Origin of the sequence: Cryobacterium serini (assembly GCF_004404025.1) — a bacterium.
Lineage (GTDB): Bacteria > Actinomycetota > Actinomycetes > Actinomycetales > Microbacteriaceae > Cryobacterium > Cryobacterium serini.
Genome location: NZ_SOHN01000016.1, coordinates 224,489 through 282,159, shown reverse-complemented (window position 1 = coordinate 282,159; position 57,671 = coordinate 224,489). Strand labels below are relative to the sequence as shown.

The 57,671-nt window shown below is 65.9% G+C and carries 46 protein-coding genes, 1 tRNA gene and 1 other RNA gene (2 of these 48 running past the window's edge); 16 read left to right on the top strand and 32 right to left on the bottom strand.

Going from position 1 to position 57,671, the window contains the following annotated elements; all coding sequences use genetic code 11:
* From E3T51_RS13300 to E3T51_RS13285, 4 genes are all read right to left on the bottom strand, one after another.
* Positions 1-805, bottom strand: the 5' portion of a protein-coding gene (locus E3T51_RS13300; RefSeq protein WP_134530239.1) for a tyrosine-protein kinase domain-containing protein. It extends 632 nt beyond the left edge of the window; only the first 805 of its 1,437 coding nucleotides appear in the window; it begins with the start codon at positions 803-805; its stop codon lies beyond the left edge, outside the window.
* A 104-nt stretch (positions 806-909) separates the two neighbouring features.
* Complete coding sequence (locus E3T51_RS13295; protein ID WP_134530238.1) at positions 910-1,431, bottom strand: hypothetical protein; 522 nt, start codon at positions 1,429-1,431, stop codon at positions 910-912.
* 86 nt (positions 1,432-1,517) lie between these two features.
* Complete coding sequence (locus tag E3T51_RS13290; protein WP_134530237.1) at positions 1,518-3,314, bottom strand: DUF4012 domain-containing protein; 1,797 nt, start codon at positions 3,312-3,314, stop codon at positions 1,518-1,520.
* Positions 3,315-3,344: 30 nt separating this feature from the next.
* Positions 3,345-4,787 carry a tyrosine-protein kinase domain-containing protein gene (locus E3T51_RS13285; protein WP_104192589.1) on the bottom strand — a complete coding sequence of 481 codons (1,443 nt, stop codon included), beginning with the start codon at positions 4,785-4,787 and terminating at the stop codon, positions 3,345-3,347.
* Between the two features lie 206 nt (positions 4,788-4,993).
* Here E3T51_RS13285 and E3T51_RS13280 point away from each other — a divergent pair, with 206 nt between their 5' ends.
* Both E3T51_RS13280 and E3T51_RS13275 read left to right on the top strand, forming a co-directional pair.
* On the top strand, positions 4,994-5,803 hold the full coding sequence (locus E3T51_RS13280; RefSeq protein WP_206751179.1) for a CPBP family glutamic-type intramembrane protease: 810 nt from the start codon (positions 4,994-4,996) through the stop codon (positions 5,801-5,803).
* Between the two features lie 220 nt (positions 5,804-6,023).
* On the top strand, positions 6,024-6,332 hold the full coding sequence (locus tag E3T51_RS13275; protein ID WP_104192632.1) for a DUF7882 family protein: 309 nt from the start codon (positions 6,024-6,026) through the stop codon (positions 6,330-6,332).
* A 181-nt stretch (positions 6,333-6,513) separates the two neighbouring features.
* On the opposite strand, the gene E3T51_RS13270 is transcribed toward E3T51_RS13275, so the two are convergent.
* The 6 genes from E3T51_RS13270 to E3T51_RS13245 all read right to left on the bottom strand — a co-directional run bounded on the left by E3T51_RS13270 (position 6,514) and on the right by E3T51_RS13245 (position 18,403).
* Positions 6,514-7,053: a sortase gene (locus E3T51_RS13270; RefSeq protein ID WP_134530235.1), complete on the bottom strand. Its 540-nt coding sequence runs from the start codon at positions 7,051-7,053 to the stop codon at positions 6,514-6,516.
* Positions 7,054-7,335: 282 nt separating this feature from the next.
* On the bottom strand, positions 7,336-7,965 hold the full coding sequence (locus E3T51_RS13265; protein ID WP_134530234.1) for a thymidine kinase: 630 nt from the start codon (positions 7,963-7,965) through the stop codon (positions 7,336-7,338).
* Positions 7,965-9,371 (bottom strand): hypothetical protein, encoded by a 1,407-nt coding sequence (locus E3T51_RS13260; protein WP_134530233.1) that lies wholly within the window; start codon positions 9,369-9,371, stop codon positions 7,965-7,967. Before E3T51_RS13260 ends, E3T51_RS13265 begins: the two co-directional genes overlap by 1 nt.
* Positions 9,368-10,588, bottom strand: a complete 1,221-nt coding sequence (locus tag E3T51_RS13255; RefSeq protein WP_134530232.1) for a sensor histidine kinase — start codon at positions 10,586-10,588, stop codon at positions 9,368-9,370. The genes E3T51_RS13260 and E3T51_RS13255 overlap by 4 nt, the downstream gene beginning before the upstream one ends.
* Positions 10,589-10,745: 157 nt before the next feature.
* Positions 10,746-11,951, bottom strand: a complete 1,206-nt coding sequence (locus E3T51_RS13250) for an Rv2578c family radical SAM protein (RefSeq protein ID WP_134530231.1) — start codon at positions 11,949-11,951, stop codon at positions 10,746-10,748.
* A gap of 329 nt (positions 11,952-12,280) precedes the next feature.
* Positions 12,281-18,403 (bottom strand): fibronectin type III domain-containing protein, encoded by a 6,123-nt coding sequence (locus E3T51_RS13245; protein ID WP_134530230.1) that lies wholly within the window; start codon positions 18,401-18,403, stop codon positions 12,281-12,283.
* 448 nt (positions 18,404-18,851) lie between these two features.
* On the opposite strand from E3T51_RS13245, the gene E3T51_RS13240 reads away from it, so the two are divergent.
* The 3 genes from E3T51_RS13240 to E3T51_RS13230 all read left to right on the top strand — a co-directional run bounded on the left by E3T51_RS13240 (position 18,852) and on the right by E3T51_RS13230 (position 20,846).
* Positions 18,852-19,970: a DNA topoisomerase IB gene (locus tag E3T51_RS13240; RefSeq protein WP_134530229.1), complete on the top strand. Its 1,119-nt coding sequence runs from the start codon at positions 18,852-18,854 to the stop codon at positions 19,968-19,970.
* Positions 19,971-20,090: 120 nt separating this feature from the next.
* The gene (locus E3T51_RS13235) at positions 20,091-20,540 is read left to right on the top strand and encodes a DUF2339 domain-containing protein (RefSeq protein ID WP_134530228.1); all 450 of its coding nucleotides are present in this window, start codon (positions 20,091-20,093) and stop codon (positions 20,538-20,540) included.
* Between the two features lie 24 nt (positions 20,541-20,564).
* A complete protein-coding gene (locus E3T51_RS13230; protein WP_134530227.1) occupies positions 20,565-20,846 on the top strand; it encodes a hypothetical protein in 282 nt (93 codons plus the stop codon).
* Between the two features lie 284 nt (positions 20,847-21,130).
* Here the strand turns inward: E3T51_RS13230 and E3T51_RS13225 are convergent, their stop codons facing one another.
* The 6 genes from E3T51_RS13225 to E3T51_RS13200 all read right to left on the bottom strand — a co-directional run bounded on the left by E3T51_RS13225 (position 21,131) and on the right by E3T51_RS13200 (position 29,595).
* Entirely contained in the window at positions 21,131-21,439 is a 309-nt protein-coding gene (locus tag E3T51_RS13225; protein WP_134530226.1) for a hypothetical protein, read from the bottom strand.
* Between the two features lie 343 nt (positions 21,440-21,782).
* Positions 21,783-23,213, bottom strand: a complete 1,431-nt coding sequence (locus E3T51_RS13220; RefSeq protein WP_241989346.1) for a malate:quinone oxidoreductase — start codon at positions 23,211-23,213, stop codon at positions 21,783-21,785.
* 320 nt (positions 23,214-23,533) lie between these two features.
* Positions 23,534-24,604: an aspartate-semialdehyde dehydrogenase gene (locus E3T51_RS13215; protein ID WP_134530224.1), complete on the bottom strand. Its 1,071-nt coding sequence runs from the start codon at positions 24,602-24,604 to the stop codon at positions 23,534-23,536.
* A 226-nt stretch (positions 24,605-24,830) separates the two neighbouring features.
* Complete coding sequence (locus E3T51_RS13210; RefSeq protein ID WP_134530223.1) at positions 24,831-26,108, bottom strand: aspartate kinase; 1,278 nt, start codon at positions 26,106-26,108, stop codon at positions 24,831-24,833.
* Positions 26,109-26,406: 298 nt separating this feature from the next.
* Positions 26,407-27,006: a recombination mediator RecR gene (gene recR, locus E3T51_RS13205; protein WP_104192574.1), complete on the bottom strand. Its 600-nt coding sequence runs from the start codon at positions 27,004-27,006 to the stop codon at positions 26,407-26,409.
* 3 nt (positions 27,007-27,009) lie between these two features.
* Complete coding sequence (locus E3T51_RS13200; protein WP_134530222.1) at positions 27,010-29,595, bottom strand: DNA polymerase III subunit gamma and tau; 2,586 nt, start codon at positions 29,593-29,595, stop codon at positions 27,010-27,012.
* 257 nt (positions 29,596-29,852) lie between these two features.
* On the opposite strand from E3T51_RS13200, the gene E3T51_RS13195 reads away from it, so the two are divergent.
* A complete protein-coding gene (locus E3T51_RS13195) occupies positions 29,853-30,773 on the top strand; it encodes a type IV toxin-antitoxin system AbiEi family antitoxin domain-containing protein (protein WP_134530221.1) in 921 nt (306 codons plus the stop codon).
* A gap of 113 nt (positions 30,774-30,886) precedes the next feature.
* Here E3T51_RS13195 and E3T51_RS13190 read toward each other — a convergent pair whose 3' ends face one another.
* The 4 genes from E3T51_RS13190 to ffs all read right to left on the bottom strand — a co-directional run bounded on the left by E3T51_RS13190 (position 30,887) and on the right by ffs (position 37,253).
* Positions 30,887-32,110: an acetate/propionate family kinase gene (locus tag E3T51_RS13190; protein WP_134530220.1), complete on the bottom strand. Its 1,224-nt coding sequence runs from the start codon at positions 32,108-32,110 to the stop codon at positions 30,887-30,889.
* Positions 32,107-34,317, bottom strand: a complete 2,211-nt coding sequence (gene pta, locus E3T51_RS13185) for a phosphate acetyltransferase (protein ID WP_134530219.1) — start codon at positions 34,315-34,317, stop codon at positions 32,107-32,109. The genes E3T51_RS13190 and pta overlap by 4 nt, the downstream gene beginning before the upstream one ends.
* 37 nt (positions 34,318-34,354) lie before the next feature.
* Positions 34,355-36,802 carry a phosphoketolase family protein gene (locus tag E3T51_RS13180; protein ID WP_241989345.1) on the bottom strand — a complete coding sequence of 816 codons (2,448 nt, stop codon included), beginning with the start codon at positions 36,800-36,802 and terminating at the stop codon, positions 34,355-34,357.
* Between the two features lie 354 nt (positions 36,803-37,156).
* An RNA gene (ffs, locus tag E3T51_RS13175) (signal recognition particle sRNA small type) lies at positions 37,157-37,253 on the bottom strand.
* Between the two features lie 121 nt (positions 37,254-37,374).
* Here ffs and E3T51_RS13170 point away from each other — a divergent pair.
* Positions 37,375-37,462: transfer RNA gene (locus E3T51_RS13170), tRNA-Ser, on the top strand.
* Between the two features lie 368 nt (positions 37,463-37,830).
* Here the strand turns inward: E3T51_RS13170 and E3T51_RS13165 are convergent.
* From E3T51_RS13165 to E3T51_RS13145, 5 genes are all read right to left on the bottom strand, one after another.
* Positions 37,831-38,181: a hypothetical protein gene (locus tag E3T51_RS13165; protein ID WP_134530217.1), complete on the bottom strand. Its 351-nt coding sequence runs from the start codon at positions 38,179-38,181 to the stop codon at positions 37,831-37,833.
* Positions 38,178-39,269 (bottom strand): DUF6177 family protein, encoded by a 1,092-nt coding sequence (locus tag E3T51_RS13160; RefSeq protein ID WP_134530216.1) that lies wholly within the window; start codon positions 39,267-39,269, stop codon positions 38,178-38,180. Before E3T51_RS13160 ends, E3T51_RS13165 begins: the two co-directional genes overlap by 4 nt.
* Before the next feature lie 377 nt (positions 39,270-39,646).
* On the bottom strand, positions 39,647-40,558 hold the full coding sequence (locus E3T51_RS13155) for a hypothetical protein (RefSeq protein WP_134530215.1): 912 nt from the start codon (positions 40,556-40,558) through the stop codon (positions 39,647-39,649).
* 47 nt (positions 40,559-40,605) lie between these two features.
* Positions 40,606-41,769, bottom strand: coding sequence for a hypothetical protein (locus tag E3T51_RS13150; RefSeq protein ID WP_134530214.1), 1,164 nt, complete (start codon positions 41,767-41,769; stop codon positions 40,606-40,608).
* A gap of 79 nt (positions 41,770-41,848) precedes the next feature.
* The gene (locus E3T51_RS13145; RefSeq protein ID WP_134530213.1) at positions 41,849-43,243 is read right to left on the bottom strand and encodes a hypothetical protein; all 1,395 of its coding nucleotides are present in this window, start codon (positions 43,241-43,243) and stop codon (positions 41,849-41,851) included.
* Here E3T51_RS13145 and eccCb point away from each other — a divergent pair.
* Both eccCb and E3T51_RS13135 read left to right on the top strand, forming a co-directional pair.
* Complete coding sequence (gene eccCb / locus E3T51_RS13140; RefSeq protein WP_241989324.1) at positions 43,238-46,183, top strand: type VII secretion protein EccCb; 2,946 nt, start codon at positions 43,238-43,240, stop codon at positions 46,181-46,183. The two genes, E3T51_RS13145 and eccCb, sit on opposite strands and share 6 nt — an antisense overlap.
* Positions 46,180-46,758 (top strand): hypothetical protein, encoded by a 579-nt coding sequence (locus E3T51_RS13135; RefSeq protein ID WP_134530212.1) that lies wholly within the window; start codon positions 46,180-46,182, stop codon positions 46,756-46,758. The genes eccCb and E3T51_RS13135 overlap by 4 nt, the downstream gene beginning before the upstream one ends.
* 305 nt (positions 46,759-47,063) lie before the next feature.
* On the opposite strand, the gene E3T51_RS13130 is transcribed toward E3T51_RS13135, so the two are convergent.
* The 5 genes from E3T51_RS13130 to E3T51_RS13110 all read right to left on the bottom strand — a co-directional run bounded on the left by E3T51_RS13130 (position 47,064) and on the right by E3T51_RS13110 (position 51,160).
* Positions 47,064-47,576 carry a mycothiol transferase gene (locus E3T51_RS13130; RefSeq protein ID WP_134530211.1) on the bottom strand — a complete coding sequence of 171 codons (513 nt, stop codon included), beginning with the start codon at positions 47,574-47,576 and terminating at the stop codon, positions 47,064-47,066.
* Positions 47,577-47,688: 112 nt separating this feature from the next.
* Complete coding sequence (locus E3T51_RS13125; RefSeq protein ID WP_241989323.1) at positions 47,689-48,882, bottom strand: sulfate/molybdate ABC transporter ATP-binding protein; 1,194 nt, start codon at positions 48,880-48,882, stop codon at positions 47,689-47,691.
* Positions 48,883-48,904: 22 nt separating this feature from the next.
* Positions 48,905-49,687, bottom strand: coding sequence for an ABC transporter permease (locus E3T51_RS13120; protein ID WP_104192567.1), 783 nt, complete (start codon positions 49,685-49,687; stop codon positions 48,905-48,907).
* 292 nt (positions 49,688-49,979) lie between these two features.
* Positions 49,980-50,759, bottom strand: coding sequence for a molybdate ABC transporter substrate-binding protein (gene modA, locus E3T51_RS13115; protein WP_134530210.1), 780 nt, complete (start codon positions 50,757-50,759; stop codon positions 49,980-49,982).
* Positions 50,756-51,160: a TOBE domain-containing protein gene (locus tag E3T51_RS13110; RefSeq protein WP_134530209.1), complete on the bottom strand. Its 405-nt coding sequence runs from the start codon at positions 51,158-51,160 to the stop codon at positions 50,756-50,758. Before E3T51_RS13110 ends, modA begins: the two co-directional genes overlap by 4 nt.
* Before the next feature lie 346 nt (positions 51,161-51,506).
* On the opposite strand from E3T51_RS13110, the gene E3T51_RS13105 reads away from it, so the two are divergent.
* The 6 genes from E3T51_RS13105 to E3T51_RS13080 all read left to right on the top strand — a co-directional run bounded on the left by E3T51_RS13105 (position 51,507) and on the right by E3T51_RS13080 (position 56,067).
* Positions 51,507-52,793, top strand: a complete 1,287-nt coding sequence (locus E3T51_RS13105; RefSeq protein WP_134530208.1) for a ThiF family adenylyltransferase — start codon at positions 51,507-51,509, stop codon at positions 52,791-52,793.
* Between the two features lie 3 nt (positions 52,794-52,796).
* Positions 52,797-54,110, top strand: coding sequence for a molybdotransferase-like divisome protein Glp (gene glp, locus E3T51_RS13100; protein ID WP_134530207.1), 1,314 nt, complete (start codon positions 52,797-52,799; stop codon positions 54,108-54,110).
* Positions 54,107-54,616 (top strand): cyclic pyranopterin monophosphate synthase MoaC, encoded by a 510-nt coding sequence (gene moaC, locus E3T51_RS13095; protein WP_241989322.1) that lies wholly within the window; start codon positions 54,107-54,109, stop codon positions 54,614-54,616. The genes glp and moaC overlap by 4 nt, the downstream gene beginning before the upstream one ends.
* A 259-nt stretch (positions 54,617-54,875) precedes the next feature.
* Complete coding sequence (gene mobA, locus E3T51_RS13090; RefSeq protein WP_198417870.1) at positions 54,876-55,559, top strand: molybdenum cofactor guanylyltransferase; 684 nt, start codon at positions 54,876-54,878, stop codon at positions 55,557-55,559.
* The gene (locus tag E3T51_RS13085; protein WP_134530205.1) at positions 55,556-55,828 is read left to right on the top strand and encodes a DUF6457 domain-containing protein; all 273 of its coding nucleotides are present in this window, start codon (positions 55,556-55,558) and stop codon (positions 55,826-55,828) included. Before mobA ends, E3T51_RS13085 begins: the two co-directional genes overlap by 4 nt.
* Positions 55,828-56,067, top strand: a complete 240-nt coding sequence (locus E3T51_RS13080; protein WP_134530204.1) for a MoaD/ThiS family protein — start codon at positions 55,828-55,830, stop codon at positions 56,065-56,067. Before E3T51_RS13085 ends, E3T51_RS13080 begins: the two co-directional genes overlap by 1 nt.
* A 106-nt stretch (positions 56,068-56,173) precedes the next feature.
* On the opposite strand, the gene E3T51_RS13075 is transcribed toward E3T51_RS13080, so the two are convergent.
* Positions 56,174-56,596, bottom strand: coding sequence for a molybdenum cofactor biosynthesis protein MoaE (locus E3T51_RS13075; RefSeq protein ID WP_134530203.1), 423 nt, complete (start codon positions 56,594-56,596; stop codon positions 56,174-56,176).
* A complete protein-coding gene (locus tag E3T51_RS13070) occupies positions 56,596-57,111 on the bottom strand; it encodes a MogA/MoaB family molybdenum cofactor biosynthesis protein (RefSeq protein WP_104192559.1) in 516 nt (171 codons plus the stop codon). Before E3T51_RS13070 ends, E3T51_RS13075 begins: the two co-directional genes overlap by 1 nt.
* Positions 57,112-57,271: 160 nt before the next feature.
* Here E3T51_RS13070 and E3T51_RS13065 point away from each other — a divergent pair, with 160 nt between their 5' ends.
* On the top strand, positions 57,272-57,671 hold the 5' end (the start) of the coding sequence (locus E3T51_RS13065; protein ID WP_134530202.1) for an MFS transporter. It continues 926 nt past the right edge of the window; 400 of the gene's 1,326 nt are visible here — the first part of the coding sequence; its start codon is at positions 57,272-57,274; the stop codon falls past the right edge of the window.

The window sequence follows — 57,671 nt, the reverse complement described above, 5'->3', positions numbered from 1 at the left end:
AGGTGACGACGAACGCGCGGTCCACCCGCTCCACGTCGAGGTATTGCAGGTTGGTGCGCAGAGTGCGGAACGACTCCGCGCGTGGGCTGCGCGGGTCGGCGTGCACGATGAGCGGGCGCTCGGTGGCTTTCGGGTCGAACACGATGCCGCCGATGATGGGCAGGTCAGTGGTCTGCTCCACGTCGCGTTGGCTGCGAATGCGGGTGTCGAGCGTCTCGCGCAGCACCGCGATGCCTATGCCGAGGGCCAGGCCCACGATGGCGCCGAGCGCGATGTTGAGGGGAACGTTCGGGGCGACCGGCGCGGACGGCACGCTCGCTACCTGCACCCGGGTGAGTTTCACCGAAGGTGCCCCGGTGACTTTGTCGCGCTGCTCGATCTCTTGCACGCCGACGGCGAGGCTCTCGGAGACCGCGTTAGCGATGTCAGCGGCGCGGCGCGGGTCGGCGTCGGTGACGGCAATGTCGATGATCGAGGTGTCGAGCGGCGCCGACACGGTGATGTTCTCGGCTAGTTCGGCTGACGTCTGGTCGAGTCTGAGCGTCTCGATGACCGGCAGCAGCACCAGCGGCGTGACGGCGATACCGGAGTAGGTCTTGACCCGAGCCACCGTGAAGCTCGCGCCCTGCACGAGGTCGCTCGTGGTGCCGCTCGACTGCGTCGACACAAACACCCTGGAGGTAGAACTGAAGGTGGGCGTTTGCAGGATCGAGAAAACGGATGCGGCCGCGACGGCCACGAGGGTCAGCGCCACGATGAGCATCCAACTCTTCTGAAGGATACGGATGTAGTCGCGGAGTTCCACGCTGCTACCTTTCGTTGCGATACAAAGCTGCCAACAGGTAGCTTGACACAGATCGGGCCGCTTGGTTGCTCAAGCGGCCCATGACCAGAGAGTGGACAGTCGAATCAGGCGATGGCCGAGCGGCGGCGCACGGTGACGCGCAGGGCGATGACGAGGCCCAGGCCCAGCACTAGGGCGCCGACGGCACTGTAGATGAGGGCGGAGGGAACGTCGAATCCGGCGGTGGCGAGGCCGGCTCCGTCGGCGGCAACGACAGTGATCGTGGACGTACCGATATTCTGCGAGCTGAGACCGATTGCGGTGATCGTGTAAGAGCCGGTCGCGTCGTTCGGCAGGGTGACCTTGAGGTCGAGGGCGCCAGCGCCCGTGGCCGTCTTCTCCGTGTTGATGGTGGCGGCCCTCAGCGTAGCCACGGTGACCGAGCCTTCACCGGAGACGGCGATGGAGACCTTTTCACTGTCGGTGAAGGCGCCGTCATTGAACGCCACGGTGACCGTGCTACCTGCGGTCTGGCTGCCGGAGACGGTGACGAGGTCGGCAGCGACGTAACCGGCGGCGTGCGCGGCAACCGGCCCCGCCAGAACGGCGATTGCAGCGAGCGCGAGCGTGGCCAGAAGTTTTCTCATCAAGGTGAATCCCCCATAGTGCATTGGTATCTCTGATCGCCTGAAATCGCGGCGTTCTGCGATCGCTGTGGTCGCCCATGGCGACCCTAACAAGTGAAGTCTAGTGATGCGGTGTCGTTCAGCGCGATCAACGGTGTGCTGCGCAGCTCGAGCTGGCCGGTAAAGGGCTCGGGGCCCAGCCAGTTGAAGCGCAGCACGGTGCTCTCGCCGGGTGCCAGTTCGATGCCGATTGAACTCACCGGGTACCCGGCATCAGCAGCGGGATGGTACGGCACTTCGACGCCGTCACGGGTGAGTCCGAGGTTTTGCACTTCGGGGGTGCCGTAGCCGGCGACCAGGGTCTTGATGTTGCCGGGGATTATACCGAAGACGCCGCCACCGGTGACGTAGGCCGGGAGGCTGGTCGCGGCATCCGCTGGGGCAGTGTTGGTGAGGGTCACTTCGAGCGCGTACTGCGGGCGCAGGTCCTGGCGGCAGGTCTGCTGGCCGATGGCCGTCTGCACGTCGAGGTAGAGGTCCATTTTGGAGCCGGTTCCGTCGTTCAGGTAGAGCCCGAACCGATTGGTTTCGTCGTCGCTGACCGGCCTCGGGCCGGCCAGGGTGGTGTCGCCGAGAATGGCTTGCTCGGCATCATCGGCATTCCAGACCAGCACCCGGTTCTCGGCGGCGGCGCGGGCGAGCGCCCCGATGAGCTTGGTCGGGTCGGCCTTGCCGCTTTTGACGGTGTCAAACACGGCGCCGGCGGCGGCCGCGAAAAAGATGTCTTGCTGCTTCGGGTCGTCATACCGCGCGTACACGTCGCTCAGCAGCAGCTGCACGGCGTTGCCGGCATTGAGCTCGTCGCCGGTGGCGAGGGTGATCGGGCCCGTGGCGTCGAGCAGATAGCTGAGCGCGACCGGGTCGATCGACAGCACACCATTGGCTTCCACGCCGAATTCAAGGCGCCACATTTCGCGGGCGAGCGCACCGGTTTGCGCAAAGTCGGGGGTCATTGAGACGTTCTGAATGAACTGCCCGGTGATGTCGCCGTAAATACCGCGGATCTCGTCGCCGAGGGGCAGCACCGAGGCGGGGTATTGCGGGAAAGAGGTGGAGCTGGCCTGCTGGGTGAGTTCGATGCTGCCGTTATCGGTGTGGAGCAGCGCGAGCGCGCCGGGGATGCCGCCGGTGGAACGCAGTTCCGCCGGGTTTTGGAACAGCAGAATGTAGTTGCGCGGCCCCGTGGCCCCGAGCATCGCCGGCAGCAGGGTCACTGCCCGGTTCATGCCGTCGACCGTGGCCGAGGTTTCAACGGTGACGGTCTGCAGCCGGGTGACGGCGCCGCGCACGACGTCGAGCACGTCGTCGGTCTCAATGGCGTTCACGTTCGTAGCCGCGCGGGCCAGGGCCGTATCGGCAGCCGTCACTGCTGGCTGCGCATCGAGCAGCGGTTGCAGGGCAATTGCACCGTCGACGGGCTTGACATCGGTCAGATCGAGATTGCCGGCCAGCGCAGTGAGGGGGGTGACGGCGTTCTGGGCGACGTCGTCGACGACCGCAGCCAGTTGGCGCACGGCCACGAGGTTGGAGCCGAGAAAGGGCAACAGCTCGTAGGTGCGCCAGACCGGGTCGCTTGTGCGTGACCGGGCGGTGTCGGCGTACTCGCCCAGCCGCGCAGCGGTCCGGGCAGCGGCCTCACCGTCACCGGCGACAATTTGGTCTTTGATGCTCTCGGCCAACGGAACCGCAGCCTCGAGAGCGTCCTTGGCCTGCAGCCCTCGAATGCCGACCCAGGCGGTGGCCGCCACCACGATGACGAGCAGTCCAAGCACGACGAACCCTACGATGATTCGTGTTCGCGAGCGTTTCGGGGGCGCGGCGTGGGCCGAGTGCGAAGAGGACATTGCCTTATTCAAGCAGAGCTTGGAGGCCGGTTACTTGACGCGCGCGCCGCGCGCGCGCGCCGGTGCGGAATCCACTGGGAGAATCGGCTCGGCCGACTCAGCATTCGTGTCGCCGTAGGAATAGCCGTACCCGTAGTGACCGTAACCGTAGGCGTCTGGCCCGCTGGTGGGAAGCATGGTGAGCACGAGGCCCGAGATGGGGGCGCCGATGTTGTTGAGGGCGGCAATAGCCCCCGTGAGCTGGTTCTTGTGCGTGCGCCCGGCAGCAACGACAACGAGTGCGCCACCAACGTTTTTGGCGAGGATGGCGGCATCCGTCACCGGCAGCAGCGGCGGTGCATCGAAAATGACCACGTCGAAGGCCCGGTTGAACTCGGTGATGAGTTGCGTCATGCGCGTGGAGCCGAGCAGCTCGCTCGGGTTGGGCGGCACGTGGCCAGCCGGAAGCACGAACAGCTGAGCCTTGCCCCAAGGCTGGATAACGTCGGCCAGGTCGGCGCGGCCGATGAGCACGTCGGTGAGACCTACGGCCCCCTCCACATCCATGTAGTCGGCGACCTTGGGGCGGCGCAGGTCGGCGTCAACGAGCAGAACGCGCGATCCGGCATCGGCGAGAGCAATGGCGAGGTTGGCACCGGTCGTGCTCTTGCCCTCACTCTCGATTGACGAGGTGATGACAAAGGACCGGTCGACCCGGCCCACGTCGAGAAACTGCAGGTTGGTGCGCAGCGTACGAAACGATTCGGCGCGGGGGCTACGCGGATCGACGTGCACGATGAGCGGGCGGTCTTTAGCCTTGGGGTCGAAGACGATGCCGCCGAGAATGGGAAGGTCGGTGAGCTGTTCGACGTCGCGGGTATTGCGAATGCGGGTCTCGAGGGTTTCGCGCAGCACCGCAATGCCGATGCCGAGGGCTAGACCGACGAGCGCCCCGAGGGCGATGTTAAGCGGCACGTTGGGGCTGACCGGAGCGGTCGGAACTGTCGCTTGCTGCGTGAGCGTGAGTTTGACTGGCGAAGTCGCGTCGGTGAAGTCGGGAGTCTCAATATCTTCGACGACGAGGGTGAGGCTGCCCGAGATGGCATTGGCCGTGTCAGCGGCTCTACCCGGGTCGGTGTCGGTAACGGTGACATCGATGATCGAGGTTTCGAGCTGCGCAGCGGCAGCGACCTTCTTGGCCAACTCCTGGGTCGTAATTCCGAGGTCGAGGCTGGCAATGACGGGCAGCAACACGATCGGTGTGGTCACGAGCTCAGAATAGGTCTTCACTCGCGCCACCGAGAAGTTATTGCCCTGGGCGAGGTCGGCGGTGGACCCGCTCGACTGCGTCAAGATGACCACCTTGGAGGTGGCGCTGTACTCCGGAGTCTGCAGAATTGAATAAGTGGATGCCGCACCCACAGCCACCAGCGTGCACAGCACGATGAGCACCCAACTCTTGCGCAGAATGCGAATGTAATCGCGAAGTTCCATGCGGCGCCGATCCCCTCGTAATCAGGGATGACAGCCCCTGATACGGTACGTACTTCACTGCACGAACGCGGGGTTCCCCTCATCTGAGGGTACCGAACTTTGACCGTCGCGCCGACCGGCGCCTGGACCGGTAGTTTGTAGGTGATGGGGAGCGTGATTCTATGGGGGCATTAGTTCAGCCGGTAACCCGGAAATCGAACCTGCTGATGCCCGCTGGCATCGGGATCGTGGTGGCCATGGTGCTGCTGGTGTCGGTTGGCGCCACGGTTTTCGACGACCCGAACGTGGCTCTCCTTTTGGGCTACCTCTGCGTCTGGGTTCCGCTGCTTGTGGCGATCGGAGTGACCGGGTTCGCCGTTTCGAGGCGTTCGCGCCTCGCAAGTTCGGCTGGCGTCTCTATCGTGCGCCTGCTGCGACTCGCGATTCGGCCGATCGACCTGGTCTGGGGACTCGCGGTGGGCCTCCTGGCCCGCACGGTCGCGAGCCTGATCGAGATCGGGGTGTACGGCACCATGGGAACAACGGGGGCCGCCTTTGGTGAGACCGTTTACGACCTCTGGTGGGTGTTCGGTGCGCTACTGGCCCCGGTGCTGATTGCCCCCGTCGTAGAAGAGCTCTTCTTTCGCGGCCTCGTTCTTCGCGCAGTTTACGAACAGGTGGCGGCTGCTCGCGAACGAAAAACCGGCAATATTGTCGACACGCCGAGTTCGACGTCACTTGTGCCCGGCGTTTCGCAAATCAACCGGTCTGACCCACCGGATACTCGCCGGCAGAACGCAGGCTGCACGGCCGGGCCGATCGCGATTAGCGTGAGTGGCCTGACGTTTGCGCTCATGCACCTGGTGACCATCGATGTCGGCAGCACCGACGCCATCGTGGTGGTCGGAATGTCGACCCTGATTTTCGGGATGGCTGCGGCATCCGTTTCGCTGGCGACCGGGCGGATCGGTGGCGCGATCATCGCGCACGTCACTTTCAACAGTCTTGTAATCGTGCCAGCACTGGTGATTATTTGACGATCTGCGTGCCAGCAGGCCGTAGCACTGTCAAACCGATCTGACTGTCCCCAGAATTGGGGCTCGGTTCTAACTGACTCCGCGAAGTACTTTGCGTCGGAGTTCACTAGGATCGTCAGCGCATGGCAATTATCGCTCCCGTTTTGGGAACGAAACCCGTGGTTGTATGCGACTCGGCCTGCCGTTCGCGTTCGCCGATGAACCAGCGCGAGGCACAATAATGGGCAAGTTCACGTACGACTCGAGTATCACCGTCGATTTCGACGATCGAGTACTCGCGCATATTCAACTCGTGATCGGCGCCAAACTGCGCCGCGGCGAATCGTTCTATTTCTCCTGGCGCGACGACCCCTTCGTTGGGGGAGGCCGCAGCACCGTCTGGGTGCACCCCGGCATTTCTCTGGTCTATAAGTACTTCGGCAGCAAATCGCCGGTACTTAACCGCGACTGGGTCGAGGCACTGTCGCTCTCGGCCAATTCCGCGACTGGTCTGCAGATCGTGACGGAACCGGCGCAGCGCACCCTCTGACGCGGCGGTTGGCCCAACGTCTGCCCGGCCCGGTCAACTTCCCTGGCCGGGCTTTTTTGTGCCCGCACAGCGTCGCCGCGGGGTTGCGAGGCGGCAGTCGCTTCAGGCATGCAAAACGCCCCGACTCCGCAGGGAGTCGAGGCGTTTTGCTAAGCAGCCAGGTGCTGCCAGGCGAAGCTAATTACGCGGCAGCGTGCTGGCGACGAACCGAGATGCGTACGGCGACGAGAGCGGCACCGAGGATCAGGAGGCCAGCGGCACCCCAGATGACGAGAACCGGAGCGTCGAAGCCAGTGGACGCAAGGCCCTTGGCAGCAGTGCCGGCATCGGCGGCGGTCACGGTCAGTACAGCGGTTCCCACGTTGCCGGAGGAAACTCCCTTGGCGGTCACCGTGTAAACGCCCGTGGCGTTCTTCGGCACGGTGATTACAGCGGAGGCGGCGCCTGTGGTGGACGCGGTCTTGGTGACCGTGTTGGAGAGGGCAGCCTTGACGACGCTCAGGGTCGCCGCGGGGGTTCCTTCAGCCGTGAAGCTGACCTCTTCTCCATTGTTAAACGCCGTGGCCGCGAAGGACACCGTGGTGGCCGAGCCGGGAGCCGGTGTGGAGTCGGTGACAGTGGTGAGGCTGGCGGCCACGTAGTCCGCAGCGTTTGCTGCGGGAACGAAGGCGAAGACGGCGATGACGGCGAGTGCCGCAGTAGCGAGGCTTTTCTTGAACATAAGTGAGGGTCCCCCCGGGTAGTCGAACGGCTGATACGTCGAAATTGACGCGTCCCGGCATATCGTCGTGAAATACCTAGGCGACTTTCAGATTAGTGGGCTGGTTGGTGCAACACACAATCCACTTCGCTCCTATTTCGCCAAATCGGTGTAGAAACGCGGATAAGTCCCTGAAGTGGGGGTATGCGAAGCGGGTTCAGACGTCGCGTGCCGTTCCGTCAGGCCCGAACGCGTCAAGGTAAGCGCGACGGCGCGATCGTGAGAACGAGCGCTCCGCAGGCCTTATTCGGGTGCTGGCCGGCTGCGATTGTTCAGCACGCCGTGACTCTCCTCGAGGTAGCACGTGCCGCAGAGTGACTCGTAGGTGACTTCTTCGCCGTCGATGGCCACCTGATCGCCGTCGAACACGAAGACGTCGTCGATCTTGCGCCCGTTGAACACGGCCTTACGCCCGCAACGGCAGATGGTCTTGAGCTCTTCGAGGCTATGGGAAACTTCGAGCAGGCGGCGGCTGCCGGGAAAAGCGACGGTCTGAAAGTCCGTGCGGATGCCGTAGGCCAGCACGGGCACGTTCTCCAGAATTGCGATGCGCAGCAGGTCATCGACCTGGGTTTCGGTGAGAAACTGAGCCTCATCGAGCAACAGGGCGCTCACGTCCCTGCCCGACCTTTTCAGAACCTGCGCGCGGTGCTGCGCGAACACGGCGTAGGCATCCGTCTCGGGGGTGAGCAGAAAATCGACGGTTCGGGCGACGCCGAGGCGGGAGAGGATGCCGCGGTCGCCCTTGGTGTCGACGCTCGGCTTGGCCAGCAGCACATGGTGGCCGCGTTCCTCATAGTTGTAAGCCGCTTGAAGCATGGACGTGCTTTTGCCGCTGTTCATGGCGCCGTATCGAAAGTACAGTTTCGCCATTATTTGATGCCTTTGGTCGTGGTGCGTTCAGCGTTAAATTCTAGCGTGAGCAACGGATGCCGGCTGGTCACCCGCACCCGAGTGAAAACGGCGCGCAGCACGCTGAGGTACGGGCGCAAGGCGCGGCGTCGCTGGTGTGGCGGTAGAGAGATTACGACCTGGATGGTGATGGTATCGACAGCGCGATCATCGCGTCGGGGTCGTGTCTGGGAATGCAGCTGCGCCCAAGCACGCGCCTGGGTGTGGGCCTGGGCGGCCGCCTGCTCCTGGGCTGCAGTGACGATGGCGATGGTCGTGGTGTCGGTGGCCGGCGTAGGAAGTGCTCCGCGCAACCCGAAGGCCTGGGTGACCAAGGCGGTATCGGTCGGAGCGGCGCCGGATCCGTCGATCTGCACGATCAGGCTGGTCGGGTCGAATCCCTTGAGGGTGCACAGGGCCACGATCATGGCCCCGGCGGCGGCGCGCTGGTCGGAGTCGAAAGCGGTCGCGCGGCGGTCGGGGTCGGCGATGACGCAGAGCGGGTTGAGGCCGCGCTCGGTGAGGCCGCTGCGTTCGCGGCCGATGAGGTCGTCGAGCCAGGTGTGGTCGACCTCGGCCACGAGCACCCGCCGCACCTGGAAAGCGAGGGAGCGTGCGCGTTTGATGTCGGCGGCGGTGAGTTCCTGCCGAGCGAGAACGTCGGCTAGGAAGGGGAGTACATCGGCGCCGAGATTGGTCAGCCGATGGTCCACCACCTCGTGCGCTAAGGGGCCGCGACTCTCTTCCGTGCGCGCGCGGATGGCGCGGCGGGCATCCGTCTGCCAGCGGTGAATAGAGTTGACGACCTGTCGAGAGTACGCGGCGGAGGCCAGCCCGGGCGCGAGCACCTGGGTCATGGCGATGATGGCGAACAAAACGGGCGGCGTCTGGATGCCGAGGAACGGTGACTGGACCAGGGCCGTGATGCCCACTACTGCGGCGGAGCAGACGCCGAGCACGAGGATCTCTTTCCACGGCCGGAACGGCGCGAGGGCCAAAAGCAGCAGGCCGAGTCCGATCGGGGCGAAGTCGTCCTGAATCATTCCGTTGAACTGCCAGGTGCTCACTGCGGCGAGCAGGTGCGCCGCAAGCCCCAGGGCCACGATCACGATGGCGCGGATGCGGGTGAACGGGGCCAGATCGGGGCGGGCGGCCCAGGCGAGCACGGCGGCCGCGATGATGAGTACGGCAACGGATGCCACCGCGAGCTCTTCGAGCGCAATCTCATGCACTCGGGAGATCGTCGCGACGACGGCGTAGGTGACGACGATGGCGGAGATAACCGGAGCGAGCGGCCAGACGGCGAGGCCTCCGATCGGGTCGAGCCGCTGCTGCGACGCGGATGCCGGCGCGCGCGGCCGACGCGGAGTGGGAGTTGCGCGGGTCATGCGGTGAGCCGTTTGATGCGGTCCTGGGGGTGTATCTGTGCCGCCGGTACCGTCAGGCGCACGTTCGTGCCGGCGCCCGGACGGCTCCAGATCAGCACGGATCCGCCAAGTTGTTCAATGCGTCGCCGCACGGACTGGCGGAGACCCAGGCGGTCGGACGCGGATTCCGACTCCGTGAAGCCGCGGCCCGCATCCGTTATGAGCAGTGAAATAGTGCTCAGGTCGGATTCGACGGCGACCTCGGCGGAGGCGACTCCGGCGTGCAGGATGACGTTGACGAGGCACTGCTGCACGGCGAGGCCGACGTCGCGGTCGCTGTCGGCGTCGAGACGGGCGAGGGCGTCGCGGTCGCCGGTGACCTCGACGACGAGTCCGCGGTCACGGCAGCGTTCGATGGCGGTGTACACGGCACTGGAGAGCCAGACATCGCTGTCCAACTTCTCGGTGTTGGTTGGTTGCGCAGCCGTGTTGGTGCGGGCATCGATGTCGGTGAGCCAGTTGGTGTCGTGCAGGGTGGTCAGGGTGTAGTTGAGGCTCGCGGTGAGGCCCGGCGAGAGCGGCCCGGGCTCGGCGAGCGACAGCGCCACGAGCTGAGCCACCGTCGTGTCGTTGAGCAGGGCGATGGCACGGGTATCGAGGGCGTCACGCAACTGCCGGTTGGCGCCGTCTTGCACTGCGCGGTGGATCGCGGGCTGGGCGGCGTTGCTCGCGCGACGGTCGATTCCGGCGAGCACCATTGCACCGACGAGCACAAGGTAGGTGCACAGGGTGAACAGGTCGGGCCGGTACGGCACGGTGGTGGTCAGGATAGCGAGGAAGGCGGCGGCCTCGGCGAGGATGAAGGCGGCAGTGCTCCAGAGCACGCCGCCGACGGCGGTTATTCCGGCGCCGCCGACCATGATGAGCGCCATCTTGGGCATAGCAACGAGAAACATATTCGACGCGGGAAATACGTTCGGAACGCTGAGCACTGTCGTCGTGAAGATGTAGACGCCGAGGGTTCCCACGACAAGATAGGCGATCGCGAATGCAATGCGGCGATGCCGGGTGAAGAGCACGAGCAGGGCGCCCATAGCAACGACGACCGCGACTGTCACCCAGAGTTCGGGACTGTTCAGGCTAAGGATCGCAACCGACACGGCTGCCGCCATGAGACAGGTCAGCGCAAACCAGTGCGCGGCCCGCGCGAGGGCGCGCGTGAGCGTCAGCTGGACCAAGTGGCCCGGTAACCCTAAAGACATATTTCCCCCGGGTCAAGTATGCCACCGGGGGTGGGTGGGCATGGTTGGCGGCATCCGCTCGCCGGGCCCACCTTATGGCCCCGGGCCCAGTTTCTAAACGGGGCCCATGGACGGGGCCCGTCCATAACAAACGTCAGAACAGCGTCGGCGCCAGATCGGGCGGGAGCTCGGCGGCGATCAGCGACCGGGAGCCCTGCGCGCTCTCGGCCCACCTTATGGCCATGGGCCCAGTTTCTAAACTGGGCCGATGGACGGGGGCCGGGCCCCGTCCGCTTGACGCGGACGGCACAGGGGACGGGGCCGGTAGGCGAGAGGGGGACGCGGGCATCCGCTCGGGAGAGGCCGGAAGGGCGCTCGACCGCAGGCCCCCGGTGGCCGGGTCGACGATTCCACGCTCCAAGCCGTGCGCGCGAATGAGGGGTTTGATGCGGGCCGCGAGCCAGGTGCGGTACTCCTTGGGCGCGTATTGGCCGCCCGCGTAGAGCTCAAGGTAGCGACCGACCAGCTCCGGATGCTCGCGCGCGAGCCACAGCAGGTACCAGTCCTTGACGGCGGGCTTGAGATTGAGTCCCGAGTAGAGCACGCTCGTGGCGCCGGCAGCCTTAGCCCGCCGCAGGGCCTCGTCGAGGTGAGCGCGGGTGTCGGTGAGAAAGGGCAAAATCGGCATAAGAAAGACGCCGCAGTCGAGACCGCGTTCGCGCACCGCCGTGACCGTGGCGAGGCGCGCCGTGGTGGTGGGGGTTCCGGGCTCGACCGACTGCTGCAACTCGTCATCGTAAATTGCGATCGACATGGCCAGGTCCACCGGAACGTGTTCGCTGGCCTCCACGAGCAGGTCGAGGTCGCGGCGCAGCAGCGTGCCCTTGGTGAGAATGGAGATGGGCGTCTTGCTGTCGGCGAGGGCCGCAATAATGCCGGGCATGAGGCGGTAGCGCCCCTCCGCGCGTTGGTAGGGGTCGGTGTTGGTGCCAAGGGCCACGGGATGCCGGCCCCACGTCGGCTTGGCGAGTTCTTTTCTCAAGATCTCAGCCACGTTGACCTTCACGATGATCTCGCTGTCAAAATCTTTGCCGGCATCGAGGTCAAGGTACTGGTGCGTGGTGCGCGCAAAGCAATAGGTGCAGGCGTGCGAACAGCCGCGGTAAGGGTTGATCGTGTAGCCAAACGGCATCGCGCTCTGGCCGGGAACGTGATTGAGCGCCGATTTGCAGAGGATCTCGTGGAACGTGATTCCCGCGAACTCGGGCGTCTGCACACTGCGCACCAGGTTGTTCAGGCGGGCAAGTCCCGGCAGTGCGCCGACCTGTTCAGTTTGTAATTCTTGTGAGCTCCACCGCATGCATCTAGTCGAACACAGGTACTAGTCAAATGCAAGCACTGCGCAATAAACCCGGAGTGAAGCGGATGCCGGCGGCCGCACCGCGCGCACTGCCTCCTCGCGGCACTCGTTCGGGAAGCGGGCACCCGATGCTCAGAGTGCCACGAGTTGTAAGGGGTGCCGCGAGGCGCGGGCAACGAGGCGCGGGCAGGATCGGGGCGGGTCGCGGCATCCGCTTGGGAAGCGGGCACCCCTACTACGGGGTGCCACGAGCGGTGCTGGGAACCACGTGACGTCCCGCTCTGCGGCATCCGTCGGCCAACACTGTGCTGACCGACGGATGCTGTTCCCTAGCGCATCAGACCAGCCTGCCCGCGGCGACGCCCGAGGGTCATAGCGGCAGCGCCGAGGGCGATGAACAGACCGGCGAGCAGCGTAAACGGCAGCGGGTCGATACCAGTGTCGGATAGGGCCTTCGCCGCCGGGACGATCGCGGCCGTCTGTGCCGGTTTCGTGGCGGGGGGTGTGGCCGCCGGCACCGTGGCGGCAGCAATAGTCACGGTCGACCACCCGATAATGTCGCCGGCCGCGTCGCTGATCGCGATGCGGTGCGCTCCGACCAGCGACGCGGGAACCGTCACCGTTATGGTTCCCGTGGCCGAGGCGGTCTGCCACGACGTCCCGATCGGCGTCGACAGGAACCAGGCGTAGTACTGCTCGCCGGCGTCGAGTCCGCTGATTGTGACCGATTCACCCTGAGTGAGTTCGAGCGTGTCCGGAACGATCGCATTCTCTATGTCCTCACTGAGGTCGTCCTCAGCGGGGGTCGCCGGCAGCGTGCGTACCGCAGCGGAATCCGCCGAGTAGGCGCTACTGCCCACGCCGTTCGTTGCCTGCACGGTTGCCGTGTATTTGGTGGCTGCCAGCAAGCCGGCGAACGTCGCGGTCGTGGTGGCAGCATCCGTTGTCTTCTCGGCAATTAGCTCGCTGCCATGAAAAGCGCGCACGGTGTATCCGGTCAGTGCAGAGCCGCCGGTGCCAGCAGGAACCGACCACGTGACGCTGGCTTCAGTCGCCGAGAGCGCGGTGACGTTCGGTGCCGCTGGAACGTCGGGGGTCGTCGGCGGAATGGTGACGGCGGCAGAGAGAGCGGATGCCGCTGATGAACCGACCGCGTTGGCAGCAGCGATATCAACCGTGTAGGCGATTCCCCGTGCGAGGCCGACGAAGGTGACCGTGGTCGCCGTCGTGGTCTTCGTCTCGACCAGCACGCTGCCGTTGAAGAGCCGCACTGTGTATCCGGTTAGGTCAGCGCCGCCGTTGTTCGGGACTGTCCAGGAGGCGGTGATCTTTGAAACGGATGCCTGCTCCAGCGATGGCGCACTCGTAATGTCGGGCACGGTCGCCTTCGTCGTAACCGCCGCAGAGCGATCGGAGGCGAGCCCCGCGCCGACGGAGTTCGCGGCGAACACCTCGACCGTGTACGCAGTAACCCGAGTGAGACCCGAGAAAGTGACGGACAGGTCGCCCGTTGTTTTCGTACTGACCAGCGTCGGGCCCTGGAACAGCTTCACGGTGTAGCTCGTGACCGCGGTTCCACCGTTGTCAGTCGGAGCCGTCCAGGCCACGGCAATCTCGGTGGCCGAGGGAGCAGTCGCGGTCGGCGCGGCGGGGACGCCGGGGATCGTCACCGGGATGGTGAGGGCGGCGGAGGCAGCGGAGGCTGCTGCCGCACCGATGGCGTTCGACGCCGAGACGTCGGCCGTGTAGGCGATTCCCCGTGCGAGGCCGGCAAAGGTGACCGTGGTCGCCGTCGGGGTCTTCGTCTCGACCAGCGTGCTGCCGTTGAACAGCCGCACGGTGTAGCCCGTGAGTTCAGCGCCGCCATCGTTCGGCGCCGCCCAGCTGACGGTGATCTTAGAAACGGATGCCTCCCCCAGCGTCGGCGCTGTCGTCGCGTCGGGCACGGTGGCCTTCGTTGTTACCGCCGCTGAACGGTCAGAGGCAGGGCTGCTACCGACCGCGTTGGTCGCGCTGACCGCGACAGTGTAGGCCGTGGCCCGAGTGAGGCCGGTGAAGGTGAGGGTGCGAGCATCCGTTGTCTTGGTGTCGACCAGGTTGGTTCCCTGATAGATGTTCACGGTGTAGCCGGTCACTGGAGTTCCGCCGTTGTCGGTCGGCGCGACCCACTTTGCAGTGACCTGCGTACTGTCGATGGCGGTGAGGGTAGGCGTGGAGGGAGCGTTCGGCGCTGTGAACGCGATCGTGCTGAGCGTGCCGGATTCAGATTCCGTGCTCGCACCCTGGCTGTTATGTGCGGTGAGCGTGACCTTGTAGTCCGTGGCTTCGGTGAGACCGCTGATCACGGAGGTGAGGACCACGCCGGTCGGAACGGTGCGCACCAGGGTGCTGCCGTCATAAACCTTGACGGTGTAGCCGGTTATGGCTGCTCCGTTGCTCGCCGAAGCCGTCCAAGAGATGGTGCCGCCAGTGTAGGTCTGCTTCGAAAGCGTCGGAGCGCCCGGTGCGGCCGGAGCCGTGATCGGGGCCAGAACGGTCAGGGCGGCCTGGTCGGAGGTGTGGGTTTGATCGTTCTGGGTGAAGACCGCTCGGTAGTTCACTGCGGGATCGCCGTAGGCGGGTGCAGTAACGCTGAGGGTCGTCGAGGTTCGCCCGTCGAGGTCTTTCCAAACACCGCTTTCGTCGCTCTGCCACTGGATGCTCGGGAGCGGCGTTCCGGAGGCGTACGCGGTGAAGGTGGACCTGTCGCCGCTCTCGATTGACTGGTCGGCCGGCTGCTCGGTGACCGCGAAGTTGTTGCTCAAAGTCTGTTCGGGCTCGAGAGCGGTTTCGTTTTCGGCGAGCGGGGCGACCGTTTCACTGACTGTGCGCGTTTGGCCAGCCTCAACGGTAATCACGTCGGCGTCGGCGAGGGTGGATTTGCCGTTGTACCAGGTAGTTTTGTGATTCTGGTCGTAGACATAGAGCACGTAGCGGCCCGGTTCGACGGGAGGCATTGTGTAGGTTCCGTCTGCTCGCGTGTAGGTTTCAATGCCGAGCAGCTCGCCACCGGCCACCTGGGCACCCAACATACGAGCCATGGGCTGCGCCGGTGCGGTAGCGAGGCCGACGCGCGCATTCGCGACCGGCTTACCGTCAGAGCCGGTGATCGTGCCGACGATCGCACCGCCGAGAGTGAGCCGCGCATCAATATTGGTGACGGGGTGGACGCCGACTGCCACGGCGGTGGACTGAGCATCAGTGGCCGCGACGTTATACCACTGGGTAACGTACTGGCCCTGGTCGTTGGCGTAGCGCACATAGTAGGTGCCCGGAAGCAGCGGCTGCGACGTGAAATTGCCGTTGTAGTCCGTGGTCGTCTGGTTGTACCACGACCAATTTTGTTGGTCAGTCGAGACGAAAACGCTCACAAAGGACAGGGGCACGCCGTTGTTCGCGGCTGTGACAGTTCCCGAGATGACGGTTCCCGGAACGAGTTGCGCGTCGGCGCTGGTCAAGCCCTCAGCGGGTACGGTGATGGTTTCGGACGATCTGACATAGGCGGAAGTAGAGACCGTTAGCTGGAAGTTTCCTACCTCAGCGACGGTCGACGAATACTTTCCATTTGCGTCGGTGCTGGCGCTATAGCCCGACCACCCTGAAACCGACGCGTTGGCGACCGGGGCGCCCGTGACGGCATCCGTTACAGTGCCCGAAATAGTGATGCCATTCTGTAACTCCACATTGATGCCAGTAGCTGCGACTCCATCGAGGACGGTGACCAGTGTGGCCGATTCGAGATCGGAGGCGCCGGTATACCACTGCATGGAATACGCGCCGCCGATGCGGTAGCCGTCAAACTTCAACCGGTATGCGCCATCGGGAAGGTTCGAGAACGCGTAGCGACCGTCGGAGGTCAGGCTGGCGTAGTAGATGGTGTTCTGCCCATCGAGGTACGCCTGGACGTTACCGCTGGCAACGGCGCTGCCATCAAGAGCGGATGTCACGGTGCCGCTGATCGAGACGCCCGGCGCGAAGTCGACATCCTCGTTCCATTCGCCCGCGATGACTGAAATCACCGTCGCGGTTTCGAAAGAGGTGCCGTTCTGCCACCAGTCTGAGATTCCGGAGCTGTTCAGCTGGACCTTGTACTCGCCGGCCGGTAGTCCCGCCATGCTCCATGTGCGCTGGTCTGATTCATCGGTTGAATATGCGTAAACGCTTGTAACCCACTGGTGGTCAGCGTTGTATAGAAAAACGTTGGCGGGATAGGAGGATGGCAGCCCGGAAATCGTACCGCGAATGCCGCCGCCCTTAGTTAGGACGATATTGGCGTTGGTGTACTCCGCGTTCGCCTTCAGATCGATGGCGGTGGCATCCGCTTTCTTGCCCGACGGGCCGAACCATCGCTCAGCGAAGAGTGTGTCGTTCGTGGCGATTTTAATCACGTAGTTGTTCGGGGTGAGCCCCACGAAAGAATACGCCCCGGTTTCGTCGAGGGTGACCGTTCGGATCGAGTTGAGAGAGTCGTTGGCTCGAAACAGCGTGGCCACGGTGCCAGCCACCGATGCATCAGACGTCACGGTTCCCGAAATGGAGCCGCCGACGACACCGAAGTCGGCCGTGAACGTCTCGCCGTCAGCGACGACGATTGGCGTGGCGTCGGCGAGGCTGAAGACGCCGTCGTAATACTGCGTCACTGTGTTGTTCTCAAGAACGCGAGCCGCGTAACTGCCGGGCTTGAGGCTAGCTGAATACACTCCGTTGTAGGTGTATGCGGTCGCAATGACCTTGGTACCGTCGAGAGACAGAATTTCAACCTGTGGATAGGTATTCGGCGGAGTCGCTACGGTGCCGGAAATCGTCGCGACGGAGATGGACACGTTGATGCCGATGAGGTCAGGGGTATCGCCGTCAGGCACGGTGAGAACGGTCGCTTCAGCCTGGGTGTCCCCACCGTAATACTCGGTTACGCTACCGACGGTGAACTTGACGGTGTAGCTGCCCGGGGCGAGATCCTGAATGGTGTACGTGCCATCGTCGATGTTCCACGACCCGTACTTGGTGACCGTGCCATCGACTGATTCGGCCTCAACGCTGGCATAAGTGACAAGATTCGGCGCAATCTCCGCCATGCCGCTGATGCTGTAGCCGCGTGCGATCGTGGCATTAACGTTCTCATGGACCTTTGCAACGCCGTTGGTGAAGGAGAGCGTGCGCGCCTCGTCGACGGTGGCGACGTTGTCGTAGAACTCGCTGGAGCCATCACCTGGGCGCGGATCGAACTGCACGACAAAGTCGCCAGCAGGGAGATTGCCAATGATATACGTTCCGTCTGCGCCGGTCTTACCGTAAGAGGATGAACCCGAGGTAGCGGGTTGAGCTTGTACGCGAACATTGGCGAGCGGATCACCCTGGTCATCGATGACCGTTCCACGAATCGTGTGGTTACCGTAGCTCAGCGCGCCATTCAAGTTGTAGACGGGCGTGCCGACCGTCACCACGATGGCTTCAGCGGCACTCCGCGTCGCTGCGTTGCCGACGCTATTCCACCAGAGTTCGGTAGTGGTGCCGTAGGAGTTAGAGAGCTGAAGATCGTACGTTCCGGGCACAAGAGCCAAGTCCCAGTGAGTTGAGGTACCGGGCTCCAGCTCGACGGCGACCGTGCTCGAGCCGGAGCCATTGGTCGATCCTGAAACGGGGACGGCCATGACGTAGGTGCTGAGTAAAGTGGTGAGCTCTGCCGGCGGGGTCAGCGTGCCTGAAATTATCCCACCGAGCGCGACTTCGGTGTCACCGAGTGCGTAGTTTTCACCGAGTAAGACGTCAAGGCTGTCTACGTATGTGCGAACGTACCCAAGCGCATCGTTGACAGCCTCGACGTAGTACCAGTTGCGTTCGGTGACCGTGAACGTGAACGTACCAGTGGTGTCGGTAGTGGCAGTCGGCGTCGTTTGGCCATCATCTTCGGCGACGTCCCGCCCGAGCTCAACCGACAATCCCGCGAGTGGGGCCTTCGTGACGGAATCAATCAGACGACCGGAGATGATCGCGGTCCCCGCGGCCGGAGCGGCGAGCGCCTCGGCGGCCGTTCGAGCTGCGGGGGTCGGGGCCTCGGTAGAGGTAGCCGCGGGCGCTTCGCTCGGCTCGGCGCTCGGCTCGGCGCTCGGCTCAAGGCTCGGCTCGGCGCTCGGCTCAAGGCTCGGCTCAACATTCGGTTTGGCGCTCGGCTCGGCACTCGGCGCGGCGGTCGGGTCGGTGCTGGGCTCCGTCGTCGGCACGGCACTGTCCGTCGGATCTTCGGAGGGGACATCCGTCGGAGCTGGGGCATCCGTTGTTGCAGTCATTCCCTCGGTCGGCTCGGCCGTGACGACAGTGTCGGTCGGCGCCTCGGTTGCGGCGGCGGTACCTACCGCAGAAAATCCGAGTCCGAAAAGTAGTGCGATCGCCGTACTGAGGGCGACTGCCCTCACGCGCGCGCGACGAATTGACCGATGTTTAGCCACGAAAGTCCCCCGATATGCACCTACAAGTCATAGGTGTTTCCAAGGATTTACTCTGGTGCAGCAACCAACCCGGGCATCAGCCCCATTACGGAGGGCACCCAAAAGGGGCTTGTCCGCTGGGTTTCACGTCGTGCGCCCAAATGGATGCGGCGGCGCGTTTAGGCGGCTGGCACTGGTTTCGATCACCTGCGTGCTTCCCCAGCAGGTGCCACAAGGAGATTTGCGCTCGCGGCTCCCCTCAAGGAAGTGGGCACCCGTTCCTCAGGGTGCCGCGAGTTGTAACGAGTGCCACGAGGCCGAACACCTGCCGCGGGGCGCGGGCAACGAGGCGCTAGCAGGATCGGGGCGGGTGGCGGCATCCGCTTGTGGGCGATTCGCAGTACTGTGCCGGTATGCGTGCACAGACAGCACCGGTATGACCCGGCTTCGACGCAGCGACCCGACCCGGCCGGGGTACACGCGGCGGCGGGCGGGCAGAGGGTTCAGCTATCGCGACCCCGCGGGCCAACACGTCACCGACCCCGAGTTACGGCAGCGGTTCGGGGCCCTCGCTATCCCTCCAGCGTGGAACGACGTGTGGATCTCGCCGCACCCGAACGGTCATATCCAGGCGATCGGCATCGACGCCGCCGAGCGCCGCCAGTACATCTACCACCCGGTCTGGCGTGAACAGAAGGACCGCCTTAAATTCGAGCGCGCGCTGCAGCTGGCCTCGTCCCTGCCGCGGGTGCGCGGCCAGGTCACCCGTGAGCTGCGCGGCGACGGCCCTCCGCGCACTCGGGCGCTCGCCGCGGCATTTCGCATGCTCGACCTGGCCTCACTGCGCATCGGCAGCGAGCGCTACGCCGACACCTACGGCAGCCACGGACTCTCGACCCTGCTCTGCTCGCACGTCACGGTGCGCGGCAACGAGGTCAGGCTCAATTTTCCGGCCAAGAGCGGGCAGCAGTTCGAGGGCGTAATAACGGATGCCGACCTCGCCGCCTACCTGCGAGCCCGGCTGCGCGAACGACCGGCCGCACCACTGCTGTCCTGGGTGCTGGACGACATCGAGAACGCCGTCTCGGCCTCCGACATCAATGATTTCATCAAGGAACGCACCGGCGGCGAGTTCACCGCGAAGGACTTTCGTACCCTGCGAGGCACGATTGCTGCCGCGGAGAGCCTGGCTCAGAGCTTGGCGGTGAATCTGGCGGCCACCGCGCGAGCTGCGGGGCCCGCTGCCAGGGGCTCGGCCGGTGCGGCGGGCCCCCATCGTGTGCCCGCCTCGTTTGCGGCTCCCCCGGCATCCGCTGGGCGGCCACCACGCGCGGCGACGCGCAGCCGACGTTCCGATGACCGCGCCATTGCCGAAGCGATGCGGCAGGCCGCCGATACGCTCGGCAACACCCCGGCGATCGCCCGCACGAGTTACGTTGACCCGCGCGTCGTCGATCTGTTTCGCGCGGGTGAAACCATCGACCCGGCAAGCCGGGTGTCGGCCGAAACAGCGCTGCGCGCGCTTCTGCTCGGCCCCACGACAGAGAGCAAATGAAGTCACCCGGCACATTGCCGCCCTGGCAGCGCGGGACTTTAAGTGCATGTCCCCCGTTCGGGGTATAACTTGGATGACGCCCGCCGCGGCGCAGCTATGGTCATCGAGAAAGGTATGCCCGTGAACCACGATTCTGATCCGATTGAAGAGCCGCCGCTCAATATTCCGGAACCGCCGAGCACACCGACCAATCCCGACCAGCTCGTGGGTCCGGACGGCCCTGACGGCCCCGACGCGGAACACGCCGGGGCCAGCGGAAAACCAGACGTTCCAGCGAGGGAACGCCCCAAGCCGACCAAGCCGACCATGCCGGTCGCGAGCGCGAGCACCGGCCCGGACGGCCCGGCCCCGAGCATCGATGGGTCGACTGCCGGAGAAGCCTCCGCCGCAGCCCCGGTCGAGCCGAGCAGCGACACCGAACGAGACAGTGACAGCGAAGACGACCAGGACAACCGCGACAACGAGGCGAACCTCGACGACGTCGATGCGGTCGACAACCCCTCGAACCCTGATCTGGTCGGCCACGATGTGGACGATGAAGATCCCACGCGCGCCGAACCCACGGCCTAAACCCCGCAATCTGAAGGAGTCCCCATGAAAGGCAAATTCCTGTTCATCGCCGGCACCGCGACGGGCTTTGTGCTCGGATCCAAGGCCGGCCGCCAGGCCTACGACCGCCTCAGCGCCAAAGCCCACCAGCTCTGGGGCGACCCCGCCACGCAGAAGGTTATCTCGCAGGCCGAGACGATTGCGCGCGACGCGGCATCTGTCGCGCAGACCAAGGTGAGCGATCTGCTGGATCGCACCGAGGCATCCGTCAAGAAAGAGGAGACCAAGACCACCCCGAAAGAGGATGACGGAAACCACGTAATATAAACCATCCGGGGTGTCGACTCCCGGCAGCTACGCCGCCCGGGGGTCGGCGGCCGCGCGGCGCGCAACCTCTGGGCAGCCACGAGCACCGGCGCATCTTGGCGGGCGGGTCCTGGCGGGCGGGTCCCTGCGGGCGCGGCCTGGCCGGCGGGTCCTGGCCGACGCATCGTGGCCGGCTCGTCTTGGCGGGCGCGTCCTGGCGGGCGGGTCTTGGCCGGCGCATCGTGGCCGGCGGGTCCTGGCGGGCGGGTCGTGGCCGACGCATCGTGGCCGGCGCGTCTTGGCGGCTACTCCGTGCTGCGAGAACCGACCGGCTGGACTAGCCGCGAAGCCGGCTGCGGCGCCGGTACACTCCGCACCAGAAAGCTGGCCTGTGCCCGGTCAAACGAGGAGTAAAACCACCTCGTCGTGAGCACTCCGAGCTTCGTCACCTCGAAGGCGTCTCCGCTCTGTTGGATGACTCCGAGCAGGGCGGCTGGGTCGCCGTCAAGAATTTGCGGATCTCGTACCAACCATTCGGTCGGTGTGAGCTGGAGGATGCCGAGCTGCGATACGCGCAGAATTTCCGCATCCGAAACGCCATTGTTCGGGTTCACTTGCCGCCTCCGGGCTGCTTTGTGCATTAAGTAGACATCGGCTGACCGTCTCAATCAAGAGGTTGACAGGCCACTCCTACGAAACTCCCACGGCATTCCAAGGCGTCGGCCGCCCATAAGTTCTGCAAAACCGTCCGGCCACCCTCTCTCGGCGCGCATAACTCCTGCAAATCGTTCCGGGCACGCCCAGACTCCCGCGTGATCGCGCAGGAGCCCCCGTAGCGGCATGCAAATTGCAGGAGTTATGCACCTCACCGGACGCCCAACAGAAGCCGAGCAGGCAAAAAGCCAGGTAAAAGGCCAGGTAAAACCCAGCAGAAGCCGATGCGGCCCGCGACGTGCGCTAGTTGCTGAGTTGCAGCACCTCGGCGGTGGCGGCGAGCGAGGCGGCAGCAGCGGCTGGGTCGTCGGAGAGCTTGGTGCCGTAGCTCGGGATCATCTGGCGGATGCGCGGCTTCCAGCCTTCGATGCGGTCAGGGAAGCAGCGGGCCAGCAGGTCCACCATGATCGGTGCGGCCGTCGAGGCTCCCGGCGAGGCTCCGAGCAAGCCGGCAATCGAGCCGTCGGACGAGGTGATGACCTCCGTGCCGAACTGCAGCACTCCGCCGAGCTTGGCATCCTTCTTCATGACCTGCACGCGCTGGCCGGCCGTGATGAGCTCCCAGTCTTCAGCTACCGCGGTTGGAATGAACTCGCGCAAAGCCTTGAGCTTGTCACCTCGCGACGCGAATACCTCACCGATCAGGTATTTCATGAGGTCGAAGTTGTGACGCGCGACGGCGAGCATGGGGCCGAGGTTGTGCGCGCGAATGGAGAACGGCAGATCAAACCACGTGCTCGACTTCAAGAACTTGGGGCTGAAACCGGCATACGGGCCGAATAACAGCGACATTTCGCCGTCGACCACGCGGGTGTCGAGGTGCGGCACCGACATGGGCGGCGCACCCTTGGCTGCCTTGCCGTAGACCTTGGCCTGATGCTGGGCGACAAGCTTCGGATTTGTGGTGCGCAGAAACTGACCGCTGATCGGGAACCCGCCGAAACCCTTGATTTCGGGGATTCCGCTCTGCTGCAGCAGAGCCAGTGCGCCACCGCCAGCACCGACGAAGACGAAACGGGCGTTGATGGTGCTGCGGGTCTGGCCGACTTGGCGCAGCAGCTTGAGGTCCCACGTGCCATCCGCTTTGTGCCCCAGACCGACGACCTGCTCGTTCATGTGCATCGTGACCCCCTGCTCTTCGAGGTTTTCGAACAGCAGCCGGGTGAGGGCGCCGAAGTCCACGTCGGTGCCGCTCACGATGCGGGTGGCGGCGATCTTCTGGCCCGCCGGGCGCTTGCGGGTGAGCAGCGGAGTCCAGGTGCCGATCTTTTCGGCGTCATCGCTGAACTCCATACCAGCGAACAACGGCTCGGTGGCGAGCACCGCATGGCGCTTGCGCAGGTACTCCACGTTGGCTTTGCCGTGCACGAAGGTCATGTGTGGGGTGGAGTTGATGAATTTGTTCGGCTCTGGCAGGGCGCCGATGGAAACAAGGTGAGCCCACAGCTGGCGGCTGATCTGAAACTGCTCGTTGATGACGACGGCCTTGTCGGCGGTGACGGACCCATCGGGTGCCTGCGGCATATAGTTGAGCTCGCACAATCCCGCGTGGCCGGTGCCGGCGTTGTTCCACGGGTTCGAGCTCTCCTGGGCAAGTTCGCCAAGACGCTCGTACACCTCAATGCGCCAGTCGGGCTGCAACTCCTTCAGGAGCGTACCGAGGGTGGCGCTCATGATGCCGCCACCAATGAGGACTACGTCAACGATTCCCTGAGAATTCACACTTTTCAGTGTATCGCTGCGAGCGGATGCGCCGGACCGCACCGCCCAGCCCGGCCGCAGCCCACGCCTACCGGCGCGTGGGCTAGCTCGGAGGTCGCCTCTTGCTCGACGGCTACGCTCGCGACGGAGCGGACAGCGTGGTCGATCATCCCAGGCACACCGCCCGTGATGTTGTATTTGATGGCGTTGGAGAACAGGTTGTCGATCACCTGGCGCAGGCGGCGCCGGGCCCGGTCCACCACAGCGGACGGTGTTCGGCCTCAGGGCTCAGTTCAGACGACGGCTCGAGCGGTGGCGCTAAGCTCGGCGATTTGCACGGCGTTCAGTGCTGCGCCCTTGCGGAGGTTGTCGTTACTGATGAAGAGGGCGAGGCCACGGCCATCCGCTACGCCTTCATCCTGACGGATGCGACCGACGAAGCTGGCGTCTTGCCCGGCTGCCTGCAGCGGCGTGGGGATGTCGGTCAGCTCGACGCCGGGGGCGGTTTTCAGCAATTCTTGGGCGCGGGCAACGCTGATCGGCTTGGCGAATTCGACGTTGATCGAGAGGGAGTGGCCGGTGAACACGGGGACGCGCACGCAGGTTCCCGAAACCAGCAGCTCGGGCAATTCGAGAATCTTGCGGCTCTCATTGCGCAGCTTCTTCTCTTCATCGGTCTCGAACTGGCCGTCATCGACGATGGAGCCGGCGAGCGGAATCACGTCGAACGCGATCGGACGGGCGTAGATGGTGGGCTCGGGCAGCGTGACCGAAGCTCCATCGTGCACGAGCTGCAGCAGGTTCTCGTCTTGCGCGGCGACGCGCACCTGGCTGGCTAGTTCGAACGCGCCGGCCAGTCCGCTGCCGGAGACCGCCTGGTAGGTGCTGACGATGAGCCGCTTGAGGCCGGCCTCATCGTGTAACACCTTGAGCACGGGCATAGCGGCCATGGTCGTGCAGTTGGGGTTTGCGATGATGCCCTTGACGGCCCGTTTGATGGCTTCGGGGTTGACCTCGCTGACGACGAGGGGAACGTCCGGGTCCATGCGCCAGCCACTCGAGTTGTCGACGACCAGCACGCCGGCCGCGGCGAAGCGCGGGGCCTGCGCCTTGGAGAGAGTCGCGCCGGCCGAGAAGATGGCCACGTCGAGCCCGGTGGGGTCGGCGATCGAGGCGTCTTCGACCGTGATCGGCTCGCCCTTGAAGGTGAGGGTGCTGCCGGCCGAGCGGGCCGAGGCGAAGAAGCGGATGCTCTTGACCGGAAAATCGCGCTCCTCAAGCAAGCGGCGCACCACTGCACCGACCTGTCCGGTGGCTCCGACGACGCCGATGTTGATACCGACTGTATTGACTGAGGTGGTCACGTGTGTTTCCTAACGTCGTTCGCCCTCACGGGCACTTCATGCTGCAAGGCTCCCCCGCCGTTCTGGAGCGTAACTCCTGCAATTTCCTCGCCCGTTGGTACACTCCCGCGTAATTACAGGGAAGTCAAAGACGATGGTGGCAAATTGCAGGAGTTATGAACGTGAAGAAGGCGGTGGGGTGGGTTTTGGGGAAGCGGAGGCATCCGTTTGGCCCGAAACGTGCGGGCTAGCGGCCGGAGCCGCCGTGCACGACGGCCTCGATCTCGCCGTCGAGCCCGAACGCGGTGTGCACCACGCGGAGGGCCTCGTTGATGGTGTCGGCCCGGGTGACCACCGAGATGCGGATCTCGCTCGTCGAGATCATTTCGATGTTGATTCCCGCCTCGTAGAGGGCCTCGAATAGTTTCGCCGAGACGCCGGTATTGGTGCGCATGCCGCCGCCGACCAGAGCGAGCTTGGCGATCTGGTCGTCGTACTGCAGGCTCGTGAAACCGATGAGCTCCTTCTCGTTGGTCAGCGCGGTGAGCACCCGCTCACCTTCCGACTTAGGCAGCGTGAACGAGATGTCGGTGAGCCCGGTGGCGGCAGCCGACACGTTCTGCACGATCATGTCGACGTTGGCGTTGGTGCGCGCGACGATCTTGAAGATGAGCGCGGCCTTACCGGGGATGTCGGGCACACCGACCACGGTGACCTTCGCCTCACTCAGGTCAGCGGCGATTCCGGCGATGATTGGCTCTTCCACGATTTCTCCTTTTTCTCGCGCGGTCACGGCGTTGTACACGATGGTGCCGGTGTTGTTGTTGAACGAGGAGCGCACGTGCAGCGTGACGCCGTGCCGCCGCGCATATTCCACCGCGCGAATATACAGAACCTTGGCCCCCGCAGCGGCCAGTTCCAGCATCTCTTCGCTCGTGACGCGTTCGAGCTTACGGGCACGGGGAACGACGCGCGGATCCGCTGTGAAGACGCCATCGACATCGGTGTAGATCTCGCAAATATCGGCATCGAGGGCAGCAGCGAGGGCGACGGCGGTGGTATCGGAGCCGCCCCGGCCGAGGGTGGTGATGTCTTTGGTGTCGCGATTGAAGCCCTGGAAACCGGCGACGATAGCGACGGCACCCTCGTCGAGCGCCGAACGGATGCGTCCCGGTGTGACGTCGACGATGCGCGCGGAGCCGTGACGGGCATCCGTGATCATGCCGGCCTGGCTTCCGGTGAAGGAGCGTGCGTCGTAGCCGAGGCTTTTGATAGCCATCGCGAGCAGCGCCATCGAGATGCGTTCGCCAGCCGTGAGCAGCATGTCGAGTTCGCGCGGGGCGGGCAGCGGCGTGACCTGATGGGCGAGGTCGAGCAGTTCGTCAGTGCTGTCGCCCATCGCCGAGACGGCGACGACCACCTCGTTGCCAGCCTTGCGGGTATCGACGATGCGCTTGGCGACCCTCTTGATACTTTCGGCATCGGCGACAGATGACCCGCCGAACTTCTGCACGATCAAGCTCATATGACTCCTGAGATGGGGGTTTGCGGGCAGATCATGCGCGCCGCGTCCAAGCTTCCATTCTAAATGCTGGCGCTCGGGGTCGGTGCCATGTGACGCTGCGCGGCGGGGTGGGGGTTGGTGACGCTGCGCGGCGGGGTGGGGGCGGGTGGCGCGGTCGGGGCATCCGCTGGCTGGGCCAGCCCTATGACCCTGGGCCTGGTCTATAAACTGGGCCCAAAGACGGGGCCCATCCGCGTCCCAAAAGAGGGCGGGTGCGCCGGGGGTGGTGGGATTTACCCGGGCGGCGGGGCGGGAGCGGCTAGTGCGCGACCTCGCGGCGGCCCTCGAAGGCGCGGCCGAGGGTGACCTCGTCGGCGTACTCGAGGTCACCCCCCACCGGCAGTCCGGAGGCGAGGCGGGTCACCTTAATCTCAAGCGTTGTGAGCAGGCGCGACAGGTAGGTCGCGGTGGCCTCCCCCTCGAGGTTCGGGTCGGTCGCGATGATAACCTCCTGCACGGTATTATCGGCGAGACGCTGCATCAGCTGACGGATGCGCAGGTCGTCGGGGCCGACGCCGTCGATCGGGCTGATGGCTCCGCCGAGCACGTGGTAGAGCCCCTTGAATTCGCGGGTGCGCTCGATTGCTACGACGTCCTTGGCCTCTTCAACCACGCAGATTGACGTGGGGTCTCGGCGCGGGTCACGGCAGATCAGGCAGGTTGGCTGCTCGGAAACATTTCCGCAAATTTCACAGAACCGCACCTTGTCGCGCACCTCAAGCAGCACATTCGCCAGCCGCGTCACGTCGAACTTCTCGGTCTGCAGAATGTGGAATGCGATGCGCTGGGCTGATTTGGGGCCGATGCCGGGAAGTTGGCCGAGCTCGTCGATCAGTTCCTGAACGATGCCTTCATACATGGTCTAGTAGTCGTTTCTGGTTCGGGGCGCCGCGGTGTACGGCTGCTCTTCGATGAAGGTGGCGCCGAGTATCTCGCGCACGACGGCCTCGCCGTAGCGCTGCTTCTCTTGGAACGACGGCGCCCGCGACGAATCCTTCGGGGCGCCTCGCTGGCCGGCGTTCGGGTGCTGCCGCCCACGCTGCGCGCTGGTCTGCACAGCGTTGGTCTGCACAGCGTTGGTCTGCACAGCGCTAACCTGCACAGCGTTGGTCTGCACAGCTGACGCCTCGCGCTGCGCCGCGTAGTTCGGCACACGTTCGTCGGCGGGTGCATCGATCTCTGGGGGAACGTCGTCATCGAACGGCGGAGGCACGTCGTCGAACGGCGGCTCGTCATTGGGCTGGGGCTCGTCATTGGGCTGGGGCTCGTCATTGGGCTGCGGCTGGTCATTGGGCTGCGGCTGGGAGAACGACGCGGCGGCCTCGGTCGATGCAGACTTCACCGCATCGGAAGTCGAAACCGAGGGCACCGACTCGGACGCCGAGGTCGAGGTCGAGGTCGAGATCGGCGCAGCCGTCGAAACCAGCGCAGGGGCGTCGGCCGCATCCGTTGTCTCGTCGGCGATGACGGGCACTGCCGGACCGTTGGGCGAACCGGGGATGGCCACGGTGGCCCACCCACTGGTTGATGCGGCAACCAGTGATGCGCCTGCGGCCGATGATGCGCCCTCGCGCACAGCAGCGGCGGCGGCCGGCGCAGTGCGCGGGGTCGAATCAGCAGCGGGCACCGCGACTTGGGTTGATTCAAGTGCGGGGGCTGCCGGCGCAGGCTCCGCGGCGACGGTCGGCGAGGCACCGGATGACGCGCTGGGCGAGGAGGTCTCACGGCTCGCTTCGACGCGTGCGATGAATTTAACACGCAGGCCAAGCACGGCGACGATCGCGGTGCGTAGAAAATCACTGGTTCCCATTCCGGGAACCTTTTGCTGCTTGAAGCTCTCGACGTCGGCCTGGCTCGGGAACGAGAGGGCGAGCACGTCGCCGTTCAGGCCGAGTACCTGAGCGGTGTAGACGACGAGCCACGCCGTGGTCTTCTCGGTCTTGACGGCTTCGAGAATCTCCGGCCAGGCGTCCTTGAGCTGCTGCAGAGAGACCGGGGCGCCGGGGACGACGGCGGGGCGGTCAGCCTGCGATCTCGAAATGGCAAACTCAGCTACCGGTTGTGCAGACTCGGCCAGCGGCGAGGGTGCTGGCGGCGAGGGTGCGGGCATCGAGGGTGCGGGCGTGGAAGAAGGCGACGCTGCGGAGAAAGGCCGCATTCCCGGAGTGGGAGTCTCGGCAGGCTCCACCAGCGGTGCGGGTGCGGGTGAGACTTGTGCCACTTGCGGCACGGAACCCGCGGAATTCGCCGAAGCACCACCGAAGGGCGCCGCCGCAACACCGTCGACGCCGATGCGACGCTCGAGGCGCTCGACCCGGGCCAAGGCCCCGCGGGTCGTGTCATCGGTCGCGGGAATCAGGGCCCGCGCGATCATGAGCTCGAGGTGCAGACGCGGCGAGGTGGCCCCGCTCATCTCGGTGAGCGCGGCGTTCAGAATATCGGCGGTGCGCGAGAGTTCGGCCGCACCAAAGGCGGCGGCCTGCACGTTCATGCGCTCGAGTTCGTCTTGCGGTACCCCGCGCAGCACGGCCGCCGCCCCCGCAACGCTCGTGGCCGCGACGATGATGAGGTCGCGCATGCGTTCCAGAAGGTCTTCGACGAACCGTCGTGGATCTTGCCCGGTCTGGATGACCCGGTCGACCGCGTCGAACGCGGCGGCTGGATCGCGGGCGCCAATGGCCTCAACGGCCTCATCGAGCAGGGACGCACTCGTGTACCCCAGCAGCGCCACGGCGCGCTCATACTCAATCGACTGCCCGTCAGACCCGGCCATGAGCTGGTCAAGGAGCGAAAGAGTATCGCGCGGTGAGCCACCGCCGGCGCGCACGACGAGCGGCAACACCCCGGGGGCAACGACCATCTTCTCGGTCTCGCACATCTGCTGCACGTATTCGAGCATCGGTCCCGGCGGCACCAGCCGAAACGGATAGTGGTGGGTACGCGAGCGGATGGTGCCGATCACTTTTTCGGGCTCGGTGGTCGCGAAGATGAATTTCACGTGTTCCGGTGGCTCTTCGACGATCTTGAGCAGCGCGTTGAAGCCTTGCGGCGTGACCATGTGCGCCTCATCGAGGATGAAGATTTTGTAGCGGTCGCGGGCCGGCGCGAAGATGGCCCGCTCGCGAATATCGCGGGCGTCATCGACACCGTTGTGGCTCGCTGCGTCGATCTCGACGACATCGAGGGAGCCGCCGCCGTCACGGGCAAGTTCGACGCAGCTGGGGCAGACACCGCACGGGGTGTCGGTGGGACCCTCAGCACAGTTCAGGCAGCGGGCCAGGATGCGCGCCGACGTCGTCTTGCCGCAGCCGCGCGGACCACTGAACAGATAGGCGTGATTCACCCGGTTGGTGCGAAGGGCCGTCATCAGTGGATCGGTCACTTGGGACTGACCGATCATCTCGGCAAAGGTCTCTGGCCGGTAGCGGCGATACAGGGCGGTAACCACGTTCTCAATGGTACTTGCCCGCACCGACACTCGCCTGCCTGCCACAGAGACCGCGCCTAACCCGTCGGTCTGACTGGCACGTAAAACCGGCAGATCTGAGACACACCGTTCAAATACGGCGCGATTTGCGGCGTGTTGAGATTTTTACCGGCATTGCGTGCAGCGGGAGCCTCCTCCCCAGGCGGGCGCAGCATCCGCTTGTGCGCAGATTGGCTTGTTCGCCCCCGTGTAGAGGCTGGATCCGGCATTCTCGCGGCATGCGTGCGCTTCAGATTGTGTGCTCTATCGGTCACGTCGCCACAACCGACGAACTATTTCGCCGAGGGATCAGCGCCCGCGAAATTCGAGCCGCGCTGCAAGCAGGATATATTGCTCGGGCAGCCCGCGGCATCTATGTCTGCGCGCACGCCGATGCCGAGCAGCGCCAGGCCGCAGCGCTGCACGCGCAGATCGCGTGTGTCAGTGCCGTACATCGGTTCGGTGTCTGGTCTGGCATGCATTCCGCGTTGCACCTCATGCGCCCAGCGGATGCCCGTGGCGGCGGCGCGATCGCCCGCCCGAGTACCGACCAGAGCGGACGCGAACTGCACTTTCACGGAGCATCGCCGCGGTTCGCCCGAACCGGACAGTCGTGGATGGTCGACCCTCTGGAAGCGGTGTGGCAGGCCATCCATTGTCTTGACGAGGAGAACGCGATCGCCTGTCTGGAATCGGCTCAACACCTCAAATTCATCACGCCCGCCGAGCTTCGTCGTCTGTGCGTGCTTGCACCGGCACGGCTGGCGCCGGGTCTTCGGGAAATGGAGGACACCGCGGATTCGGGGCTGGAAACCCTGACGCGCCGACGACTGCGTCATCACGGCTTCACCGTCGTGGCGCAGGGCCAAATTGGTACCTGGCGCGGGTCGATTCGCGAAGACCTCGTCGTTGACGATTGCGTCGCGCTCGAGATTGATGGACGGCAGTGGCATGGGGCAGCAAGGCTCGGCTCCGATTACGACAGAGATCTGATGGTCGAGGGGCTGGGCCGACGGACTCTGCGATTGTCGTATCAGCACGTCATGTTCGAGTGGGCAACGACTCTCGCGGCGATCGAACGCACGGTTGCGGATGCGCGTCGGCTCCGAGATCGCCGCCACGGTCGCCGAGTCCACGGCCGGAACGAGCCGTGGTGGTGACCCGCGTAGCTAACGCCGGTAAATTTCGCGACACGCCGGGTTTCATCCTGATTTACGACGGAGTGTCCCAGATTTACCGGCATTACGTACAACGGGTGTGGGTCGGCAGCCGCCTAGCGCACCGTTGCGAGGGTCTGGCGGGCGATCTCGAGCTCTTCGTTGGTGGGAACCACCAGCACGGTGACCGCGGAGTCGTCGGCGCTGATCACCCGGGCGCCGCGAGAGGGTGCGGCGTTGCGCTTTGGATCAATGCGGATGCCCAGCGCCTCCAGCCCGGCGAGCGACCGTTCACGCACGAGCGGCGCGTTCTCACCGACACCGGCCGTGAACGAAATCACATCGACCCGGCCGAGCTGCGCGTAGTACGCCCCGACATAACCTTTGATCCGGTGCACATACACGTCGATCGCGAGCTCCGATGGCCCGTCACCAGCGGCGGCGGCTTCCATCACGTCGCGCATGTCACCGCGGCCGGTCAGGCCAAGCAGTCCGCTGCCCCGGTTGAGCAGGGTGTCGAGTTCGTCGAAGTCGAGTCCGGCCCGACGGTTCAGGTGGAACAGCACACCCGCATCGATGTCGCCGGTGCGGGTGCCCATGACGAGTCCCTCCAGCGGCGTCATGCCCATGCTGGTCTCGACCGAACGGCCGCCCGCAACCGCACAGACCGATGCGCCGTTGCCGAGGTGCAGTACAATCTGGTTGAGATTTTCGACCGGTCGTTTCAGAAAGATGGCCGCCGCGCGCGCGACAAAGCCGTGGCTGGTGCCGTGAAAACCGTAGCGGCGGATGCGAAACCGATCGGCCAAATCGGCGTTTATCGCATAGGTGAAAGCTTCTGACGGCAAGGTCTGGTGAAACGCAGTGTCGAAAATGGCAACGTGCGGCACATCCGCGAAGGTCTCCCCGGCCGCGACGATGCCCTGCAGCGCGCCCGGGTTGTGCAACGGTGCGAGCCCGGACAGCTCGTCGATGTCGCGCTCGACCTGCGGCGTCACCAGGGTCGGCTCGTGAAAACGTGCCCCGCCGTGCACCACCCGGTGCCCGACGGCAACCGGCGCGTGCTCGGCCAGCGACGGCCCGTGCGCCGCGAACGCCTCCAGCATGACCGCGAATCCGGCTGTGTGGTCGGGAATGGGCAGCTCGCGCTTCGATTTCTGATCAGCGGATGCCGGAACGTCGCTTGCCGAATCGGTCGCGGCGACAGAATGCGAGGACTGCCCGATTAGCTCTCCGATACGCTCCACCAGCCCACTCGCGAGGGTGGTTTCGGTGTCCATTTCGATGAGCTGGTACTTGAACGAGCTCGACCCGGAATTGACGACCAGAACAGCCGTCATCGAGTGGCTCCGGCCGGAGTGGCGTCCCGAGCCGGTACCGCGGCATCCGTCAGCCCGGCGGCCTGGATGGCCGTGATCGCGACGGTGTTGACGATGTCCTGCACGAGGGCGCCGCGGGAGAGGTCGTTGATCGCCTTGCGCAGGCCCTGCAGCACGGGGCCGATCGCGACAGCGCCAGCGCTGCGCTGCACGGCCTTGTAGGTGTTGTTACCGGTGTTCAGGTCGGGAAAGATGAATACGGTGGCGCGGCCAGCCACGCTGGAACCGGGCATCTTCGTGGCGGCGACCGCGGCATCCGCTGCTGCGTCGTACTGAATCGGGCCTTCGACCAGCAGGTCAGGCCGGCGCTCGCGCAGGAGGGCGGTGGCGGCGCGCACCTTCTCAACGTCGGCGCCCTCGCCGGAAGTTCCGGTGGAGTACGACAGCATCGCGATGCGCGGCTCGATGCCGAACTGCACGGCCGTCGCCGCCGCCGAGATGGCGATGTCGGCGAGCTGCTCGGCAGTCGGCACCGGGATAACGGCGCAGTCGCCGTAGACGAGCACGCGGTCGGCGAGCGCCATGAGGAACACACTCGACACGACGCCGACGCCGGCCTGGGTCTTGATGATCTCGAAGCTCGGCCGGATGGTGTGCGCGGTGGTGTGGGTGGCACCGGAAACCATGCCGTCGGCGAGCCCCAGCTGCACCATCATGGTTCCGAAGTAGCTCACGTCGGTGACGGTCTCGTTGGCCTGGTCGAGCGTGATTCCCTTATGTGCTCGCAACTGCATATATTCCTGCGCAAATTTCAGGCGCAGTAGGTCGTCGTAGGGGCTCACGACGTGGGCTTTGGAGATGTCGAGCCCGAGTCCGATGGCGCGCGAGCGAACCTCGAATTCCTCGCCGAGGATGGTCAGTTCGACCACATCGCGGGCCAGTAGTGTCGCGGCGGCGCGCAGCACACGGTCGTCCTCCCCCTCGGGGAGCACGATGTGCTGGCGGTTTTGCCGCGCGCGTTCGAGCAGTGCGTACTCGAACATAAGCGGGGTGACGACCTCGGTCGGGCTGACGTCGAGCCGGTCGAGCAAAGCGGATGCGTCGACGTGCCTCTCGAACAGGGCCAGCGCGGTGTCGTGCTTGCGCTGCGAGTCGGCGGCGAGCCGCCCACGGGTGCGGGTGATGCGCATGGTCGTGTCGTAGGAGCCGAGCGGCGACCTAATGATCGGCAGCGACGGCGCGAGGCCTTCCATCAGCCGTTGGATCGCGTCGGGCAGTTCGAAACCGCCGTTGAGCACGATGCCGGCGATCGACGGGAACGTCGCGGAAGCGTTGGCGAGCAGAACAGCCAGCAGCACATCCTCGCGGTCACCGGGAACGACGACGACAGCGCCCTCGATCAGGCGCGGCAGCACGTTGACCATCGACATCGCCGCCACGACGATGCCCAGCGCCTCGCGGGCCAGCAGAGCGGGATCGCCCTTGATCAGGGTGCCTTCGGTCGCCTCCATGATGCTCTGCATGCTCGGCGCCACAAGGTAGGGGTCTTCGGGAATCGCCCAGATCGGCACGCCGAACGCTCCGCCCGAGCGCGCCGGCTGGGCGTTGGTCGTGGCGCGCACCACGTCGATAATCTGCGGCAGAGCGTTTTCATCAGCGCGGTTGACGATAATCGCCAAAATGGATGCGTGTTCGTCGCGCAATTCCGCCAGCGCTACGTCGGTCTGCTGGCCGATATCCACGGCCGAGCGGGCGTCGCTCTGGCCGAGGCGTTCGCCCTCACCGGGGCCGACACGGCCGCCGAGCACGAGCAGCACAGGGGCGCCGAGGTTCGCGGCGATGCGGGCATTGAAGGCGAGTTCGGTGGGGCTGCCGACGTCGGTGTAGTCACTGCCGATGACGACGACCGTGTCGCAGATCGCTTCGATCGCTTTGTAGCGCGCAACGATGCGAGCGAGGGCTGCATCGGGGTCGGTGTTGACGTCGTCGTAGCTGACACCGATGCTCTGCTCGTAGGTCTGCCCAGCCAAGGCGCCGGGTCCGGCGTTGGCCTTGAGGTGTCGCAGCAGCAGCTCGACGACGTAGTCCGGTTCGGTCGCGGTGCGGGCGACGGGTCGGAACACACCGACCCGCTCCACAAGGTGGGTGAGCGTGTCGAGCACGCCGAGAGCGATTGAAGATTTGCCGGTATTACCTTCGGCGCTGGTGATATAGATGCTTCGAGCCACGGTGTCCATTCAAGCGTATGTGAGGTGGAAGTTTGTTCTAGACGTTGTCGCTGCCGGTTTGGTCGGCGCGCGGCGCGGCATCCGTTTTCGACCAGGACCAGTCGGTGACCGCTGGCAGGTCTTCGCCGAAGTCCCGGGTGTATTGGCGCGCGGCCAGGCGGGCATCCTGCATCTTTTGTCGGAGCAGGCCGGCGCGGGCGGCGAGGCCGGGGGTGCGATCGATGACGTCCATGACGAGGTGATACCGGTCAAGGTCATTGAGCATGACCATGTCGAACGGGGTCGTCGTCGTGCCGTTCTCCTTGTAGCCGCGGGCGTGCAGGTTCTCGTGGCCGTGACGCTTGTAGGTGAGCCGATGAATGAGCCACGGGTAGCCGTGATAGGCGAAAATGATGGGCTTGTCCGGCGTGAAGACGGCATCGAAGGCGCTGTCGCTCAGGCCGTGCGGGTGATCATCCTCGGACTGCAGGCGCATCAGGTCGACGACGTTCACGACCCGCAGCTTGAGATCCGGCAGGTTCTCACGCAGAATCTCGGCGGCGGCGAGCACCTCGAGCGTCGGAACGTCACCGGCAGCAGCCAGCACGACATCGGGCTCCTGACCGGCAATTTCGGTGCCGGCCCAGTCGAAGATGCCCAGTCCCCTGGTGCAGTGGGCGACGGCCTCGGTCATGGTGAGCAGGTTAGGCGCGAGCTGCTTGCCGGCCACGACCACGTTGACATAGTTGACGCTGCGCAGGCAGTGGTCGTAGGTGCTCAGCAGCGTGTTCGCGTCGAACGGCAGGTAGACCCGCACCACGTCGGCGCTTTTATTAACCACGTGGTCGATGAAACCGGGGTCCTGGTGGCTGAACCCGTTGTGATCCTGCCGCCAGACGTGCGAGCTGAGCAGGTAGTTCAGGCTCGCGATCGGCGTGCGCCACGGAATGTCGGCGGTCACCTTGAGCCACTTGGCGTGCTGGTTGAACATGGAATCGACGATGTGGATGAAGGCTTCGTAGCAGTTGAACAGCCCGTGCCGCCCGGTGAGCAGGTAGCCTTCGAGCCAGCCCTGGCACTGGTGCTCACTCAACACCTCCATGACACGGCCGGCGCGGGCGAGGTTGGTGTCGCCGGGCTTGAGCTCGGCGTTCCACTGCTTATCGGTCACCTCGTACACCGGCGGGGCCAGCCGGTTCGAGGCGGTTTCATCCGGCCCGAAGATGCGAAAGTTGTCGGGATTCAAGCGGATGACCTCGGCCAGGTAGCCGCCGAGCACGCGCGTCGCCTCATCCAGCGTTGCACCCGGCGCCGGCACGTCGACGGCGAAATCGCGAAAGTCGGGCAGGTGCAGGTCGCGGCGCAGGAGTCCGCCGTTGGCGACCGGGTTGGCGCTCATGCGTAGGGGACCGACCGGGGCAAGAGCTCGGATTTGTGCGACGGGAGCACCATTGGAGTCGAACAGCTCAGCGGGACGGTAGGAGAGCATCCACTCTTCGAGCAGGGCCGTGTGCTCCGGGGTGTCCCGGGCGTTGGCGAGCGGAACCTGATGCGCCCGCCAGGTGTTCTCGACCTGCACGCCGTCGATGGTGGCGGGACAGGTCCAGCCTTTGGGGGTGCGCAGGATGATCATCGGCCAGGGTGGGCGGGCAAAGTCCTCGTTGTTTTTGTCGGCCTTAGCCGCGGCTGCCTTGATCTCGGCAATCTGGTTGAGCACCAGGTCAAGCGTCTCGGCCATGCGGGCGTGCACGAGCAGCGGATCTTCACCGTCGAAACCGCCGGAGACGATATAGGGGGTGTGCCCATAGCCGCGCATGAGGTCGAGCAGCTCGTCTTCGGGGATGCGCGCGAGCACGGTGGGGTTGGCGATCTTGTACCCGTTGAGGTGCAAAATGGGCAGCACGACGCCGTCATGAAGCGGGTCGATGAACTTGTTGGAGTGCCAGCTGGTGGCGAGCGGGCCGGTTTCGGCCTCGCCGTCACCGACCACCGCGGCCACGAGCAGGTTGGGATTGTCGAATGCGGCACCGTAGGCATGGCTGAGGGCGTAGCCGAGTTCGCCGCCCTCGTGGATGGACCCGGGGAGTTCGGGCGAAGCGTGACTGGGGATGCCGCCGGGAAAGGAGAACTGGCGAAACAGCTTCTGCACACCGTGAGCGTTCTGTTCGATGTCGGCGTAGACCTCGGTGTAGGTGCCGTCGAGGTAGGCGTTCGCGACCATTCCGGGGCCGCCGTGGCCCGGGCCGGTGATGTAGATGGCGCTCTGGCTGCGTTCCTGGATAGCCCGGTTGAGGTGCGCGTAGAGAAAGTTGAGGCCGGGCGTTGTGCCCCAGTGCCCGAGCAGGCGCGGCTTGACGTGGTCGCGGGTGAGGGGCTCTGTCAGCAGGGCGTTGCCGAGCAGGTAGATCTGGCCGACGGCGAGGTAATTCGCGGCACGCCACCAGGCGTCGATGCTCGCGAGGGCCTCTGGGCGAAGGGGTGCGAGTGCACGCGCAGGCCAGGTCATGGTGCCGGAATCGTGGATCATCGGTCCTCCGCATCGTCTCGCGGCCACGCAGCCGCGCTTCTTCCATCCTATTGAGCCTTGGTCGTGCCTCAAGTGCCAAAGGTCCCTTGGAACCGCTCGCGACGGTTTTGTCGATCTATGCCGTCGCCGCCTGAGCCGAAACACTCGTCCTGGTACTCGCTCGTACCGCGTCGATGAGCGCGTCGAAGCCGAGCTCGAAGTGCTCATCTCTGATCTGCGCGCCGGGGTGTGCGTCAAACCAGCGGATGGTGTTGCGCGCGCGGAATGGGATACCGCTGTTTACCTGCGTTTCTCAAACGAATTCGCCGGCCAGCCGCCTCGCGGCCTGAGTAGAGAAAAGACTCCTCGCGCACCCGCCAGAGCCCGGTTACCCTTGCTACGTTTCCGTCCTGGGGGAATTGGCCAAGGTGGCGCCACGCGAGGAGCCGAACCTCAGTTTAGGGTACGGCGTGGGGCGTGGCCAACCGAGCGCGGTCTGGGCCGGTGGCGGCAGCATCCTCTGGAAACAGGTAAGATTCTCTGGTGCCGTTGCTTTATTGAAACGGCGGCCAGGAGAATTCGCCTAGTGGCCTATGGCGCACGCTTGGAAAGCGTGTTGGGTGAAAGCCCTCGGGGGTTCGAATCCCCCATTCTCCGCCACAAAAACGCAGCGTGTTGAGTGACGCACAAACCCACTTGCAGGGCTCGAATCCCCCATTCTCCGCCACAAAAACGCAGCATGTTGAGTGACGCACAAACCCACTTGCAGGGCTCGAATCCCCCATTCTCCGCCACAAAAACGCAGCGTGTTGGGTGACGCACAAACCCACTTGCAGGGCTCGAATCCCCCATGCTCCGCCAAAAAAACGCAACGTGTTGGGTGACGCACAAACCCACTTGCGGGGCTCGAATCCCCCATTCTCCGCCAAACGAGTAGAACGCAGTTGGGTGACGCACAGCGCCAATTCGGGGGTTCGAATCCCCCTTTCTCTGTTACACGAGTAGAACGCAGTGCTTCGCAGCACCCGTCAGGCGCTGCCGTCGCGTACGAACAGCTCGCCCTCGACCACACCGGCGAGCGCGCGCGCGACCAGCTCACCGAGCTCGGCGGCGGCACCACGCGGCACGTAGAGCTCGGTCCAAAAAACCTGCGCCGGCGTGAGGGTAACCCCGAGCAGACGCTCGACGTCATCGGGCACGTCGAACCCTTTCGTGCGCAGCACGGTCATGAGCGCCGTGCCGTCCGCCGAACACACCTGCGTTCCGCCGCCGCTCCAGATCGTACGCAGTCCAAGGTGCGGGTCGATCCTTACCGCCGCCATCAGATGGTCGGCAAGGTCGATCGCGCGCGGCGACACGATCACGAGTTCACGGCTCATCGGGCGCCTCCGCGGCGTGCATCAGCGGCAGAATCCGGCAGGCCAAGCGCTCTCGCCACGTCGACCGCGCTGAACTCCGCCGCCACGTCGACGAACTGCTGCCAGCTGCCCCGGCCCTCGCGGGTGAACGGCAGCACGAGCGACGGGATGCGCGGCCGACCGGCGCGAAAGGCGCCGAAGCGAGACTCAACATCCGTCACGGTGATCTTGAGATCCTGCACAGCGCGCGGGCCAAGCACGACCGCCACCGGAACCGGCGGCGCCGCCAGCACCGGATCGATCGACAGGTCGGCGCGACCGCGCAACAGAAAAGCGGAGGCGATCAGCACCGACTGCGCATCGGCCAGCCGTCCAAGAACGGCCGGCGTAGCCTCGATCACCGTGCGGGCACTGGCCTCGTCCTCGCCGAGGGCCACGAGCAGTTTCGTCTCCTCGGTGACGCCGCGGGCGCTGCGGCTGACGCGCACGGTGGCCGTCATCGCGCGTTCGCCGCGCCCCACCACATAGACCTTCGATTCATTGGGCATGCGACCGCGCACGAACCGCGTCAGGTTCTCACGGGTCCAGTGCAGGCCGGCGGGCTCGTTCACGCCCCAGGCCACCGGTAGCGCCGCGGCGAGCTGCGCGGCGAGCAGCTCGACGGTAGCCCCGAGCGTGGTCTCGTCGCGCGCCTGGTGGTTCACCGACACGGTGACCTGCAGCCAGGGTTGCGCGTTCGGCACTGGCGTGAAGAAGTCAGCCGCGGCATCCGTTTTCGTCGTCGACGCTCGGAACGCGTCGTCGAAGGAGGCGATGGCGCGGCCGGTGAGGGCGTCGCGCAGGGCCCCGTCGACGCGGCGCACCACCCAGGCGGCCCCCACGGCGGCCAGCAGCTGCAGCACGCCGAAAGTCACCCGCGACTCCGGCGCCGTCACGAGCAGTACGCGCTTGCCCACGCCGGCGGCGTCGATCGCGAGGCTCGCGAGCCCCTCGGTTGCCGCCACGAGCGGCGCGTCGCTGATGGTCGCGACGTAGCCGTCACCCGCAAAGTCGACAAGCGGATGCTCGACGCTCGCGTTCGCCCCGACCCGCTGCGCCATTATCGCCATTAAATACTCACCTTCCGGAGGAAACATCTATCATCTCGGGCGCAATGCCCTCGAGCTCGCCAAGCTGCACGCCCGAACTAGAGATCCGGGTTCGCCTGAGTAATGTCTGTCCTGACGTCGCCGGCCTCGGACACCTCAAATTTACCCGCAAGACTTCCACCGCTTCGATACATGTCACCGAACTGAAAATTCGGCGCGAATCGTCTCCTCCTCAGCCACCCGGCATCACTTCCACCCATGAACGTTCTCGTCCCATGACGGCAACGAGGACCCCGTGGGCATTCGTCGCTGCCTGATCGGCTCGACGAGATGCGGTTGTGCCGGTAAGTGCCGTGACTTCCTCACTCAAGTCCTCACGTCTGTCGGCAACGCCCCTGTCAGGACACCCATGATGCCGGGGCCAGCTGGCTGGTTTTCACGTCCTCCAGGGCGTCCTTGGGAAGCGTGACTTCATACACTCCGGCCTCCAACTTGACGAGCCGCAGGCCCTCCGCGAGGTCAGCATTGTGGCCCACGTAGGAACCGCGCGATCGATCTACACCGGTCGCGTCAGTCCACTCGTCGACGATGCGCAACTCGAGGCCGTTCCAATTGGCCTCCACGCTAAGCTCGAGAATTTGCTGAGCATCCTCCCGCGCGATTTCCCGCCGCCACGTACCGGCAGCGGTTTGCACGAACAGAGAATCCGCCGGTTCCGCATCCATCGCCAGGGCAACGCGGCTCCCACCCTCCAGAACATCCGCGACGTAATACGCGCCGTTGAACGACGCGAGAGTCCCGACGAAACGCGAGCGCGGCAACCGGCGGCCAACGGCCACCCCATCCACGACCCAGCCACGGCCCACGTCGGGATAACGCGCCAGCTCTTGTGACGAGCCATCGGCGAAGATCCGCACCAGCACAGAGTCGGGGGCAAGCCTTGTGTGCGTGAGCCACCACACGGGCACGATCCGACCCTCGGCGGTCGCGAATCCGGTACCGGTGAATGGTGCCCGGTCAACGAAGGGTCCGCCGGTCAGCGCCCGAGTCGCCTGGTCGACGCCGCCGATCGCATTCACAAACTGCAGGGTCGGATACGACGGAAACCGAAGCACATCAACGAAAGGGTCGGCCGCAAAGAAGGGCGACCCCGGGTAGCCCAGACCGTGAATCTCGAACAGTTGAGCCGGCGTCGTCGCGTAGGCCACGTCGTCGACCTGGACGACAAATCCCGCCACGCGATCCCACCCCGAGGCCAGATACGCGGCGCTCGCCTGCGGTGTGACGACCTTTTGCAGAATCGTGCTCACGCTGAATCCTCACATTTCGTCAATTGGCTCATGGGTCTTGCCCCAAATTATGCGCCGCGCAGATTAGATATCTCCCAATCGACCGGGGGCAGCTCAGAAAGCGCGACCGGTCCAACTGTGTACTCCAGCGTCGAGACCTCATCGAGCGGCACACCGTGACCGGGCAGGTAGGCAACCCCGGCCGGTTCGTTGAGACCGTCAAGGGGTTGGCGCTTGCCCCGCCATTCCACTGTCGCCTCGATGCGTCGCGGACAGGTGACATTCGCCTCGGCCACGACTGCCCGCCACTCCACCGGAGCGTTACGGCCGTTGACCATAGCGTGAATGACAAAATCGTCCGTCACGGTCTCTCCGAGGTTCCTTCGCACGATGATGCCAGCGACCTGTTCGTCTCTCGAGGCGGGGAGCAACACCACTCCCGTACGTCCGCGAACCAGCCCGACACACCCGATCACCGCGCCCTGGCCCACGGGCCGCTCAGTCGACGTCCACGAACGCAGGCTGAGCTCGGCACGCCCAACTACGGCGGACCATCCACTCTTCGCGTTGGCGCCATGCCGAATCTCGGGATGCTCGACGGTCGGCACTCCCCCTTTCTCCACGAAAATATGCGCCCGTTCGCCGCGGATTCCGGCGACCTTCACCGTTATGTCACGCCAGATGGCGGTCCATTCCACGTGGCGCAGGCCCGGCACCTGGTCTCGCCGCACCAGACGCGTGAACGCCCCATACCCGTCCGAAAGCCACTCTCCTTCGCCCTGCGGCTCGCCGCCGCCCAACCACACGAGCTGTAGCTGAGGCACCCCGGCCAGACTCACGATTCCTCCGGAATCCGCCACACCGAAGTCGATGCCATCGATAGTCGTCAGCAGCCCGGGCAGCGGCGTGTTCTCATCGATCACGTCCCAGGTCGACGTGCGCGTCAACCAGAACTGATCCAACTTCGAGAAGTCGACCTCACCCACCATGAGGGGTGACCGTGAATCGCGGTAGGTCGGGTCCAGAAAATCTCTGTTTTGCACACCGTTGATCGGCAGTTCCCCAATGACGACCACCAGATTGTCGCCACTCACCGAGGACACAACCACCCGCACGCCGTCAAAGCGGGCGGACCCGGCGATATGCACCTGGCCGCCGAGTGGGCGGTAATCCCTGAGAGCATCGACGTGCAGGGGATGCGTCAAGTCTTGCGCCTCGCGATCGAAACTCACCTGCTGTGCCTCCCGTCCGCACCCTGGGCATCTCCCACGGTATTGGGCACAATGCCATTCTTCACCATTCGCGGATCGATCACCGAACGACTGCCACTGCGCCCGATCGAGTCACATCGACCAATAACCAGGTGCCGGGGGCACTGGGGTCGGAGCGCCCAAAGACTCCGACAATCTCTCGTGTCCCGTCGGGCAGTGTGCGCCATAATTCTGCACCGTTGGGAATGTCGATCCGTGTTTGACCGAAAGTCCCTTCTGGCACGAATCCTGATCCGGTTCCAGAGAAACCCGACCCACGGAAGGGGTTCTCGGTGTCGAGGGAGAGTGCCTTGGGGAGGTCAAACCCGATTGACGGATATCTGGCCTCAAATATGTCCTTCTGCGGTCCGGGAAGCCCGTCCCAGAAGACTTTGATAGCGGTGGTGCGTGCGGTGGTATCTGTGATGTTCACAATGTTGTCGGGCACGGCGTCGTGTAACCACCTAATAGCGGAATCCGGTACGGAAGGGTGCACCCCTGAAGGCGTCTCAAACCGCACGTCGAAATACGGCCTGCGAGCTGCGAGATCACTCGTGTACTTGCTCCCGGGATAGTTCAGACCCAAGGCGTCATGCAGCTGCTGGGTCGTCATGCCGAGTGTGTCGACCGGCCGCGCGACAAAGCCCTGCAATCCCTGGAGCGGCGGCTGTTTACCCTCGATAATCGCCTCTGCCTGCTCAAACGGAATCGTCTTCTGCAGGTGCCCAGTGTTGTCGGGGGACGGCAGGCTGTCCCGAATATCGATCAATTGCGACATTTCATGGCGCGTGAGGCTCGCCACGGGCGACTCGACTAGGTGCCTGAATTCCTGCATTGATACACCGGCCTTGTCGAGAACTGCCGGAAGGCTCTCGTAGAAAGACGAGTACCCGGCGGCAGAAATACCGGCGTCGGAAAGCTCGGGCGTGTAAAGCGTTCCGTCTGCCATGACGACGGGATCAGCCGGAGGCCCAACCGAGCCGACAGCGTCGTTCGCAGTACCGTCAGCAGAAGCACCGTCGGGTATTGCGCCATCAGAAGGGGAACCGCTGGGCCGTGCACCGTCGGGTGTAGCGGCGTCGGGCGTAACGCTGTGGGCGCCGCCCGCGGGCGCAGCGACGTACGAGCCCGGCGTGGGGCTTGTCGGGTGCACGTCGACGTGACTCGCGACGGGCGGAACGGCCGCCTCGACGCGCGGGGCATCCACACGCTCGGCGATGCTGTGCAGGGTGTGGCCGCCGCTGCCGGGCTCGCCGATGGCGAGACGCGGCGGGGCTCCGAAGACGGCTCCGTCGGGGGTGACCGCGGCGAAACCGGGTTCGATCTGCACGGTAGGGATCTGGTCAGCGAGGGAGTGCATCGCCTGGGCGAGCGAGGCGCGACCGATCGAGGCGCCGCCGGCGATGTTCAGTTTCGCGGCATCCGCGAGCACGGTGAGGCCCTGACCCGCGTGCACGCATCCGCCCTGCCGGTGCCCGACGCTGACCTGTCGCCGTCCGACCTGCGCATCACCATGGTGCACCTGCTCAGCGATCGACTGCACGAGCCGTCGGATGTGACGATTCGAGTGACGGTGGCAGATGGACAGGCCGAGATAACAAATGCCCGTGACGACGCCGACGGGCAGGTTGCGGTTCAGCGCGCCGTGCTCGACCGCATTTCGGGCGCGCTGTTTGAGACCGTCGCTCGCATGCTCACCCCCCTGCGGTTGAACCTCACCCGTCAGGACGAGGCGGAATCGGCCCGGGCCGTTGACATCGCCGAACTGCTGGAGATCGAGGATATTTCAACCTTTGATGCGGCATCCGCTTGGCAGCCGCGCTCGCCGCGCGATTTTCTGCGTGTGCCGATCGGACTCGACGATTTCGGCGAGCCGGTGCTGCTCGACCTGAAGGAATCCGCGCAGCTGGGCATGGGACCGCACGGATTGTGTATCGGTGCGACCGGGTCGGGCAAGAGCGAACTGCTGCGCACCCTTATCCTGGCACTCGCGCTCTCGCACGGGCCCAAGGACGTGAGCATGGTGCTCGTGGATTACAAGGGCGGAGCGGCCTTCGCCCCGTTCGCCGGGCTGCCGCACGTGGCCGGCATCATCGACAACCTCGCCGACGATCCGCAGCTGACCCAGCGAGCCCGGGTGAGTATCGCCGGGGAGGTGGTGCGCCGCCAGCAACTGCTCAAGGATGCCGACAATTCCCCGTCGATCACCCATTACCGCCAGTTGCAGGCCACCCGACCCGACCTGCCGGCGCTGCCGCACCTGGTCATCGTCATCGACGAGTTCGGTGAGCTGCTCGCCGCGGAGCCCGATTTTGTTGATCTGCTGCTGACGATCGGCCGGATCGGCCGCTCGATCGGTGTGCACCTGCTGCTGTCCAGCCAACGTATCGAGGCTGGCAAGCTGCGCGGCCTCGAAACGTATCTCTCCTACCGGGTCGGCCTGCGCACGTTCTCGGCGTCGGAAAGCTCGATCGTGCTCGATACACCGGATGCCTTTCACCTGCCGGCCATTCCCGGCTTCGCCTATCTCAAGGTGGACACCTCCATCTACCGACGTTTTCGCTCTGGCTATGTCTCGGGCGCGCTCGCCCAAGCCGAGCTCACGCCGAACGACCGGGACGGTGACCGGCTGGAGGCCCGCCGTCTGCCGCTGTATAACGGGCTCGGGCAGCGCGACGAGTCGGAGACCGCCGAGGAGGCGCTTGCTCGACCGACTACCGGGCGCATTCTGGTGGACGCAGCCGTCGACGAACTGCGTCACGCAGACGTAGCCGTGCCACCGATCTGGCTGTCGCCACTGCCTGAGCGGATGGCGCTCTCCCGCGTCATCGCGGACGTGCCGGCGCCGACACTGCAGGTTGCGATGGGCCTGCTCGACGAACCCGAGAGGCAACGGCAGGATCCGTGGCTGATCGACCTCACCCGCAGCGGCGGACACCTGGCCATCTTCGGCGCCCCGCAGACCGGGCGCAGCACCTTTCTGCGCACCATGGCTGTCTCGCTCTCCCTCACCCACACGCCGCGCCAGGTGAGCGTGTACGCGATGGACTTCACCGGCTCCGGATTGACCCGGATCGACGGTTTTCCGCACGTCGGTGGTGTCGCCACGCGGTCGAATCCCGACCGATTGCGGCGCCTGCTCGAAGAACTCGCCGCGATGCTCACGACCCGGGAGCGTCTGTTCGCCGAGCGCGGTATCGACTCGCTCGCAACCCTGCGCAGCCTGCACGCCGCGGGGCGCGTCCCGGAGCTCGTGGCCGCCGATATCGTGCTGCTCATTGACGGGCTCGGAGCGCTTCGCGCCGACTTCGAGGAGCTGGAACCGGCGCTCTACGACCTTTTAGCGCGCGGCTCGAGTTTCGGCATGCACGTTGTCATGTCGATGACCCGCTGGAACGAACTGCGCATGGCGCAGCAACCGCTCATCGGAACCCGCATTGAACTGCGCCTGAACGATGCCATGGATTCGCAGATGGGCCGCAAATTGTCGGCGACGCTGCGGGTCGACCAGCCGGGGCGGGCACTCACCGACGCCGGCCTGTTCGCGCAGATCGCACTGCCGGTGCTCGACGACACCGCCGACGAGCTCATCGGTGACGAACTCGAGGCCCTCGCTACCCGCTCGGCGCGCAGTTGGGAGGGCCCATCCGCCGCGCCGATTCGGCTGCTGCCGGAGAGTTTCTCGGCCGACGAACTGCCCGACGCGATCGACTCCCCCGACGCGATACCGTTCGGGTTGCGCCAGGACACCATGGAACCCGCCTATCTCGATCTCGCCGCGACCGACCAGCACCTGCTCGTGTTCGGCGATCACGGCTCGGGCAAATCCACCCTGCTGCAGGGGCTCATTCAGGGTCTGACCGAGCGGTTCACACCCGACGAACTCGTCATCGCGATCATGGACGTGCGCGGAGAGATCTCGGCGGCCTGCCCCGATGACTATCTGGGCGGGCTGGCCGCATCGAGTGGCGAAGCGCGTACCCTGGCCGCGGCGATCGCCGGGGAACTGACCCGGCGGCAATCATCCGCCGACCGTTCGGTCGGGCCACGTATCGTGGTCATCGCCGATGACTTCGACATTCTGGCCTCCGGAGGCACGGAACCGCTGAACCCGCTGCTGCCATTTTTGCCGAGTGCCCGCGAGTTGCGATTGAACGTCATCATCACGCGTCCCGTCGCCGGCGCAACGCGAGCGCTCTATGACGTCGTGTTGCAGTCGCTACGCGATACCGGGGCGACGAACCTGATCCTCTGCGGAGAACGCTCAGAGGGGCAAATCTCGCCCGGTGTGTATGCCGAGCAGATGCCGCCCGGTCGCGGCCGACTGGTACGCCGCGGCGACCGACCGCGGATCGTGCAGATCGCCGAAGCACGCGTGCCTGCGGCTCTCTCGTGAGCGTGCGCATCGTGCTCGCCGGCACCGCCGGCGGTGTCGGGACTACAACGCTCGCGGCGCTGTTGTTCGACCGCGTCTCGGCGGTGCCGGGCGGCGTTCCCACCCTCGCCGACCATACTTCGGGCGACCTCGGTGCGCGGGTGGCTCGGGGCGATGGCGCTCTCCTGATCGACCAGGGGCTGCTGCTGCACGACCTCGGCGCCCATGCCGGGGGTGAGGGGCTCGATCTGTTCGAGTCTCCTTCCACCCTCGGCGTTGTCGTAACGGCAAACACGCCGCTCGGGCTCTTTGCCGCCCATCGGTTTCTGGCGGCGGTGCGCACGCGCTACGGCGAGTCGGGGCTTGCTCGCACCACCGTCGTGGCCGTCTCGACCGGTCGCCGTGCGGGCACGTCACGGCTCGTCGCTGGACTGCGCGTAGCGTTCGGTCAGGAGATCCTGGTGGTACTCGGCCACGATGTGGCCCTTGCCGGTGGCGGGCCCATCGCCGCCTCCCGGTTGAACTGGCGCACGGTGACCTCGCGCGACCAAATCGCCCGCCGCCTGCAGGCAGTCATCGGCGGGATCGGCCAGTAGGCCAGGCGAGCCTGCAGGGGTCGGGTCGGGTCGGGTCAGGTCGGATGGCGGCGCAGACGGGGCCGGCCAGTAGGCCAGGCGAGCCTGCAGGGGTCGGGTCGGGTCGGGTCGGGTCGGATCAGGTCAGGTCGGATGGCGGCGCAGACGGGGCCAGCCAGTAGGCCAGGCGAGTCTGCAGGGGTCGGGTCGGGTCGGATCGGGTCAGGTCGGATGGCGGCGCAGACGGGGCCAGCCAGTAGGCCAGGCGAGCCTGCAGGGGCCCGGTCGGATCAGGTCGGATGGCGGCGCCGGCGGGCGCAGTCAGCTTAGGCGCCGGCGCGGTCGGCGAGACCGCGCACAAAGGCGGCCTGGCCGGCGTGCTGCAGGTCGTCGGAGAGCACACTTGCGAGGCGCACGCCGACCGTGACGGCGGGGGTCCAGGAATCGTCGACGACCCGGTCCAGCTCCGCCGCGCTCAGACTGCTCAGATAGGCCAGCGTCGCGGTGTGTACGGCGTCATAGTAGCCGCCAAGCAGGGCCGCGTCGGCGCGAACGGCGGCGACCTCGGCGGAGGTGAAGCCATAGCCGATCCGCTTCGGCGCGAACGGCAGGTCGAATCGTTCGGCCCACCCCTGCCCGGTGTACACCTGCTCGGTGCCGGCCAGGTCGGCGATGTGGTCGTCCTGCAGGCGGGACAGATGCCAGGTGAGCCAGGCAATCGTGTTGGCGTCGGCATCCACTCGATACGTCAGGGTGGCGACAGTCGCATTCTTCAGGGCCGCGCGCACGCTGCCCTGGATACGGGAAAACTCTTCGATGAGCAGTTCGGACAGGGTCATAGCTCTCCTTAGTCGTGCTCCTAACGTACCCCGGCTGACGCATAAGCCCCCGAAGTCGGGGCCCTGGCCCGGACCAGCGCAGTGATGCTTCGGGCCGCCGGCACGGGGAGCGCTACCGACGGTAGGCGCTGACCTCTGTTGCCTTGACCGAGAGCCAGACCGCCGAACCGAGCTGCAGGCCGAGATCGGCGACCGCGGCGGGAGTAAGTTCGGCGATGACCTCGGGGTCACCGCTCGTGCGCAGGCGCACGCCGCCGCTGCCCGGCTCGATGGCGGTCACCCGGGCCGACCAGACGTTGCGGGGGCTCGCGTGACGCGGCTGCTCTGTTTGCACGACGACGGATGTCGGGCGAAAGACCGCCGCGGCCAGAGCGTGCTGCTCGCACCCAGTGACGGCCGCGGCGTGAGGCGCGGAGCTCGCCAAGGCCGGGGCAGCTGCGGTCGGGCTGGAGGGTGCAACAGGGAAGTCGAGGGTGGCGGCATCCGCTGGACGCACCCAGAAAATGCGGCCATCGGGGGCGACGACGGCGCCGTTCTGCACGGTACCGACGACAAGGTTGACCCCGGCGAGGGCCGCGACGAACGGATTGCGCGGGGCTGCGAGCACCTCGGCGGTCGTGCCCTCGTCGATGAGTGCGCCGTCGTGCAGCACGGCGACTCGATTTGCGAGTACGACCGCGTCGACGATGTCGTGGGTGACGATGATGGCGCTCGTGCCGGTGTCGGCAAGCTGCTCGCGGATGAGCTGGCGCATGAACGGGGCGGTCTCGGCGTCGAGGGCGGCCATCGGTTCGTCGAGCAGGAGCACGCGCGGGCCGGCCGCCAGGGCGCGGGCGAGGGCGACCCGCTGCTGCTGTCCCCCGGAGAGGGCGCCGGGCTTGCTGTCACCGAGGTCGTGCAGGCCGACGCGGTCGAGCCAGCGGTCGGCCTCTTTTCGGGCCTGGGCGGCGGTCAGTCGCGCTTCGCCAACGCGTAACGCGAACGCCACGTTGGCGCGGGCACTCAGATGCGGAAACAGCAGGGAGTCTTGACCGAGCAGGCCGATACCCCGTCGTTCGGGTGCTACGAAACGCCCCGGCCCGGTCAGGACGGCGCCGTCGATCGTGACGGTTCCAGCGTCGGGGGTGGCGAGGCCGGCGAGCAGGTCGAGCACGGTTGACTTGCCCGAGCCGTTCGGGCCGAGGAGCGCGAGCACCTCACCGGGCGCGAGGGTGAGCTGCAGGTCGAGGGTGAACGAGCCGCGAGTGAGCTGCAGATTCGCCTCGAGCAGGGCATTGGCGGCGGATTTCCAGAGGGCGGGGGTCACGAAATATCCGCTCCTAGCGGGTTCACGAGAGTACGCTCGCTCGACGGGTTCCAACCAGCACGAGGATGATCACGGCGACCGCTATGAGCAGCAACGACAGGGCAACGGCCTGGTCGGTCGTCACGCCAGAGCCGTTGAAGGCGGTGTAGATGGCGAGGGGCATGGTGCGGGTGACGCCAGCTTGATTGCCGGCGAACAGGGCTGTCGCGCCAAACTCTCCGAGGGCGCGGGCAAAGCTCAAAACGGTTCCGGCGAGCAGGCCGGGGGCCACCAGCGGCAGCGTGATGCGGGCGAAGACCGTTCCGCGACCGGCGCCGAGGGTCGCGGCAACGCGTTCGTAGCGCACCCCGGCGGTGCGCAGGGCGCCCTCGACCGCGATCACCAGGAAGGGCAGGGCAACGAAGGTTTGCGCGATAACGACCGCGGCCGTCGTGAACGGAATGCGCAGCCCAGCAAGTTCGAGGGTGCTGCCGAGCACGCCGCCGCGTCCCAACAGGGAGAGCAGCGCGATGCCTCCGACGAGGGGCGGCAACACGAGCGGCACGGTCACGAGCGCGCGTAACAGGCCGGCCACGCGCGGCTGCGATCGGGCGATGACGACGGCCAGCGGCACGCCGAGCAGCAGGCAGAGCACCGTCGAAACGGATGCTGTCGCCAGCGATAACCCCAGCGGCTGCAGGGCTTCTTGTGAGAGGAGCAAAGCGGGCAGGCCGGGCCAGTCGACCTGGAGCAGCAGACCGGCGAGTGGCAGAACGAGCAGGGCCAGGCCGATGCTCGCGGGCAGATAGAGCAGGCGGGGGATCATGCGCGCCGCTTCCGGTGCGCCGGGCGTGCGCACCGGTGGATGCCGCCTCTGGCCGTGACTTCCCGGGCCCGGGCCCGGTCGGTGGGCCCATGATCTATCGTGGGCCCGGTTGCATAAGGTGGGCCCGGTCGCGCGATCCCGCATCCGGGGACGTTCGCCGTTCCGGGCCCGCCTGTGCCGATAGCGATATGCCGCGCAATGTGCGTCTCGTTCCGGGCCCGGGCCCGGTCGGTGGGCCCATGATCTATCGTGGGCCCGGTTTCCGGGCCCGGGCCCGGGCGGCAAAGAACCGTCACGGAGCGAGAAACCCGTGGGCGGCGAGCACTGCCTGACCAGCCGGCGAGAGCACCAGGTCGACGAAAGCCTGGGCGGCCGCGGCGTGCGCGCTGTCGGCTACGACCGCGATCGGATAGTGCCCGACGACCGCATCCGCTCCGGCCGGGGTTACGCCCTGGATACGGTCGGGGTTGGCGGCGACGTCTGTCGCGTAGACGAGGCCGGCATCCGCTTCACCCCCGGCGATCTTAGTGACGACGGCCGTCACATTCTGTTCCTCGCTCGCGGGTGTGAGGCTGACGCCCGCGTTGGCGAGCAGGCTGGCGGATGCCGCGCCGCACGGCACCTGCGCCGCGCACAGCACGGTGATCACGCCGGGGCGGGCGAGATCTTGCAGGGTCTCGATCTGGAGCGGGTTGCCGGGGGCGACCGCAATACGGAGGGTGTTACCGGCGAACACGGTGGCGGGGCCGACCAGTGCGTCGTCGGCGAGCGGCTGCAGGTTCTTCTGGTCGGCACTGGCAAACACATCGGCGGGGGCGCCGGCCGCGATCTGGGTGGCGAGGGTGGAGGACCCGTCATAGGTGACCTGCACGTCGACGGCCGGATTCTGGTCTTCGAGCAGGGTGGCGAGCTCGTCGAAGGCACCGGTGAGGGACGCTGCGGCGTAGACGCTGAGGGTCTGGGGCGCAAGGCCACTCGCGCTCGGTCGACCGGTGTCCGAGGCGTTCGATGGTGCACAGCCGGTGAGGGCCAGGGCGAGCACGGCCAGGGCTGCGAGGGCCGGGCGGGTCACGGCATCCGTCCTGGAGTTTCGACGATCACGTTGGTGGCCTTGATCACGGCAACACCGAGCGAACCGATCTCGAGGCCGAGTTCACGCACGGCCTCGCTCGACATGAGCGAGACCACGCGGTGCGGGCCACACTGCAGTTCGACCTGGGCCATAACCGTGTCCATCGTGATGGCGGTGACGATGCCCACGAACCGGTTGCGGGCGCTGCGGCCCACGCTCGACGGGTCGGTCGGGGTGCTCGCCTGATCGACCGCGAAGGCCGCGAGCGCGGTTCCGTCGACGGCGAGGCGACCGGAGGCGTCGGCATCCGCTGCAAGACGGCCACCGTCGACCCAGCGTCGTACGGTGTCGTCGCTGACGCCGAGCAGCTCGGCGGCCTCACTGATCCGATATTGCGTCATGAATGGCACGATAGCACCGCATCTGCGGTTTTAACCCGTCCGGTTGTTTAGGAAACCACTCTCGGCTGTCGCGGATACCACTCCTTGCCGTCCGAGAAACCAGGTCGGGCTGGCCCGCGAACCACTCTGTGTTGTTCCAGAAAGCACGTCGGTCTCACCCGCGCCATGCGCATAACTCCTGCAAATTGCTGAGTTCGACTGGTAGGTTCCGCTCAGATAGGAGCAGAGTGACGGCGGCGGCGACAGATTGCAGGAGTTATGCGCTCTGCAGGGCGGTTGGGCGGTTGGGCGGCAGCCTCCCGCCCAGCTGGTGGCCGAGGGGCCGCGCAGCGCCTAGCGTTAAGCCATGGCTATTCCTCCCCTTGTCGAGCCCGTTGATCGGCTCAGCGCCTTAGAATCCGTGCGCACCGCCCGCCAACGCCGCCTCCCGCAGCTCAATGAACTCGGTCAGCGCCGCCTCGCCAACGCCCGAGTGCTCGTGCTCGGCGCCGGTGGGCTCGGCTCCCCCGCCCTGCTCTACCTCGCAGCGGCCGGCGTTGGCACCATCGGCATTGTCGACGGTGACGACGTGGAACCGAGCAACCTGCAGCGCCAGATCGTTCACGGGCAAGCGGATGTCGGCCGCCCCAAGGTAGACAGCGCGGCCGAGCGCATCGCCGAGATCGCTCCGGAAACCACGGTCGTCCGGCACTCCGAGCGCCTCGTGGCGAGCAACGCCGCCGAGATCATCGGCGGCTACGACATCGTCATCGACGGCACCGACAACTTTCCAACCCGGTTCCTCGTGAACGACACCTGCGCGCGGCTCGGGCTGCCGCTGGTGTGGGCATCCGTTTTGCGATTCGACGCCCAGCTCTCAGTGTTCTGGGCCACTCCGCCGGTCGGTAGCGGCGTCACCGGAGTGCACCTGCGCGACCTGTTTCCGACGCCACCGGCCGAGGGCGAAGTGCCCAACTGCGCCGACGCCGGTGTGCTCGGAGCGCTGTGCGGCCAGGTCGGGTCGCTCATGGCGACCGAAACCATCAAGCTCATCACCGGGATCGGCACGCCGCTGATCGGCCGGGTGCTCGTGATTGACGCGCTGTCGGGTCGGTTCAGCGAGATTCCGTTGCTCGGAACCGGCATTGCCGCCGAGCCGACCGCCGCCGAGATCGCCGGCGAGCTCGCCCGGGCTGCCATGACGAGCTACCCCGAGGTCTCAAGCGTGGAACTTGTTCACCGCCTCGCCGCCCAGAGCGCCGGCACCGACAAATTTCTCGTCGTGGACGTGCGCGAGCCGAATGAATTCGCCGAAAGCTCGATTCCGACGGCCCAGCTCCTGCCCATCGGTGAGCTTCTCACCAATGGGGTGGTCTCGGACAGTGGCCGCGCCGCGCTGCCCCAAAACACCCCGCTGATCGTGCACTGCCACGCCGGCGGCCGGGCCGCCCGCGCCGCGAACGCGCTGCGTGAGGCGGGATTCACCGATGTCTCGGTGCTCAGTGGCGGGATCCTCGCCTGGGATGACCTCGTCACCGCCGGGGGCGCCCCGGGTGTCGGCAGCCGCTGGACCGAACCAGAGCCCGTCCCGGCCGGGCGGCACGCCTCGACGAGCGACGCCGGCAACGCCGACCAGTCCGACAGCCAGGTCTAGCCCGTGACTGACACCGAACGCACACACGGGCACTCGCACACCGATCGGGCGGATGCCTGCGCGCCCGCCGCAACCGCGCGAAGCGTTGCCGAGCAACTCGCGATCGTGCTCGGCAGTGTCGATCCCCTGCCGCCCGTGCGGGTCGAGCTCGACGAGGCCCGCGGGCTCGTGCTGGCCGAAGACGTACTCACGGTGACCGATACGCCTCCCTTCGACAACTCCGCCATGGACGGCTACGCCGTTATCCGCACCGACCTGCTCGAAGCAACCGCTCACAACCCGATCACCCTGCCCGTCGTGGCCGACCTCGCCGCCGGAACGGACCAGAACCCGGCTCTGGCACCCGGGCAGGTCGCGCGCATCATGACGGGAGCGCCGATTCCCGACGGGGCGGATGCCGTCGTGCCGATCGAAGACACCGACCAGGGCACCGAACAGGTCACCGTCGTTCGAGCACCCGAGCCCGCGGCACACATCCGCCGGGCCGGCGAAGACGCCCACGCCGGCGACCGGGTGCTGCGCACGGGCAGCGTGCTCTGGCCCACCCGGGTCGCCGCAGCGGCGAGCGCCGGAACCAGCACGGTACTCGTGCACCCCGCTCCACGGGTGGCCGTGATCTCGACCGGCAGCGAACTCGTCACTCCCGGCAGCCCGACGCGTCGCGGCCAGATTCCCGACTCGAACTCCTTTCTGCTCTCGGCGGCCGTCGCCGAGGCCGGCGGTAGCGCCGTTCGGATCGGCGCCGTGCCCGACGACGACGACGTGCTGCGCGCGGTGCTCACCGAGCTGGTCGGCAAAGTCGACGTGATCGTGCTCTCCGGCGGGGTGAGCGTCGGAGCGTACGACGTGGTCAAAGCCGTGCTGAAGCCGCTCGGTACCGTCGACTTCGGACCGGTCAAGATGCAACCCGGTAAGCCGCAGGGTTTCGGCCGCTGGCCCGCTACCGACAATGTGCCCGGACCGCTCATCTTCGCCCTGCCCGGCAACCCGGTCAGCGCCTACGTCTCATTCGAGGTGTTCGTGCGACCCGCTCTGCGGCGTCTGCTCGGGCACGGGAGCCTGCAGCGGCGCACGATCACAGCTACCGTCGTCGATGACTGGCGTTCCCCGCCCGGACGCGCCCAGTACATGCCCGTCATCGTCACGCACCGTACCGATGGCACCGAAGACAGCATGGAAGCACGCCCGGCCTCCCGCGGCGGCTCGGGCTCACACCTCGTCGCCGGCCTCGCGCAGGCCAACGGACTCGCCATCATCGCCGAAGACACGACTCACATTCGCGGCGGCGACCTCATCACTGTCATGCTGACATCATGACGCACACCACCGACACGACCGGAGCGGTTATGCCCGCACAGCTATTCACCCACCTCGATTCGGCCGGACAGGCTCGCATGGTCGACGTGACCAACAAGGTTCCGACCGTGCGCAGCGCCACCGCCGCCGGCTTCGTGCGCTGTGGCGCGAGAGTGATCGCCGCCCTCCGTGACGGCACCGCGCCCAAGGGCGACGTGCTCGCCGTGGCCCGCATCGCCGGAATCCAGGGCGCCAAGAAGACCGCCGACCTGCTCCCACTGGCCCACGTAATCGGCGTGCACGGCGCTGTCGTCGACCTCGTCGTCGACGATGACGGCGTCAGCATCACCGCCACCGTGCGCACCGCCGACCGCACCGGCGTCGAAATGGAGGCGTTCACCGCCGTCTCGGTCGCTGCCCTGGCCGTCGTCGACATGGTCAAGGGCCTCGATAAATCCGTCACGATCGAGAACGTGCGCCTGCTCGCCAAGAGCGGCGGCAAGAGCGGCGACTGGCTGCGCGCTTGACCTGGCCAGTTCCCGGCACATCCGCCGGACAAAACGGATGCAGCGCCACGAGCGCGCCCACATTCGGCAACCGCGTTGCCGGTTACCGGTTACCGAAGCATCCACCGAAATCAGGCGCGCCCATCTCCCCGGCCGGCGGCGTGAAGTCCGCCGCACAAAACGGATGCGGCGCCACGAGCGCGCCCACATTCGGCAACCGCGTTGCCGGTTACCGAAGCATCCACCGAAATCAGGCGCGCCCATCTCCCCGGCCGGCGGCGTGAAGTCGGCTGCAGGCGCCACGGTCGATTTGATCGTGCTCGCCGGCGGACGCGGCAGCCGACTCGGCGGCGCGCTCAAGCCCGCGGTCGAGGTTGCCGGGCGCACCCTGCTCTCCCGGGTTCTCGACGCTCGCCCGGTCGCCCGGCACGCTGTCGTCGTCGGACCGCCCGCCGCTCGGCCCGCCGCCGGCGAGCGAGTGAGCGATGCCCTGATCTGGGCCCTCGAAGATCCACCGTTCGGCGGCCCGGTGGCCGGCATAGCGGCCGGCCTCACAGCGCTCGAGGCGAACGCCGATTGGGTGCTCGTACTCGCCTGCGATCTGCCCTGGGGAGCGGATGCCGCGCGCCTGCTCGTCGCGGCAGCATCCGCTCTCGAGACCGTCGGTGAACAGACCATCGGTGAACAGACCGAAGGCCTGCACCTCACCGACGACACCGGCCATGCCCAATGGCTTGCCGGGATCTACCGGGCACCCGCCCTGCGCGCCGCTGTGGCCCGACTCGGCGATGGCGTCAATGGTGCCAGCATGCGTGAGCTGCTCGCGGGACTACACCTCATGGGGCTGCTGGACGAATCCGAAGCCGGTGCTGACGTGGACACGTGGGAAGATGTTAAGCGCAGCACCGCTCGCCTGGCCGGTGCTCCGACAATTCTGTCCGACCCGAGGAGTGACCCCCAATGAGCTCTACACCGTTGCCTCCCGAAGCGCTCGATGAGTGGCTCACCGCTCTCGCCGACCGGCTCCAGCTCGACCCGGCCGACGTGCCGGTGGGAGACCTGCTCGATGCGGCCCGCGATATTGCCCACAATGTGGCCCGGCCGGCCGCTCCGCTCAGCACCTTTCTGATCGGCCTCGCCGCCGCGAAAAACGGTGGGACGGGCGCCGATATTGAAGCTGCCTGCGCCGCCGCGAGCGAACTCGCCCTCGACTGGGCCCCCGAGAAGCCCTGATGGCGACCCTGCGATTCTTTGCCGGCGCAGCCGAAGCCGCCCAGACCGAAACAGCCACGCTCGACGCTGGCACGATCGGCGAGCTGCGGACCCAACTCGGCGAGGCCTACGGCACCGAGTTCGTACGCGTGCTGGGATTGTGTTCCCTGCTGGTGAACGGCGCCCGCGCCGGCGATGACGCGGTCAGGCTCGCGCCCACCGACGCGGTCGACGTGCTCCCGCCCTTCGCCGGCGGCTGAATAGCCTGGACCTCGTTGACACCTGCGGAGATTGGCGGCTAGAAGACCCCGATCGCCTGCGCTGACGCGGTGTCTTTCGCGCAGATCTCCGCAGTTCTGTCCGACCCTACAAACCGACCCAGGAATGCGTTCCGTCGACCTCGTACTGCTTCTTCCAGATTGGAACTTCTGCCTTCACGGCCTCCACGAGGCTCTCGCAGGCAGCAAAAGCGTCGCCGCGGTGCGCGCTCGCAACGACCGCGACGAGGGCGAGGTCGCCGACCTCAAGGTGCCCGATGCGGTGACTGACCGCCAGCACCACGAGCGGATGCTTCCCCCGCACCCGGTCAGCGATCTCACCGATGATGCGCCCCGCGTCGGGATGCGCACTGTAGTCGAGGCCCGTGACGCGGCCGGAAGCATCCGGATCGTGATCGCGCACCTGCCCGATGAACGTCACCACTGCGCCGTGGGTCACATCGGACACCGCCGACAGGTGCTCACCCACGTCGAGCGACGACTCGGTGACCAGAGCGAAGCCAGCAGCCATCAGTGGTCACCCCCGTCAAGCTGGTCGATGATGTGCCGTACGAGCGGCGCAAGAATGGCCACACCGTCGCGCACCGCGCCGGTCGAACCGGGCAGGTTCACGACCAAAGCACCGTTGTTGCCGACCGAATCGGCGATGCCGGCGATGCCGCGGGACAGTACCGCGGTGGGGATCGTCGCGGCGCTCAAGGCGCGCATCCGCTCGGAAATTCCCGGCAGAGTCGTGTGGAGCACGGTCGCCGTGCCCTCGGGTGTGAGATCGCGCGCCGACACGCCGGTACCTCCGGTCGTCACGATGAGGCGGGCACCATCGCCGAGCGCGGCCAGGATGGCTCCCGCCACACTCTCGATCCCGTCGGGCACCACCCGCGGCGGCCCGCACGGAATGCCGACCTCCGCGAGCGCATCGACGGTGGCCGGTCCCGACCGGTCTTCGCGCTCCCCGCGCGACGAGCGATCAGACACGGTGATCACGACGGCCCCGAGTTCGGCACCAAGCTTGAGCTGAGTTTTCACCGTTCTACAGTACCGCGACGCAGCCAGCGTGATTCGGCTACCGGCATCCGCTGTGAGCCGAAATCATTTGTCACGGTGTTTGTGCGGTGCACGCCGAACGGCAAAAGAACAGGCTGGTCACGAAGCGGGCCGTATGCCCGACACCCAGCCGAGGAAGCCCATGTCAACCGTCTTACCACCACGCGTTACGTCCACGCTGAAGCCGGACCTCTCCAACTGGGATCCGGAACACGACGAAACGTGGGATTCACGCCTCGCGTGGCGCACCCTGTGGATCACCACTTTCAGCATGACCCTCGGTTTCGCGGCCTGGTATCTGGTTAGCGCGATCGCCCCGCGCCTGAACGACATCGGCTTCGACCTCAGCACCAGCCAGCTGTACTGGCTGGTCGCGCTGCCGGGCCTCGCCGCCGGCCTGTTGCGACTCATCTTCATGTTTTTGCCGCCGATTCTCGGCACCCGCGTACTCGTCGCCCTGTCGAGCGCCCTGCTGCTGCTGCCGATGATCGGCTGGACCCTCGTCGCCCGTGACGTCTCCACCCCCTACTGGGTGCTTTTGG

What these genes read in the sequence shown, in the direction of transcription:
- E3T51_RS13120 (WP_104192567.1), bottom strand. Translation starts at nt 49,687, where the DNA reads ATGATCCCCCGCCTGCTCTATCTGCCCGCGAGCATCGGCCTGGCCCTG.
- E3T51_RS13295 (WP_134530238.1), bottom strand. Translation starts at nt 1,431, where the DNA reads ATGAGAAAACTTCTGGCCACGCTCGCGCTCGCTGCAATCGCCGTTCTG.
- E3T51_RS13210 (WP_134530223.1), bottom strand. Translation starts at nt 26,108, where the DNA reads ATGAGCTTGATCGTGCAGAAGTTCGGCGGGTCATCTGTCGCCGATGCC.
- E3T51_RS13075 (WP_134530203.1), bottom strand. Translation starts at nt 56,596, where the DNA reads ATGGCTGCTGGCTTCGCTCTGGTCACCGAGTCGTCGCTCGACGTGGGT.
- E3T51_RS13190 (WP_134530220.1), bottom strand. Translation starts at nt 32,110, where the DNA reads ATGACGGCTGTTCTGGTCGTCAATTCCGGGTCGAGCTCGTTCAAGTAC.
- E3T51_RS13165 (WP_134530217.1), bottom strand. Translation starts at nt 38,181, where the DNA reads ATGAGCCGTGAACTCGTGATCGTGTCGCCGCGCGCGATCGACCTTGCC.
- E3T51_RS13285 (WP_104192589.1), bottom strand. Translation starts at nt 4,787, where the DNA reads ATGGAACTTCGCGATTACATTCGCATTCTGCGCAAGAGTTGGGTGCTC.
- moaC (WP_241989322.1), top strand. Translation starts at nt 54,107, where the DNA reads ATGACGCACACCACCGACACGACCGGAGCGGTTATGCCCGCACAGCTA.
- E3T51_RS13080 (WP_134530204.1), top strand. Translation starts at nt 55,828, where the DNA reads ATGGCGACCCTGCGATTCTTTGCCGGCGCAGCCGAAGCCGCCCAGACC.
- E3T51_RS13110 (WP_134530209.1), bottom strand. Translation starts at nt 51,160, where the DNA reads ATGACGCAATATCGGATCAGTGAGGCCGCCGAGCTGCTCGGCGTCAGC.
- E3T51_RS13260 (WP_134530233.1), bottom strand. Translation starts at nt 9,371, where the DNA reads ATGACCCGCGCAACTCCCACTCCGCGTCGGCCGCGCGCGCCGGCATCC.
- recR (WP_104192574.1), bottom strand. Translation starts at nt 27,006, where the DNA reads ATGTATGAAGGCATCGTTCAGGAACTGATCGACGAGCTCGGCCAACTT.
- E3T51_RS13220 (WP_241989346.1), bottom strand. Translation starts at nt 23,213, where the DNA reads ATGAGCGCCACCCTCGGTACGCTCCTGAAGGAGTTGCAGCCCGACTGG.
- E3T51_RS13160 (WP_134530216.1), bottom strand. Translation starts at nt 39,269, where the DNA reads ATGGCGATAATGGCGCAGCGGGTCGGGGCGAACGCGAGCGTCGAGCAT.
- E3T51_RS13195 (WP_134530221.1), top strand. Translation starts at nt 29,853, where the DNA reads ATGCGTGCGCTTCAGATTGTGTGCTCTATCGGTCACGTCGCCACAACC.
- E3T51_RS13270 (WP_134530235.1), bottom strand. Translation starts at nt 7,053, where the DNA reads ATGTTCAAGAAAAGCCTCGCTACTGCGGCACTCGCCGTCATCGCCGTC.
- E3T51_RS13230 (WP_134530227.1), top strand. Translation starts at nt 20,565, where the DNA reads ATGAAAGGCAAATTCCTGTTCATCGCCGGCACCGCGACGGGCTTTGTG.
- E3T51_RS13275 (WP_104192632.1), top strand. Translation starts at nt 6,024, where the DNA reads ATGGGCAAGTTCACGTACGACTCGAGTATCACCGTCGATTTCGACGAT.
- E3T51_RS13265 (WP_134530234.1), bottom strand. Translation starts at nt 7,965, where the DNA reads ATGGCGAAACTGTACTTTCGATACGGCGCCATGAACAGCGGCAAAAGC.
- E3T51_RS13105 (WP_134530208.1), top strand. Translation starts at nt 51,507, where the DNA reads ATGGCTATTCCTCCCCTTGTCGAGCCCGTTGATCGGCTCAGCGCCTTA.
- E3T51_RS13290 (WP_134530237.1), bottom strand. Translation starts at nt 3,314, where the DNA reads ATGTCCTCTTCGCACTCGGCCCACGCCGCGCCCCCGAAACGCTCGCGA.
- E3T51_RS13180 (WP_241989345.1), bottom strand. Translation starts at nt 36,802, where the DNA reads ATGACCTGGCCTGCGCGTGCACTCGCACCCCTTCGCCCAGAGGCCCTC.
- E3T51_RS13240 (WP_134530229.1), top strand. Translation starts at nt 18,852, where the DNA reads ATGACCCGGCTTCGACGCAGCGACCCGACCCGGCCGGGGTACACGCGG.
- E3T51_RS13085 (WP_134530205.1), top strand. Translation starts at nt 55,556, where the DNA reads ATGAGCTCTACACCGTTGCCTCCCGAAGCGCTCGATGAGTGGCTCACC.
- E3T51_RS13250 (WP_134530231.1), bottom strand. Translation starts at nt 11,951, where the DNA reads ATGCGGTGGAGCTCACAAGAATTACAAACTGAACAGGTCGGCGCACTG.
- E3T51_RS13130 (WP_134530211.1), bottom strand. Translation starts at nt 47,576, where the DNA reads ATGACCCTGTCCGAACTGCTCATCGAAGAGTTTTCCCGTATCCAGGGC.
- E3T51_RS13280 (WP_206751179.1), top strand. Translation starts at nt 4,994, where the DNA reads ATGCCCGCTGGCATCGGGATCGTGGTGGCCATGGTGCTGCTGGTGTCG.